Origin of the sequence: Rhodococcus sp. ZPP (assembly GCF_017656075.1) — a bacterium.
Taxonomy (GTDB): domain Bacteria; phylum Actinomycetota; class Actinomycetes; order Mycobacteriales; family Mycobacteriaceae; genus Rhodococcus_F; species Rhodococcus_F oxybenzonivorans.
In genome coordinates this window covers 400,643-458,313 of record NZ_CP058638.1, presented here as the reverse complement: position 1 = coordinate 458,313, position 57,671 = coordinate 400,643, and the positions used below count along the sequence as shown (strand labels likewise).

Below are 57,671 nucleotides of genomic sequence, written 5' to 3'. Positions count from 1 at the left end.
CGAGTTTTGCCGCGATCACCATGGTCGCGGCGATACCGGCGACGGTCATCGGCGCCACTACCGCGACAGCGCTCCACGTGGCGCCGTTGAGGCTTCCCAGTTGCCAGAACACGATCTGGTCACGGGCGGCCGGCGAGGCAATGAAGGTGAAGAAGGCGATCAGTCCGCCCGCGAAGGCATTGACCGCGACGCCGGTGAGTACGAGGGTGACCACCTCGGTGCGGCCGTCGTGGCGGGCGAGGACGTACACGGCGACGGTCGTGATGAGTCCGGCGATGAACGCGGACGCGGCCACGGTCCACCCGGCCGCGAACGCCCCGCCGACGACGATGGCGGCACTGGCACCGACGGCTGCCCCGGCGGAGACCCCGATGACGCCCGGCTCGGCCAGAGGGTTGGCGAAGACGCCCTGCAAGAGAGCACCGGCGCAGCCGAGGGCCGCGCCGACGAGGATCGCGAGGACGACCCGGGGGAAGCGGACCTCCCACAGCGTGACCTCACCGCTGGGATGTGCGGGGAGGGGCCCCAGGTCGAGTCCTACGCGGTGCGCGATGCTGCCGAGCACCTCGCCCGGTCCGGTGGGCACCTGGCCGATGCATGCGGAGAACACTGCGGCGACCGCGAGCGCGATCAGCAACCCGGCCAGAACGATGCCGGTGCGTGTTCGAGAAGAAGCCTGAGCTGGTGTGACGGTGCCGAGGCTCATCGATCGGCCGGCTGATAGACGGCGTCTGCCAAGGCGTCCAGCACACGACCGGTGTTGGGTCCGAAGCTGAGAAGCACCCCGTCCTGCATGTCGACGACACGCTGGTTCTTTCCTGCCGGGGTCTGCGCGACACCGGGAATCTTCGCGAGTCCGCCGATCCCCCCGATCGATTCGAGGCCACCCGTCATCATCAGGATCACATCGGGGGCTGCGGCGATGAGGGCCTCGCTGGTGATGGGCGCGAACTGCTGGGTGATTCCGGAGGCGGTGCCTGCGTCGACGGCTCCGAGGGCCTCGATCAACGAGTCGGCCCCGGATCCCCGCCCGCCGATCATGGTGATCGCGGTGCCGCGCAGATAGAGGAAGGCGATCTTCAAGGGATTCTCACCGTCGGGCGCCCGGCTGCGGGCCGCTGCGATCTCGTCGTCGGTGCGGGCAGCGAGTTCGGCTCCGCGCTCGGGCACACCGAGCGCGTTCGCCACCGCGATGATCTGCGGGGACACGCCGGCGAGGGTGCGCGTCGGGTCGAAGTAGACCACCGGAACGCCCGCCGCGCGCAATTGATCCTGAACACCTTTCGGTCCGATGCTGGTGTCGGTGAGAATGACCGTCGGTGCAAGGTCGAGTATTGCCTCGGCGCTGAGTGACTGGCCGCCCGGCGTCACCACCGGCACATCGGCGGCGGCGGGGAACTCGGCTGCGATGTCGCGGCCGACCACGTTGTCGCCGAGCCCGAGAGCGAAGACCGTCTCCGTCAGAGTGCCGTAGCGGTCGGCGGTCACGATGCGGCTCACGTCGTTGATCGTGACGTCCACGCCGTCGAAGCTGCGGACCGTGGTGGGCAGCACCGGTGCGGCCGTCGACGCGACAGGTTGCGGATCGAGATCGTCCAGCACCGCGGTGTGCGCGCCGTGCGGGCCCGTCCCACCGTCACCGTTTGCGGATGTGCACGCGGAAGCGCCGACGGCGGCGACGAGTACCACTGCCAGTACTGCGAGAACTGATCGGGGAGTGCACGTGCGGACCACGGGCCTCACCGCGCGAGGTAGCTGTCGATGTCGGCTTCGAGATCGGCGAACAGGTCACCGTTGAGTCGATACGCGAGGTTCACCTCGTCGATCACCCGTTGCTGATCGGCCGCGGACAACGGGGCGGCGTCGAGTTTCGCGCGATACGCATCCTTGAACAGTTTCGGTTTCGGGATCTCCTCGAAGATGTAGAACCGCAGGCCGTTCTCGGTGTATCCATAAGCTCGTTCGAGCATCCGGCGAATGATCTGACCACCGGACAGATCGCCCATGTACCGAATGTAGTGGTGCGCAACGAAACCGGCGGGCCAGTCGTACGTCACCTCACGCAGCCGCTCGAGGTACCGGGTGGTGGCGGCGAGCGGGGACACGGTGTCGCGCCACGACGAACCGCGCAGGTACGCCAAATCCGCTTCCAGGGCGGGCACGCGTATCAGCTTCTCGGACAGAAACGGTGAGGCCACCGGATCATCCGTGTGGGTGCGTCCGGCCTCTTCCAATTCGCGGTAGACGAGATAGGTCTGGGCAAGCAGTTCGGCGTAGCCGTCGGAAGTCAACTCTCCGGCGAGTAACGCTGCGACGAACCGGGACTGTTCGGTCTCGCGGTGAGCGGCGTCCGTGCCGTCCTTGATGCGCTCGGCGAAACCGACCGCTCGGCGATCGGCCGCGTCGGCCTCGTTCAGCGTGGTCATGAGCTCTCCTGCAGATCTACGACGTCGACCGTTGAGCACCAGGTTAGCCTGCCCTCCTTTTCCGCGGCATTCGCACGGAGGGCGCCCCGCGGGCCCTCAGGCGCTGACGTCGTCGAGGGCCGCGGAGATGGCGGGCGGCAATTCGAGTTCCTCGGCGACGAGGACACCGGTCAGCTGGGCGATGTCCCGGGCGCCAACCACCGCGCTCGCGACACCGGGACGGTCCCGTGCCCACGCGAGCGCGACCGCCAGCGGTGAGGTCCCGAGCCCGTCCGCGGCGGTGACAACGGCATCGACGACACCGACCGAGGAGTCGGTGAGGTAATTCTGCACGTCCTGGGAGTGCGCGTCGTCGGCCCCGCGCGAGTCGACGGGAATCCCGTTCCGGTATTTACCGGTCAGGACGCCGCCCGCAAGGGGCACCGCCGCGAACACCCCGATCCCGTGATGTGCGGCGGCGGGGAGGAGTTCCTCTTCGACCCCGCGCGCGAGCAGGGAGTACTCCACCTGCGTGGCGACGAGGGTGGTACCGCGAGAGGCTCCCGCAGCGGTAGCCAGCTGCCACCCGAGGTAGCCGCGGGCGCCGACATACCGGACTCGGCCACTCGAGACCGCGAAATCCAGTGTCGCGGCCACCTCGTCGACCGGGGTGAACGGATCCCAGGTGGCGACCTGCCACATGTCGAGGTAGTCGGTTCCGAGTTCGCGGAGGGTGGCATCGAGTTGAGCGAGCAGCCCTCGGCGCGAGCAGTCGACCCGCAAGGGGCCGTGCGGGTTGATGCCGGCACTCGAACTCAGGACGAGTTCGGTTCGGGGCACCACGTCGTCGAGCAGTTCCGCCAGAATGCGCTGCGCTGCACCGTCACCGTAGGCGGGCGAGGTGTCGACGAGCGTGCCGCCGGCATCGACGAAGGCCGCGATCTGCGCGGCGGCTTCGTCGCCGTCGGTGTCGCGTCCCCAGGTGAGTGTGCCCAGGCCGAGGCGTGACACCCGCAGACCACTTGCTCCGACCGATCTCTGTTCCATAACCGCCTGCGTCTCGTGCTGTTTCCCCGGACGGCGACTGCCACCCGGGACGGGCCACCACAGGAGCAGAGTAGTGGTGTCGCGCGGAACTAGCCGTCCTGCCACGCCGGATTCTGCTGCGACCGAGGCCTCCCGGTACCGTGGCGCCGGTGAATGACGAACGCGACATGGGAAATTGGCGTCCTGACAGCAGATTCGAGGCCTCGCGGGCCGGTGTGCTCCACCTCGGGACGGGTGAGTGATGGGGGAGGCGATGTCGTGGCTCCAGGCGATCGTCCTCGGAGTCGTCCAGGGGTTGACGGAGTTTCTGCCCATCTCCTCGTCCGGCCATCTGCGGATCGTGTCCGAGGTCTTCTTCGGTGACGACGCAGGCGCCTCCTTCACCGCCGTCACCCAGCTCGGCACCGAGGCGGCCGTTCTCATCTACTTCGCCCGAGACATCGGCCGGATCGTCGTCGCGTGGTTTCGCGGATTGCTGCATCCCGAGCATCGAGGTGACCTCGATTACCGGATGGGCTGGTACGTGATCATCGGGACCCTTCCGGTCGGAATTCTCGGCTTCCTCTTCAAGGATCAGATCCGCACCGGCGCACGTAATCTCTGGCTGATCGCCACCATGTTGATCGTCTTCGCGCTCGTCATCGCAGCGGCGGAGTACTACGGACGCAAGGTCCGTCCGGTCGAGGACCTTCGCGCCAAGGACGGCATCATCATGGGTTCGGCCCAGGCACTCGCGTTGATCCCCGGCGTCTCGCGGTCCGGCGGCACGATCAGCGCGGGCCTGTTCCTCGGACTGACCCGAGAAGCCGCGGCGCGCTATTCGTTCCTGCTCGCCATTCCGGCCGTGGTCGCGTCGGGTCTGTTCAGCCTCCCCGACGCCTTCGAGCCCGCAGGGGAGGGCCTCAACGCGAGCGGCGCCCAGTTGCTCGTCGCGACGCTGATCGCCTTCGCCATCGGGTACGCCTCAATCGCATGGCTGCTCCGCTTCGTCGTCGACCACTCGATGTACTGGTTCGTCGGCTACCGGATCATCCTCGGCGTCGTGGTGCTGTCACTCCTGGCAACCGGTGTCGTGTCGGCAACCTGAGATCGGGCGGCCGGCGGGTGCGCGACACTAGGCTGGGCCAATGACTGTTGTCCTGCTGCGCCATGGGCGGTCGACCTCCAACACTGCACGCACGCTCGCCGGCCGGTCGCCGGGAGTCGAACTCGACGACCACGGCCGGGAACAGGCAGAGGCGGTTGTCGCCCGGCTCGCGGACGTCGTGATCGAGGAAATCGTGCACTCACCGTTGTTGCGGTGTGAGCAGACGGTGCAGCCACTCGCGCGGGCGCGGGGGCTCACCCCGGTGGTCGAACACCGGCTCGTCGAGGTCGACTACGGCGACTGGACCGGCCGTGAACTGAAGGCCCTACTCGAGGAGCCGCTGTGGAAGGTCGTCCAGCAACATGCGTCCGCCGCGGTGTTTCCGGGCGGCGAGGGCCTCGCCCAGGTGCAGGCCCGGGCGGTCGCAGCCATTCGTGAGCACGATGCCCGGCTCGCGGAACGGCACGGCCGGGACGTGGTGTGGGTGGCATGCTCGCACGGTGACGTGATCAAGGCGGTGCTCGCGGATGCGCTCGGCTCCCATCTCGACGGCTTCCAGCGGATCGTCGCCGAACCCGCGTCGATCAGCGTCGTCCGCTACACCTCCACCCGGCCGTACGTGCTCAAGATGAACGACACCGGCCACGACCTGTCGGCGGTCAACACTCCACCGGCGTCGGGGGACGGTGCCGCCGCCGAAGTTTCGGGGTCGGTCCCCGGCGGGGAGGTTCGCCTGTAACGATTGACGGATAATGAACGGGGCACGCTGCTAGGAAGAGTCTCAGACGGATCAACGAGTGGGCAGCGCCGCAGAAGGGCCCGGCTCCAGCTGAAGGAGGTGCAATGTCACGCGCAATTCACGTATTCCGCACTCCTGACCGGTTCATTGCGGGAACGGTGGGTGAGCCCGGCGACAGGACGTTCTATCTCCAGGCGGTTCACGAGACACGTGTCGTCAGCGTGTTGTTGGAGAAGCAGCAGGTTCAGGTACTCGCGGATCGGATGGGACTCCTGCTCGAGGAAGTACACCGCCGGTTCGGTACGGAAGTACCGCCGCAGGGCGCCGAACTCGATGACGCGAGCCCGCTCGTCACGCCCATCGACGCCGAATTCCGGGTCGGGACCATGGGCCTGGGCTGGGACGCGGACGCCGGAGCCGTCGTCGTGGAGCTGCTGGCCGTCACCGAGACCGAGTTCGACGAGTCGGTCGTTCTCGACGACTCCGAGGACGGCCCCGATGCCGTACGGGTCTTCCTCACCCCGTTGCAGGCCAGGGACTTCTCGCTGCGTTCCGAACGGGTCATCGCCGCCGGCCGGGCGCCGTGCCCGCTGTGCGGGGAGCCGCTCGCGCCGGAGGGGCACATCTGTATCCGCACCAACGGATACCGCCGCGGCCACAGCTTCGGTCTCACCCCGGAAACGGACGAGGAGGACTGACAGTTGCCCGCCGAGGAGTCGGACCCTCTGGAGTTCGGCGAACTGACCCTCATCGGCCAGATCACCCACGCCAGTAACGCGACCTTGGTCTGTGATGCGGTGATCGGTGAGACTGCGGTCCGGTGCGTGTACAAACCGATTCGCGGGGAGCGTCCGCTGTGGGACTTCCCCGACGGAACCCTCGCCGGCAGGGAGTACGCGTCATATCTGGTATCCGAACAGCTCGGATGGGGTGTGATTCCGCGCACTCTCCTTCGCGACGGTCCATTCGGGCGAGGAATGGTTCAGCAATGGGTGGACACGGCCGACCGCCACGGAGACGATCGGCCCGGACTCGATCTGGTCGACATCTGCGCGCCCGGCGCAGTGCCGGACGGGTGGTTCGAGATTCTTCGCGCCAGCGACATGGATGGCGAGCCGGTGGCCCTTATCCACGCCGACGACCCCCGGCTGCAGCGCATGGCTGTCCTCGACGTACTCATCAACAACGCTGACCGCAAGGGTGGGCATGCGCTCGAAGGACTCGACGGTTCCGTGTACGGAGTCGACCACGGCATCTGCCTGCACAGGGAGAACAAATTACGGACCGTGCTGTGGGGGTGGGCGGGGACGCAGGTGCCGGGTGCCCTGGTGGTCGACATCGCCGAATTGATCCCCGCGCTCGAGGGCGACTTCGGTGCGCGGCTCGCGGAGCACATCACCTCCGCCGAGGTCGCGGCCCTGTACGAGAGGGCGGTCGACCTGCTCGACGCCCCCGTGATGCCCCGTCCCAACGGGCACCGGCCGATCCCGTGGCCCGCATTCTGAGACGTGCGTGCACGACCCAGGAATCCGTGTTGCCCGGCGACGGGCGGCGGCTCCCTCGAGGGCGGTGACGCCGGTCCACTAGGCTCGCAAACATGCAGTCTTGGTCCGATACCGCTGTCCCGTCCGTCCCTGGCCAGGGTCCCCCTCTGCGGTTGTTCGATACCGCTGACCGGCAGGTTCGACCGGTCACCCCGGGGCGCACGGCGACCATGTACGTGTGCGGTATCACTCCCTACGACGCCACCCACCTCGGCCACGCCGCCACCTACCTGACATTCGATCTGGTCAACCGACTGTGGCGTGACGCCGGCCACGAGGTGCATTACGTCCAGAACGTCACCGATGTCGACGACCCGCTGTTCGAGCGCGCCGCCCGTGACGGCGAAGACTGGGTCGTCCTCGGCATGCGGGAGACGGCGCTCTTCCGCGAGGACATGGAGGCCCTACGGGTCATCCCGCCCCGCGACTACATCGGCGCGGTCGAATCCGTCAACGAAGTGGTAGAACTCGTCGAGAAATTCCTCGCCTCCGGTGCCGCGTACATCGTCGACGACGCCGAGTTCCCCGATGTGTACTTCCGCACCGGTGCCACCGAGCAGTTCGGGTACGAGTCCGGATACGACCGCGAGACAATGGAGAAATTCTTCGCCGAGCGCGGGGGAGACCCCGACCGCCCTGGCAAGGAAGACCCCCTCGACGCCCTGGTGTGGCGTGCCGCCCGTCCCGGCGAACCGTCGTGGCCGGCGCCGTTCGGGCAGGGTCGTCCCGGCTGGCACATCGAGTGTTCGGCAATCGCCCTCAATCGCATCGGCTCGGGCTTCGACGTGCAGGGCGGAGGCAGTGACCTGATCTTCCCGCACCACGAGTACTCGGCTGCACATGCCGAATCCGTGACCGGCGACCGTCGCTTCGCACGCCACTACGTGCACACCGGAATGATCGGTCTCGACGGCGAGAAGATGTCGAAGAGCCGTGGCAACCTCGTGTTCGTGTCGAAGCTGCGGGGCGAAGGCGTCGACCCCGCCGCCATCCGGCTCGGACTGCTGTCGGGGCACTACCGGCAGGACCGTCCGTGGACCGAGCAGGTGCTCGCCGACGCGCACACCCGGCTGAAGCTGTGGAAGGACGCCGCCGCCCTCGAGTCGGCGCAGTCGGCCGCGGACACCATCGCCCGGCTGCGTCAGCATCTCGCCGATGACCTCGACACCCCCAAGGCGCTCGACGCACTCGACGGCTGGGCCCGCCGCGCGCTCGATCACGGCGGTTCCGACACCGATGCCCCGCGCCAGTTCGCTGCAGCGGTCGACGCACTGCTCGGCGTCCGACTCCACCCGTGATGCTCCTATGAGGAGTCAACCTGGGTGGGGTGTAGGACTCGGTAGATTTCGCGGGCGACGTAGCGTTTGAGGCAGCGGATGATCTCGCGTTTGGTTTTGCCTTCCTCGATGCGCCGGGCCATGTAGTCGCGGGTGCGGGTGTCGTTTTTGAGGCGGCTGATCACGATGGTGTGCAGGGCCCGGTTCGCCTGCCGGTTTCCGCCACGGTTGAGCCGGTGCCGGCAGATCTTGCCGGAGGAGGCTTGCAGGGGTGCGACACCGCAGCTGGTGGCGAAGGCGGCTTCCGAGCGGAGCCGGTCGGGGTTGTCGCCGACGCAGATCAGCAGTTCGGCGGCGGTGACGATCCCGATGCCGGGCGCGGCGAGCAGTGCGGGTGCCGCGCGGCGGGTCAGCACTGCGAGGTCGGCGTCGAGGGTTCGAATCTCCTCGCTCAACGCGGTGATGCGGCGGGCGGTCGAGCGGAGTGCGGTCTTGGTTGCGGCGAGGATGCCGCCGGCGGCGACCGGGTCGGGACGCAGGCCGGCGCAGGTGCCGATCAGGTCGGTGCGGGTCAGGCGCCGGAGTTGTCCGCGTAGTGGTTCGGGTGCGGCGACGATCATCGAGTGCAGGGCGGTCAACGCCTCGGCGCGGGCCTTGACCGCCAATGCGCGGGTACGGGAGAGGAAACGCAGGGCCTCGCTGTCGCCGTCACGGGTCTTCGGGATCGTGTTCGCTCGCCCGGACAGGGCTGCGGTGGCGGCGGCGTAGGCGTCGACCGGATCGGACTTGCCGCGGGCGCGGCGGGCGCGGCGGTCGGGTTTGTCGACCTCGACCACCGGCAACCCGGCCTCGGTGAGCATCCGGGTCAGGCCGGCCCCGTAGGTGCCGGTGCCCTCGATCCCGACCGAGGCGATGACTCCGGCATCGGTGATGAAGGCCAACAGTTTCCGGTATCCGGCCGGGGTGGTGTCGAACTGGTGATCCGCGACCGGGCGGCCGAGGTGATCGATGATCGCGGCGTGGTGGGTGTCTTTGTGGGTGTCGACTCCGACGAAGATCTCGAGGCTGACAGCGGTGGAAACATCGGTCATGCTGGACACAGGTCATCCCTTTCATCGCGGTGGCCACGTGCCGGTCGAGGCCGGGTGGACAACACAGTGATGGGACTTGGTCGCGTCAGGCTCCTGACTTGTTGAATCACCGGTGGATGTGATCGGGATCTGCAGTCTCGTAGCGTCCAGGGTGTCGATCGGCGCAGGCTCGCAGGCTTCTTGCCACCATCTTCGGAGGTTGGCTCACTGATAGCGTGCCATGCCGGTCGACACCCGCCCTGCGGTGTGGCTCGACAGAGGCGTGAACGAGATCTTCAAGTCAGGATGCCCTCCGCAGGCACGTTCGACTTCGCCTACCGAAGGAGTACTGCCAGGTGGTCATCATCGGAATCGACCCGCACAAGTCGTCATTCACCGCAGTTGCCGTCGACCGCAGCGGCGTCACCGTCGGGTCCCGTCGGTTCGTGGTCAATGCCGGCACCGCCACCGCGTTGGTGAAATGGTGCCAGCGATGGCCAGAACGGCAATACGCGATCGAGGGAGCAAAGGGACTCGGCCGGGGCATAGCGCAGATTCTGGTCGCGCGTGGTGAGGACGTCGTTGACGTTCCTTCCACCCTCGCAATGAAAGTCCGGGTCCTGAGCACCGGCGGCGGACGCAAAACCGACCCCGACGATGCCCGGGCCGTCGCGCTGACCGCCTTGTACCACCACGGCTTACATCAAGTTCACCGCGAGGACCAGAGCACGATCTTGCGGCTGCTGTCCGAGCGCCGCGATGACCTCACACGTGAGAAGACGCGTGTGCTCAACCGGTTGCACCAGCTGCTACGGGAACTGATTCCAGGCGGCGTTCCGATCGGGCTATCGGCGGACAAGGCCGGCGCTGCGATGCGACGGATCAAACCGACCACCGCCACCGACGCCTGCCGCCGGGACTTGGCCAAGGACGTGCTTGCCGACCTCCGGCGCATCGATTCGAACATCAAAGCCAACGAAGCTCAGATGCGCGACGCGGTCGCCGCCACGACGACGACTCTGCAGGAAGTCCACGGAATCAACACCGTCCTTGCCGCCAAACTTCTCGGCCACATCGGGAACATCACCCGATTCCCCTCGGCCGATCACTTCGCCGGCTACACCGGCACCGCTCCTCTCGCAGCGTCGAGCGGCGAGAACACACGCCACCGGCTCAATACCGGTGGTAATCGTCAACTCAATTCCGTGCTGCACACCATCGCCGTCTGCCAAGCCCGCGACCCAGGGCCCGGCCGCGTCTATTACCAGCGCAAACTCGACGAAGGCAAGACACGAGCCGAAGCCCGGCGCGCACTCAAACGCCGCCTCGCGAACGTCCTCTATCGCCGAATGCGCAGGGACCAACAACACGCACCACCTACGGCTGCTTGACACACAGAGGCGCTATCAGGTCACACCCGCCCGGCCGGCACGTATCAGGCACTGGCTGGTCCGGGCGGTACGAGGCCGACACATCACGGGAAAGACAGTCCGCGGTGGACGTCGGAGTACTTGCGAGTCAGATCTCGTGCCGACCGGACTGCTCCAGTATCACTGAGTACTTCTTAACCAACCGAGGTTAAGAAGTACTCACGGTGGGGAGTGCTGCTGGTAGTCACACCTCACACCTCGGCGAATTCGAGCCCGCCCTCGACGGGGGAAGGCACTCGTCGACGCAGAGGCGATCCGAGTGCCCGCGCCAGATCGGTGCCGTCGTGTTCGGCGAGCAGTTCGCCGTCTGCCCATACCAGCAGTGCGGCGCTGACGCTGTGTTCCGCCGTCGAGTGCGCGAGGTCGTAGTGCGCACACCCCGGGACCCCGGCGTAGGTGATCCAGAGGTCGTACCCGGTCATGAACAGGTCGAGGTCGAATTGGACGCTCAAACCGAGGAGTTCACCCCGACCGTTGTCGTCGACGCCGGCGAAGGCCTCGTCCAGGGCGAGAAGTCGCGGTGCGTGTGGATCAGCGGAGTCGAGCATCACGTGGGCGGCCGCGAACAGTGGCAGGTGGAGCGACACCGACTGTTCACCGCCGGAGAGTGCACTGTGGCGGGCGACGGTGAGGCGGTCTTCGCTGCCGCCTCCGCCGACGAGGGTGAAGGAGAACACCCGCCACCTGCGGTAGTCGAGTGCGGAGGCGAGGATCTCGGGGTACGAGCGTTCGGGGTGCGCGGCCCGGGCGGTGCGAATCTGGGCCGCGAAATGTGCACGCATGGCGGCGAGATCGTCCGGACTCAGCGCGGACGCGTCGCGATCGAGCAGCTTCGAGATGGCGCGGGCGTTGTCGTCGAGGTTGTCGGCGAGAACCCAGTGCACGCCGATCGTGTTACCGGAAGACATCCGCCGCTCCCGCATCTCCGACCCCATTCGCGCGATCAGGTCGCGGGCGTCGACGGTGCGTTCGTGGATCTGCTGAGCGAGTCCGGTGAGGAGGGCGTCCTCGAGTATGCGTCGTTCCGAGTCGGTGAGGAGGAGTTCCTGATCGGCCCGGGCAGCGGCGATGCGGGACGCGAACGCACCCACCGACGAGTAACCCTGATCGTCTTGGACCTGTACCACGGTGAGCCCGTCCGGTGCATCCCACTGCACGCGGTAGTCCTGACCCGCGGATGCGAGGCCGGCGTCGAAGTCCTGCAGGGCTGTGGTGAGCGCGGTGCGGGTGGACTTGCGTGCCGCCTCGCTGACTCGCACCGCGTCGGTGGCCGAGTCCAGCGCGCTGTACAGGGCGAGCACCTCGGCGGGCAAGACCTGTGCCGCGCTGTCCGCGTTGTCCGCGTTCTGAATTCGGTAGACGAGCTGATCCGCGTTCATCCAGGCCGCAGGACTCGCCGGCCACACGTGCTCGGTGTCGACGCCGAGTAGTTCGAGGAGGTCGCGTCGTGCGTACGGGGCCAGGCGCGCCGCATCGTTGTGGGTTTCGGTAAGCGCGATGCGCAGGGTGGCGACTGCCGTCGCGTAGGCGCCCTCCGCTTTGCCGATCGCCTCTCCCGCATCCTTGTCCGCTTTGCGGGCCTCCCGCTGCCGCTGCTTGCACGCCTCGATCCGGGCATGCGCTTCCTCGAGTTGAGCATCGATGTGTTCGGCGCTGGCGCCGAGGCTCTCGCGAAGGGTGTCCAGCCGTTGGACCTGTGTTGCGAGACTCTCTTCGGCGATGGCCGCCTCCTCGGCGAACTCCTCCGCGTTGCCACGTGCTTCCGCGAGCCGCTCGTGCGTTTCCCGGGTGTGCTCGAGTTCCTTGAGATGCTCACGCCGACAGCGCAACACCAGCTCGCCCTGCTTCTCGAAATGCCGGATGGCTGCGGCCAGTGAGTCGATCTCGCGTGCCACGTGTGGAGTTCGGTGGGTGACGGCCGCCGTGCGCAGCTGCTTCTCTTTGGCCGACAGGTCGGCGATGGCCTGATCGAGATCACGATCCGCCGCCGCAGACGCCTCGGTGCGTGAGCGCAGCATCCCCGCATTCTCGGTCACCGATTTGAGTGCGCGGAGAATCGATGCGGTGCGGGGCAGTGACCGGCTGGTCGTGGTGACCTGCGCGGACAGCGCGACGGCCTCCGCCTCTGCGGTGTGGGCGTCGGTCAGCAGCGCCTCGGACTCGGCGATGGTCCGATCGAGTTCGGCGATGCGGGCCGCACGTCTGCGCGCACGTGCCGTCGCGCCGATATACTCCGCGTCGCTCTTGGCATGCGAACCCTGTTGTACGCCTTGCCTATACCCGCCTACGCCATCGACGGCGACCATTGTGCCGGACACCGAGGCGCTGTCGGGCACCCAGGCGATGGACTCGAGGACGGCCTGCACGCGATCGGCGGGGACGCCGGTGTCGGGCTCGACCTCGAGGACGTCGGCCAGGGTGGGACCGTCCGGGCGATCGCCCGTCGGTAGTGGCAGCAGAAATTGCTCGGACTCGGTGTCCGGCATCGGTCCGTCGCCGCCGAAGATCCACCCGTCGAGGAGGTTGGCGGCCTGTAACGCGGACTCGACGCCGGTCGCCGCTGCGGCCACCACGTTGTCGCGGAAGCGGACCAGACGCCACAGTGGTGCGCCGGGCAAATCCTTCCGCGACCCTGTTCGGGCCGCGAAGGGCGCCGGGGCGTCGTCGTGCTCGGCGGCAACCTGCGCACGGGTGGCCCGCAGGTCGCTGATTCGCTCGGTCAGTGTCGCAATGTCCGATTCGGCGCGCCGACGACGGAATTGGAGCGACTCGACGGCGCCGGCGGTATGGGCGGTGAGCACTTCGGCCAAGGTGGGTGCGTCGTCGTCACCGACTCGGTGCAGCGCGGCGTCGAGTGCGTCGAACAGCGATGCGGGCACTCCGAGGGAGGTGTAGAGCGGCGCATGTTCGACCCACCAGGACCGCAGGGCGACAGCGGTTTCGCTGCGTGCGACCTCGACAGCCGCTTCGGCTTCGAGGACCGCGGCCCTGGCCTGCTCGAGTTGCTCGCGACTGCGACGCGCTGCGGCGTCGGCGCGGGTTCGTTCGGTGGCGGCTTTCTCGACCGTGCTCAACGCAGCCCGCACGGCCCGCACGTCGCCGTCCCGCTCCTCGGCGTGCCCGTGCAGCGCAGCAGTCAGCTGGTCGGAGCGGGCACCGGCGGGCAGTGGGGTCCACGTGGTGCCGGCGTCCTCTGCAGCGACGTGCAGTTCGTCCTCGGCGCGCGCGAGCGCCTCCACCAGTTTCGCGACAGCGGCGTCGGCCCGTTCGGCTTCCTCGGTGCGCTGCGACAGCGTGGCCCGCGCTTTGGCCGCCTTGTCGACCTGTTGCTCGGTGGCCTTCTCGAGAGTGGCCACGGCTTGGGCGAGATCGTCGAGTTGTGTGCGTCCCTCATAGGCGGTGGAGCGCTTGAGGGCGTCGAGGTTTTCGGTCGCCTGATCCAGTGCCCGCTCGGCGTCGATGAAGCCCTGCTCGGCCGCTTCGCGTGCTTCCCGGCTGCGGGTCTGTTCGGCCGCAGTCTCCCGTAGTGCGGTAATCCCGTTCTCGACTGCGTCGAGTCGCCCGGCCAGCTGGTCGACGTCCGAACGCGCCTGCTGGCGCAGGTACTTGGTGTACACGCCGATGAACCGCTGGGTTGCCCCGTCCGCCGCGGCGAGGCCTTCGAGGGCACGTCCGACTTCTTCCATGTCGCTGAACGAGCGTGCAGCCTCGAGGACCAGTTGCTCGTCGAGGGGTCGCAGACCGTCGGTCAAGGCCTGGGATAATCCCTTCGGATCGAGGTTCTTGGCAAGCTGTGGACGCCGGAGGGTGAGGATCAGATTGATCAACTGGTCGTATCGCTCGGCGCCGAGGCCGAACATGCGTGCATCGATCGCAGCGCGATAGTCGACCGGCCGATCGGTCAGACAATCGGTTCCGACCTGCTCGCCCAACTGCTTCTTCGTCAACGGGCGATCGTCTGCGCCGAGCAGGGAGAAATCGACGCCGACGCGACCGTCGGCGACGAAATACCACCGGGTGACCTTGTCGTTGGACCTCGTCGCGCGCATGCCGATACCGACCGTCACGGCCTCGGGATCATCCTTCGGCCCTCGACAGAACTCCATCCACACATACGAATACGCGCTGTCCTGGCCACGGTAGAGAAGGTTCGACTTCATCGTCCGCTCCTCACCCGCAAATGGATTGAGGCGCCGCGGTTCGATGCGGCCGTCGAGAACGAACGGGAACAGGACTTCGAGCGCCTTGGTCTTGCCCGACCCGTTGGGTCCCCGCAACACCAATCGTCCGTCGGCGAAGGAGAACTCCTGGTCGCGGTAGTCCCAGAGGTTGATGATTCCGGCACGGGTGGGCCGGAAGCGCGCGCTGGTCATGCGAAGGTGTCCTTGCTGTCGTTCGAGGAATGGGGGAACAGATCGATCTCTGGGGTGCGGTCGCGAATGTTGACCACGACTCCGCGATACCGCGCCAGCGCCGGTAGTACGAGAATCCCGCCGGGAACGGCGGCGACCAGGCTGAGGCGGTCGAGCAGTGCGACTGCGGCACGTCCCAAACCCTCGGGATCTGCCTGCCACCCGGCAGCGAACGTCTTGCCGAATCGATCGACCAGTGACGCCATGGTCAGTCGAATCCGGCTGTCCTCGACGAACGGATACGCAACCGGTTCGGCGGCCGGCAGCGTCGCCGCGTTGTCGGGGGCATCTGTGGCCAGGCTGTCGAAAATTCCGGACAGGGGAACGGCACCGTCCAGCTGCTCGATCAGAGCTGTCGCCTGTCGGTCGGGCACCGGCAGCTGCACTGGTTCGGCCCCGTCGGGATCGAGCAGGTGATCCGCGAGCTCGCCCGCCAACAACAACGCGACCTGCGCGACGGTGCCGGTGCCCGGAAACCGAATGTCGGACAGACGTCCCGACGAGTCGATCATGGCGACGCCCTCACGCCGCCTTTCGGCGACCAGTCCGGTGAGAAGTTCGACATCGGCTGCCGTTCGAGGGAGGGCGAGCTGCAATTGTTCGTCCTCGTCGAGTTCGGCCGCGTAGACGACGGGACGCTCGATGAGGGCGCGTCGGACACGCCGAGCTACTTCCTTGGTGTCGACGGCGCGGTCGAACGCCGCGGGATCGGAGTCGCCGCCGCGCCCGGAAAGAAGTTCACGGACCGACCGGAGATGCTGGAGAGCGCGGGACGGCCGGAACAAGGCGATGACCACCGAGCGGTCGATGTCGTACAGCGCCTCACCCGCATCGGGATTGGCTGCCCAGCTACCCGCGTCACCGTCGGCCAGCGCTATCGCGCCCCGGGTCGCGAGCCAGCCGACTGCGTCGACGAAGGCGTCCCGGTCGGCGGCCCGCTCGGTGGCGAGTTCGATGCCCTCGACCTGCGCCGCGGAGGCGGCCACGTGGTCTGCAAGTTCGGAAAGGGTGATCTGATTGCCAGCCCGCCCCAGCGCGGCCAGTGCCAGTGCAAGGTACGCGTAGCGGTACCGGTCGAACGTTCGATCCGTCGCGGTCTTGGCCGGGGCCCCGGCGTCGAGTCGATCGGCAATGGTGAACAACCGCGCGGTGGTTTCGGTGACCTCGAGTCGATATCCGAACAGATCGAGCAGGTCATCGCGTAACTCGGTGGCCCACCGGCGGAGCAGCGGAAGCGCGATCCGATCCGGGTAGGTCTGTGTCACCAGATGATTGGACAGAATGATGCGGGCCGCCCGCTGGTAGGAGTCGAGCGCGAGCGGCGGTATCTCCCGTGCCCTCACTGGACCGTCACCCGCAGTCCGTCGAGGTGGAGCCGGCCGCGGGCCGTGTGTACCACCGTCGATTCCGAATGGGGAGTCAGCGTGAGTTTCACCCCGTTACCGGATCCGGACGCGCCGCCGACTTTCCCGCTCACGGGGACACGAGCCGTCAACGCAGCGTCGAGCAGGCTGAGAAGAACATCGGTTTCGGCGTTGTCGAGCACCCGTTCGTGCACTCCTCCCGACGCGAGCGATTTCGCCGCCGAGGCTCGGGCCCGCTGACCGGCCAGCTGCTCTTCTCGTAACCGTCTGATGCCGGCGTCGTTCCTCTGGACACGGGCGGGGGCGCCGGGGGATGGCGCACGTCCCGTCTCGGCGAGCGTGCGGGAGATCTCGACGGGCGGTGCCTCCCACCACGACCGCGAGTCGGGAATGATGTCGGCGTCCGGGTGCACCATGGACAGATGGCGGGGGCGGCCGAGGTCGAACACGGCGCGGAACAGTGCGTGCGCCGCTTCCTCGGAGGGAGTGGCAGCGAACCAACCGGCGAGGTGCCGCAGCTGGCTTTCCCGGCTGACGCCTCCCCGCCGCGTCTCGGTAACCCTGCGGAGGAGCGACAACACGGCGGCGATAGCGCTCATGGTCCCTTCGCGGAGTCGTTCCGACTCACTCGGCCCGGACTCCGGTGGCAGAAACCAGTGCGTGAGGCCGTTCCATCGTGCTCGCCAATCGGCTTCCCGCTCGGCGAGCGGCAAAAATACTCGCTCGTCGCTCATCGCGGCCCTCCGGAGGAGGTCGTCGATCCCGGTGTCCTCGACCTCTCTGATCGCTTCGGCCAGTTTCGGTGCGTAGCGGGACAAGTCGGAACTGAACTCGCGCATGTGGGTGAGGAGCGCATCTTTGTGGGACAGGAATGTTTCGGGCGTGATTTCGGTGGTGCGCACCAGATCGCCGAGTGTGAGATAGAAGTGAGCGGCACGGGTGGCCATGTCGGACAGCGTGGCGTCGAGGCGACTGAGCTTCCGGAAGATCACGTCGTTGTCGGCGGCCTTGTTGGCGGCAGCGAGTTCCTTCATGTCCGCCAGCAGTTCGGGCAGAGCGAGCCGGGAAAGTGAGGCGTCGTCGAGGCGGGCGGCGAGGACGTCCTCGACGGCCCGGAACACTTGGTAACCGGCCTGGCTGAACTGGTAGACGAAGTGCCGATTTCGGTACTCGGCGAGGCTGGCGGCCCGCGTTCCGTCGTAGCTGCGCTCGAGAACCTCCCATACGTGGAGTTGCTCGAGCAGGGGAGTGACCTCGGCAGCGGAGAGCTGCCCGGACACGTCGTCGGCGGCGATGCGGCCGAGGATGGTGGCCACTTCTGCGGCATGCAGGAGCACGACGTAATTGGCGCGGGCATGGTCGAATGCCCGGAGCACCCACAGATACTCGACGCGTTTCTCGGCGGTGGCGAAGGAGAACAGCTTCAACCGATCGTCGCGTACGAGGAGATCGGGGAGTGGCCCCTCGGGGCGGGACCACTCACGGGAGTTGCCTGATTCGCTCACCGGAACAGGTTATGCGGTCGTGTACCCCGCGGCCGAACGCCGTGCCGACCTGCGCCTTCATCTTTCGACGATGAATCGGGCCGGGACGGAAACACCGAATTTCGAGAACTAGCGATCCCGCGCGGGTAGGCGACAACAGCCGTCGCCGCCACCCAGCGCAAGTCCTGACCGAACACACCCAGTCCGTATGGCCTCTAGGCGGAGAGCCGGTCGGATGTCACAGGACGAACAGGACGAAGACGATGGCGACCAGCACGAGCGCTAAGCCGACTACCGCTGCGACCAGCCAGGAACTGCGGGTGTCGGAGTCGGCAATGGGCGCGTCCTGCGCGACGGCGCGCGGTTCCGGCGGTGTCGCGACCGCCGTTGCCCCCGTGGCACGCGCAGAGGAGGCACCTACTGCCGCGGCAGATGCGGGTTGTGTGGTGCGCGCCGCGGATCCTCTCGGCGTCTCGGCCGCTGCGGGCAGAGGCTCGCCGACAACGGCGTCGATCACCTCGGTGACGTCGTAGGAGGGCGGGAGGCCGATCGGGGTGACCCGGTGCGTCGTCGGATTGAAGCCCGCCGCGCGAATAGCGGCGCCGAGGGCGGCGGTCTGTTCAGGGCCGGGGCCGACCACACACCGCACGTCGAACTTCTCGCTCACCGAGGTCGCGAAGCCTCGAATCGCTGCTGCATCCCGCGCGATGAGCCCGTCACCGGTGACCACGACCGCGTCGAGGTTGCTCGGAAGCCATCCGAACGCACCCAGCGCGGTGGCGATCTGGGCGGAGGGCGTTCCCCCCGACGCGAAGCGGAAGGCCTTTCCCGCCTCGACTCCTGAACGGATCAACGCAACCGTCGCGCCCGTGTCGTCGACATGATAAATACCGACCAATTGTCCGGGACGTTCGGCAATTTCGGATTCGAACCAGGCGGCCGCGGCTTCGGCGTCCGATACCAAGGACAGGTACGACATGTCGGCGTAGTCCAGGGCGTCGCGGAGGGCGGCAACTGCAGTCGAGTCCCAGCGAGTGGGGTACGACGCCATGATGTCGGGAGCGCCGCCGGTTCGCCCACCGTGGTCGGGCAGTGGTTCACACTCCCGGAGCAGGCAGCGCATGGCGCCCGCGACCAGGTCTTCGGCCCGGTATCGGGTGCCGTCACCCAGTGCGACGCCGGCAGGATCACCGACCCGAGGAAGAAATCCTGACACGGTGTGCGTCCGACCGAGGGTCTGTGGTGCCGAACCACCGAGGATCGCGGTGCCGTCCGGGCACATGTGCAGGACGGTGTCCCTGACGATCACGACAGGATCCGGTGACCCCGGGTCGTTCGACGCGACCACCGCTGTGGACACGACACTGCCGATCCTGAGCCCGACTCCCATGGACATGCAAGTACCCCTATTCGTGTGCGAACGGATTGTGAATTCCGCCTGGCCGTTCCGACGCGCTCGTCGCGGCCACAAGATGTACATCCTGCTACTCGGAGGGGCCTGTGCCCGCCATCACGCGCGGCGTGGCGGCGGCGTGTCGCTCGTATCGACCGCTTTCCTCGATATTTGGGCGATCGCAGTCACGAAGGAGTGTGTGGGGCGAGCGGGGTTCGCCATTCGCTCTCGTGGTCGGCGAGCCAGCTGAGGAGATGCTCAGCCTCTTGGGGATGACGCCCGGTTCCGGCAAGTAGGTCGGCGAAGGCCTGCGTCGGGGCCACCAGGCGAACGTTCTCGCGGAACAGCGTGCGCTCGAACACGGCCGCTGACCGGGGAGTGGCGATGAGGACGTTGGCGCCTTCGTCGACGGGGCGCAAGTGGAGGGCCTTGGCGAGCGCCTCGCCGTGATCGGCATAGATCTGCACCTGGTGCGCCGGTGCGTAGTCAACGAACGCTGCCGCAGCGACCGAACCCGTAACTGCATACAGCTGATCTGCGTGCTTTGCGAGACCGGCGAGGAGGGAGGCGACGCCTTCGGGGGCGAAGTAACCGACAGTGGGGGAGTCCTTGAAACTGGCGTCGCTGCTCCAGGCACGCAACATGTGCTGCCACCGCACCCTCGTCACGGGTCCGCGGGGGAGTCGCTCCAGTAGATCGCGTTCTTCGAGCGTTTCGACGACTCGATAGGTGGCTCCCGTCGAGGCCCCGGAGAGCCGGACGAGTTGAGGGACGGTGAGTTGACCGGAGTGGTCGGCGAGCGCCCGCACCACGCGGGCGGCCGGGTCGCCGGTCAACTGGGCCGCGGGCCGGCCGGGACCGCGCCAGGGGTCGGCATCGGCACCACGATCACGTACCCAGATTGCCGGCCGGTCGGCAGACAGCGAGGTATTGCCCGTGGCGTCGGCGTAGGAGAGGCCACGCGCATCGAGTTGACGCCGAACCGGTTCGGAAAGATAACGCGCACAAACGAATCCGCGATCAGAATCGGAAAGGCTGTCTGCGAATCTGGCCGCGTCCCCCGCCAGCACACCGCGAGCGGGGATGACCGAGAAGGAGGCTACCTCGCCGTTCGGCGCACCCACGAGGAGGCGTTCCGGAGCGTCGGGGAGCGAGCGGGACTTACCGGACGTCAACGTCCAGCCGTGGGGGAGCGCTGCCTGGAGCGTCGCGATCGACCGGCGGTAGAGGTCGATGTCGCGCTCCGGCTTGGGAAATGGCACTTTTTGCTCGCGACCCGCGAATTCAGTGTTCTCCTGACCCGGCACGCCACAACAGTAACATCTGTCACAGACGGAACGCCCAGAAAGTCCGAATGGGGCCCGCGTTTCCGACGCAGCTGAGTGGTCAGTTTCGCAAGAACCTCACCACGCCACGTCGACGACCATCCGACAGCCACGGGGGAGTCGCCGATATATGCGGGATCTCGAGGACCGGGCTTCCCGAGGGGAGCGTCGAGCTTCATCGGGAAGGGGGCTTGGCGCGGTGAATTCGTCCGCGGGGGAGCACGCTTTACCGGCCGGCCTTTCGGTACCTGCTGGTGGGGAGCGTCTGTGCGCCTTTCTGGTCGTCCCAGCTACTAAGGCGCACGGGTGAAGCTAAATCTGTCCAGGACGGAATCCTAAAATTTGCCGAAAAGTCCAGCAACGCTGTCAGCCCCCTACCGACTGGCCGGGTCACCCCAACACCTCACCTCCCACTCGAACCACTCTCGCAACCGCCGAGGCATCGGCCGGGCCGAGCCGTACGTGTCGGGCTGGAAGGCCGCGCAATTCGGCATTTGGTCACCTGGGATAGCCTCGGCTTCACACGACGAGTTCGGGTGGCACGGTGAGCGGAATGCGGGCCGAAGCGAGGAGAGATCGACGATGAGTGAACGTACCCCCAGCCAATGGGAGGAACTCGCAGCCGCCGACCCGGCGCATTCCACGTGGTACGTGGAGCGGTTCCGGACGATGGCGGCCGAGGGAAAAGACATCTTCGGGGAGGCGCGGCTGGTCGACGCGATGCTCGGCCGTGGCGGCCGGGTTCTCGATGCCGGGTGCGGGCCGGGTCGCCTGGGTGGCTATCTGCACGAGGCCGGGCACGTCGTGGTCGGTGTCGATGTCGATCCGGTGCTGATTGCGGCTGCCGAGGAGGACTATCCCGGCCCGACCTGGCTGGTCGGTGATCTCGCCGAGTTGGATTTGCCGGGCCGCGGGGTGAAAGCGGACTTCGATGTCATCGTCTGTGCCGGGAACGTCATGACGTTCCTCGCGCCGTCCACGAGGGAAACGGTGTTGGCGGGGTTCGCTCGCCATCTCGGCCCCGCAGGCCGGGTGGTTGTGGGATTCGGTGCCGATCGCGGGTATGACTTCTCACAATTCCTGACCGACGCCGCGACTGCTGGTCTCGCCGTGGATCTGCGACTTTCGACGTGGGATTTGCGCCCGTTCACCGACGAGTCACAGTTTCTGGTGGCGGTGTTCTCGCGAGCAGGTGCCTAGACACTCAGGGTGAGAATCCCGTCCCGCACCGAGGCGGAGTAGGTACGTACCGACTCGACGCCCTCCGACGTGCAGGCTCCGGTGTCGAAGGAGAATGCGTACTGATGCAGCGGGCACATCACAACCGCGTCGTCGATCTGCCCGTCGGCGAGGGGGCCGCCCTTGTGAGGGCACACGGCGTCCATGGCGCGAACGGTGCCGTCCGACAGCAGGAATACGGCGACCTGCCGGCCCTGCACGACGTACGTGCGGCCCTCGCCGGGCGTGAGTTCGTGGACCGGGCCGAGTGCAATCTCCGATGCACCCTCGATGGTCGCGGTCATCGAACCGGCACCTGGGGGAGCGGGAGGAGAGGAAGCGACGGCGCGAACTGTGCCGGTGATTTCGGTGCGCTGCGTTCCTTCCATGGATCTCGGTAGCCGTCGACTGCCGTCTGCATGCGCTGATCCAACCCTGCCACGATGCCCTCCTCGTCTCGGACCAATACAGCCTGAAGGTGCTCGAGTCCGACTCTCGGCACGAAGTCGTAGGTGCGCTCGAGCCATTTCGCGTTCTCGCGGTAGTACTGGATGAACCGTCCGCCCAGTTCCACTACGGCTTCGGGTGATTCGACGGTTGCCAAGAGATCACCCTTGCGCACGTGGGCGCCCGCTGCGCCACCGACATAAATTTCCCAGCGGCCGTCGCCCACGGCGACGACACCGAAGTCTTTGCACAACGCCTCGGAGCAGTTGCGCGGGCAGCCGGCCACAGCCAGTTTCAGTTTTGCCGGCGTTTCCAGGCCTTGGAAGCGTTCTTCGATCGCAATGCCGAGACTCGTCGAATCGCCCAGGCCGTACCGGCAGAAGTCGGTACCGACACAGGTTTTCACCGTGCGCATGCTCTTCCCGTAGGCGAAACCGGAGGGCATGTCCAGATCACCCCACACCTTGGGGAGGTCTTCCTTCTTGATGCCCAGCAGGTCGATACGCTGTCCGCCCGTCACTTTCACGAGTGGCACGCCGTATTTGTCGGCTACATCAGCGATCTTGCGGAGCTGATCCGGGGTGGTGACACCGCCTTTCATCTGTGGCACCACCGAGAAGGTGCCGTCACGCTGAATGTTCGCGTGCACCCGGTCGTTGATGAACAAGGCGCCGCGTTCGTCCACCCAGTCCGGACCCCAGACGGTCCGCAACAGCGAAGCCAACGGCATCTTCGCCGCCGCGTCCTCCTTGCCGTCGGTCGCGAGTTCTGCGAACACCTGCGACACGGCCCGCAGGTCGCGTTCGCGGATCGTAGCGATCAAGTCGGGCTTGGACATCGGGATGCAGGGCACATACCAGTCGGCGGCCGGGTCGACCTCCAGTTCACCACCCGCTGCGGCCGCCACGATGTCGGCGACGAGTCCCTTGCAGGACCCGCAGCCCTTACCTGCCCGCGTCTGCGCGCACACTGCGGACAGTGTTGTGGCCCCGGAATGCACACACGCGACCAGATCGCCCTTGCTGACTCCGTTGCAGTTACACACCTGCAGGTCGTCGGGCAGATCCGCGGCACTGGCCGCGACGCTGGGTGTGCCGAGGTCGAAGAGCATACTGATGCGTTCTTCGGGTAGCGGGACCTTCCCGTCGAATGCCTGAGTGAGGTAGCCGGCCTTGCTGATGTCGCCCATGAGGGTGGCGCCGATCAACTTTCCGTCGCGGACGACGAGGCTCTTGTAGGTGCCGCTGCGGGGTTCGTAGTACTGGACGAATTCGTCGTCGGCGGTTTCCGGACCTTTGACACCCATTGCCGCCACGTCGACGCCCGCCACCTTCAGTTGGGTGGTTGTGCGCGAACCGACATATGCGGCTTCGGGATTGGTACCGGTGAGGACCTCAGCGAGAATGACGGACTGCTCCCACACCGGGGCGACGAGACCGTATGTTTCGCCGCGGTGCTGTGCGCACTCGCCGACGGCATACACCGAACCCTCGTCCTCACACCGCATCTGGTCATCGACCACGATGCCCCGCTCGACCACCAGCCCGGCAGCCCGCGCCATTTCGACGTTGGGCCGAATACCGGCGGTGACCACGACCATGTCGGCGTCCAAAGTGCTGCCGTCGACGAACGAGACACCCGTGACGCGTCCCGCATCGTCGCGCAGAACCGCGGTGGTCCGCATCGAGGTATGGACCCCGACACCGAGTTTCTCGATCTCGGAGCGGAGCATGCTGCCGCCGCGCTCGTCGAGTTGCTGATTCATGAGGTGGCCGGGGGAGTGCACCACGTTGACCTCGAGGCCCTGGGTGCGGAGCCCGTAGGCAGCCTCGAGTCCGAGGAGTCCGCCACCGATGACGACGGCGGACACGTCGTCGTGGGCCTGCGCCATCTGCAGCATGCCGTTGGTGTCGGCGATGTTTCGGAATCCGAACACACCGCGGGCGAGCCGTCCGTCGGTTTCCCGGAGACCGTCCATGTTGGGGAAGAACGTGTTGCTTCCGGTGGCGATGATCAACACGTCGTAGTCGACGACGCGGCCACTCTCACACGTGACGGTCTTCGCGAAGCGGTCGAGGGCAACCGCCCGATCGCCGGCGTGGAGGGTGACGCCGTTCGCGGTGTACCAACCCATCGGGTTGAGGATCAGGTCCTCGTCGTCGACCGCCGCCTCGCCGGACAAGACGTGCGAAAGCATGATGCGGTTGTAGTTGCCGTAAGGCTCGTCGCCGATCATGGTGATCTCGAATCGCTCGCGGCCGCCGCGGTTGATGATCTCCTCGACGGTGCGCGCGCCGGCCATACCGTTTCCGACGACCAGCAGCTTGCTCGAACTCGGTGTGTTGACCATAGGACGAGGCTCCGCCCCCGCCGTGTCGTAACGGCTGCGCGGAAGTTAAATGGGAATCAGGAACATCTCACAGGGTTCGCGGAAGTTGCGTCAGACGGAAGAGTTGTCGCCCGGCATGAGCAGGGGAGCCGCCACCGCGAGCAGCACGGCCGGAAGTAGAAACCCCGCTGCCGGGGAGATCGCATAGACGGGAGTGAGAGTAATGGGTGCCAGCGCATTGCCCGTGAACCTCAATGCCTGAACCACCGATACCGCCCCACCCCGATTCGGTCCGGAAGACCCGAGAACTGCAGCGTTGACGCCGACCAGGATGAACTGGCCCGCAGCTCCGGCCGCGAACCAGGCCACGGCCACGACGGCGAGGAGTGAGACGGTGCCCGCGGCGGTGATGAGCACGGCACCGGCAATGGCACCGATCACGACGGCCGTCCGTGCGCCGATCCTGTCGATCACTCCGCCGACGAGGCGCGCAGTGAGGATTCCGGCCACTCCGAAGCCGGTGAGCAGGAGGCCCCGCTGGGTCGGGCTCAGGCCGAAGACGTCCTCGGCACGGAACGCCACCAGAAAGCTGAGTCCCCCCAAGGCGCCCCAGCCGAGTAGTGCCACAACACCCATTCGCAGTACCGGCAGTGTCAGCGCGTCGCGCAGGCGTGGACGCGCGGCCCCCGGCTCGTCGCGCGCAGCGTCCGGTATTCCGATGAGGCCGAAGGCCGCGGCGACGAGGGCGATGACGAGGAACGACAGCCGCCAGTCGATCTCGGCGGCCAGTCCGCCGACGAGCGGAGCACTCGACTGACCTGCAGCTTGGAACGCGCCGAAGATCCCGAGTGCACGTCCGAGACGCTTCTTCGGCGTGGAGGCAGCGAGCGCAGCCAGCAGCAGGGGCGTGGTGAACGAGTTGGAGCATCCCTGCAACACCCGCGCGCCGAGAAACAACGGCAGCGTGGGGGCGAGGAAGCACGCGAGCGACGACACCAGGTAGACGGCGTAGGCGGCCCGCACGGTGCGAGTGCGACCCCAGCGTGCCCCCAGTGTTCCCGACACGAGCATCACGAGCGCGAAGGGCAGCAGGTACGCCGTCAGGGAACTGGCGGCGGCTGCGGCGCCCACGCCCAGGTCGTCGCCGATCTCGGGGAGGATCGAGACGACGACGCCGCCGCCGAAGGGTCCGAGGAAGCCACCACCGTAGAGGGCGAGGCGTTGCAGTGCAGAACGAAGCGACTCGGGGGAGCGCTCCGTCACAGCCCGAAGCTGCCGGGCCCACGCCGGCGGAGGTACCGCTCGAACTCGGCCGCCAATGCGTCACCGTCGATCTTCGAGATCGCCTCGGAAATGTCGGTCTCGGCGTCGCCGCGTTCCTCGAGCGAGCGGACGTAGTCGCCGATCTCTTCGTCGTCGGCGGTCATCTCCGTGACGGCTTCCTGCCAGTCGTCGGCTTGGCTCGGCAGCTCACCGAGCGGAACCTCGATGTCGAGAACATCCTCGACGCGTTGGAGCAAAGCGATGGTGGCCTTCGGGTTCGGTGGCTGCGACACGTAATGGGGCACGGCCGCCCAGAACGACACCGCGGGCACACCGGCCCGGACGCAGGCGTCCTGCAGCACCCCGGTGATGCCGGTAGGCCCCTCGTACCGCGTCTGCTCGAGCTTGAACCGCTCGGCGGCCTCACTGCTGTACGCGCTGCCGGTGACAGGGACCGGCCGGGTGTGCGGCGTATCCGCGAGGAGTGCACCCAGGATGACGACGGTGCTGATCTCGAGTTGGTCGATCAGCTCGAGGAGGTCCTCGCAGAAGCTGCGCCAGCGCATGTTGGGTTCGATACCGCGAAGAAGGACGACGTCACGCTCACTGCCGGGTGGAGAGCACACGGACAGGCGGGTGGCCGGCCACACGATCTCCCGGGTGACGCCGTCTACCTGCCGGACGGTGGGGCGATTGACCTGGTAGTCGTAGTATTCCTCGGAATCCAGCTCGGCCAGCGGCTGGGCGTCCCAGGTCAACTCCAGGTGTTCGACGGCCCCGCTCGCGGCGTCGCCGGCGTCGTTCCATCCTTCGAAGGCGGCGACCATGACAGGGTCACGCAGCACGGGAACGCCGTTGTCTTCGGCGCCGGTATCCGCGGCGTCGAAGGCGTCGTCGTCGCGGCCCGCGGGCGTGACAGGGATTTCACTGGAACTCACCCACCCAGCCTACGGCCAGCATCCGCCCCCGCGCCCATTAGTCTGGACGGCATGTCTGCGCCATTTCACTCTGCCCTGCTCGATGCGTTGAACCAGCGCGTTGTCATCGGCGACGGCGCCATGGGCACCATGTTGCAGGCCGCAGATCTCACCTTGGACGACTTCCTGGGCCTCGAGGGCTGCAACGAAATTCTCAATCACACCCGCCCCGACGTGCTGAAAGACATCCATCGCGCGTACTTCGAGGCCGGGGCCGACGCCGTCGAAACCAACACGTTCGGCTGCAACCTGCCCAACCTGGCGGACTACGACATCCAGGACCGGATCCGCGAACTGGCCGAGAAAGGTACTCGGCTGGCACGTGAGGTCGCCGACGAGATGGGGCCGGGGCGCGACGGCATGGGCCGGTTCGTGCTGGGGTCGATGGGCCCGGGCACCAAGCTGCCGACACTCGGTCACGCATCGTTCGCGAGCCTGCGGGACGCGTACGCCGAGGCGGCGATGGGAATGATCGACGGGGGCGCCGATGCGATCCTCGTCGAGACGTGCCAGGACCTTCTGCAGGTGAAAGCCGCGATCCTCGGCAGTCGCATGGCGATGGACAAGCTCGGGTCCCGGCTGCCGATCATGACGCACGTCACCGTGGAGACCACCGGAACGATGCTTCTCGGCAGTGAGATCGGTGCCGCGCTGACCGCCCTCGAACCGCTCGGGATCGACATGATCGGACTCAACTGCGCTACCGGCCCGGCCGAGATGAGCGAGCACCTTCGGCACCTGTCGAAGTACTCGACGCTGCCGGTGTCGGTCATGCCCAACGCCGGTCTGCCGACGCTGGGGGCCAATGGCGCCGAGTACCCGCTCACGGCGGAGGAACTGGCGGAGGCGCTCAGTGGGTTCGTCAGCGAGTACGGGCTCGCGCTGGTGGGTGGTTGCTGCGGCACAACCCCGGAGCACATCCGGCAGGTGGCCGAGGCGGTGCGCCTGGTCGAGAAGGCCGAGCGTAACCCGGTGCGTGAGTCGGGGACGTCCTCGCTCTACACCGCGGTGCCGTTCCAGCAGGATGCGAGCATCCTGATGATCGGCGAGCGCACGAACTCCAACGGATCGAAGGCGTTCCGTGAGGCGATGATCGCCGAGGACTACCAGAAGTGCCTCGACATCGCCAAGGACCAGACCCGCGACGGCGCCCACATGCTGGACCTCAACGTCGACTACGTCGGCCGCGACGGTGCCGCAGACATGGCCGCTCTGGCGAGCCGGTTCGCGACGGCGTCGACGTTGCCGATCATGCTGGACTCCACCGAGCCCGCAGTGCTGCAGGCGGGCCTCGAGCATCTCGGTGGTCGGTGCGCCGTCAACTCGGTGAACTACGAGGACGGCGACGGGCCGGATTCGCGGTTCCAGAAGATCATGCGGCTGGTGAAGGAACATGGCGCCGCCGTGGTGGCCCTGACCATCGACGAGGAGGGTCAGGCGCGTACCGCGGAGCACAAAGTCCGGATCGCCGAGCGACTCCTCGAGGACATCACCACCAACTGGGGTCTCGACGAGTCCGACATCATCATCGACGCGCTCACGTTCCCGATCTCCACCGGTCAGGAGGAGGTGCGCCGGGACGGCATCGAGACCATCGAAGCGATCCGGGAGCTGAAGAAGCGGCACCCTGAGGTGCACTTCACCCTCGGTGTGTCGAACATCTCGTTCGGTCTCAATCCGGCCGCGCGGCAGGTGCTCAACTCGGTATTCCTGCACGAGTGCACCGAGGCCGGTCTCGACACGGCGATCGTCCACGCGTCCAAGATCTTGCCGATGGCCCGCATCCCCGACGAGCAGCGAGAAACTGCCCTCGACCTGGTCTACGACCGTCGCAGCGAGGGTTACGACCCACTGCAGAAGCTGATGCAACTCTTCGAGGGTGTCTCGGCGGCGTCGGCGCGTGAATCGCGCGCCCAGGAACTTGCTGCCCTGCCGCTGTTCGAACGACTCGAGCGACGCATCGTGGACGGGGAGCGCAACGGCCTCGACGAGGACCTCACCGAGGCCATGACGCAGAAGCCGCCGCTCGAGATCATCAACGAGACGCTGCTCTCGGGCATGAAGACCGTCGGCGAACTCTTCGGCTCCGGTCAGATGCAGCTGCCGTTCGTCCTCCAGTCCGCCGAGGTGATGAAGGCGGCGGTGGCGTACCTCGAACCACACATGGAGGCCACCGACGAGGACGGCAAGGGTCGCATCGTCATCGCCACTGTGAAGGGCGACGTCCACGACATCGGCAAGAACCTGGTCGACATCATCCTGAGCAACAACGGATACGACGTCGTGAACCTGGGCATCAAGCAGCCGATCGCTACCATTCTCGATGCCGCGATCGAGCAGCGGGCCGATGTGATCGGCATGTCCGGTCTGCTCGTGAAGTCGACCGTGGTGATGAAGGACAATCTGCAGGAGCTCAACGCCAAGGGCGTCGCGGAGAAGTTCCCTGTGCTGCTCGGGGGAGCGGCCCTTACCCGGTCTTATGTGGAGAACGACCTCGCCGAGGTGTACGAGGGTGAGGTCAGTTACGCGCGGGACGCTTTCGAGGGCCTGCACCGGATGGACGAGATCATGGCCGTCAAGCGCGGCGGTGGACCCGATCCGGACAGCCCGGAGGCGATCGCGGCCCGCGAGAAGGCGGCGGAGCGCAAAGCCCGCCACGAACGATCGAAAAGGATCGCCGAGAAACGCAAGGCCGCCGAAACGCCGATCGAGGTGCCCGAGCGGTCCGACGTGGCCACCGACATCGACGTCCCGAATCCGCCCTTCTGGGGTAACCGGATCGTCAAGGGCGTCTCGCTGTCCGACTATTCGGGACTCCTCGACGAGCGTGCCCTGTTCCTCGGACAGTGGGGCCTGCGCGGACAGCGGTCCGGCGACGGTCCTACCTATGAGGAGCTGGTGGAGACCGAAGGTCGCCCACGACTGCGGTATTGGCTCGATCGCCTGAGCACGGAGGGCATCCTCGCGCACGCCGCGGTGGTGTACGGGTACTTCCCGGCCGTGTCCGAGGGTGACGACGTGGTTGTGCTCACCGAACCGAAGCCCGATGCGGACGAGCGTTTCCGGTTCACGTTCCCCCGTCAGCACCGTGACCGCTTTCTCTGCGTTGCCGACTTCGTCCGCTCGCGGACCGAAGCGAAGGAAACCGGGCAGGTCGACGTGTTCCCGATGCAGTTGGTCACCATGGGGCAGCCCATTGCGGACTTCGCGAACGAGCTGTTCGCCGCAAACGCGTATCGCGACTACCTCGAGGTGCACGGCATCGGTGTGCAGTTGACGGAATCGTTGGCCGAGTACTGGCATCGCCGCGTGCGGGAGGAACTGGTGCTGCCCGGCGGACACAATGTGGCGGAACAGGACCCGTCGGAGGTGTCCGGATTCTTCGACCTGGCATATCGCGGTGCCCGCTACTCGTTCGGCTACGGCGCGTGCCCCAACCTGGAAGACAGGGCCAAGATGGTAGCTCTGCTCGAGCCCGAGCGGATCGGTGTGAAGTTGTCCGAGGAGTTGCAGTTGCATCCGGAACAGTCCACGGATGCGTTCGTTCTGCACCATCCCGAGGCGAAGTACTTCAATGTCTGAGGCGGGCAACGAACTCGCAGGTGTTCTGTGGGACATGGACGGAACGCTGCTCGACTCGGAGAAGATGTGGGACGTCGCGGTGCGGGAGTTGTCGCTGCACCTCGGCGGTCCCATGACCGAGGAGACACGGCTGAAGACGATCGGTGCATCCAGTGCCGATGCTCTCGGCGTCATCTTCGACGCTCTCGGCCTCGAGCAGGACCCGGTTTCGCTCGCTGAGGCCAAGGAGTGGATGTTCACTCGCGTCGAAGAGTTGTTCGCCGACGGCATCCCGTGGCGTCCCGGCGCACTGCGGGCATTGCAGGCGGTGCGTGAACACGGCCTGAGTACAGCCCTGGTGACCAACACCGAGCGTCGTCTCACCGAGCGCGCACTCGACACCCTCGGGCGTCAGCACTTCGACCATTCGGTGTGTGGTGACGAGGTGCCGTTCGGTAAGCCGCACCCCGGCCCGTATCTGCGAGGTGCGGAACTGCTGGGGCTGGACCCTGCTCAGTGCCTCGCCATCGAGGACTCTCCCACCGGTGCCGCGTCGGCGCAGGCCGCCGGATGCGTCGTGCTCGTCATACCCTGCGAGGTCGTCGTACCGCAGGGGCCGGGAAGAGTGTTCCGGGACAGTCTCGAAGGGCTCACGGGGGTAGAACTCGGCGCACTGTGGTCGCAGCCGCAAGCGCAGCTGAGCGGCCTGCAGCTTTAGGTATCCTGGTTTCCCGTGGCTGTGCCGAAGATTGTGCTGTTCTATGTGTTCACACCGCTCGCCGACCCGGACGCGATCCGGCTGTGGCAGCACACCCTCGCCGAGGCCAACGGTCTCACCGGCCGAATCCTGATCTCCGAGCACGGCATCAACGCCACGGTGGGCGGCGACATTCGGGATGTCAAGAGGTATGTCAAGGGCACCCGGAGTTACGCTCCCTTCCGCGACGCCGACATCAAATGGTCCGATGGGCGCGGCGCCGACTTTCCCCGGCTCAGCGTCCGGGTACGGCCCGAGATCGTGTCCTTCGGTGCGCCCGACGAGCTGAAAGTCGACACGACCGGGGTGGTGGGCGGCGGCACCCACCTGGCGCCACACGAGGTGCACGAATTGGTGGAGGGTAGGGGCGAGGACGTCGTGTTCTTCGACGGCCGCAACGCCTTCGAGGCGGAGATCGGCCGATTCCGGGGGGCCGTCGTCCCCGATGTGTCGACGACCCGGGACTTTGTCCACGAACTCGACAGCGGCAAGTACGACCACCTCAAGAACAAGGCGGTGGTGACGTACTGCACGGGCGGGGTGCGCTGTGAGGTGCTGTCGTCGCTGATGCGCTCGCGCGGTTTCGGGGAGGTGTATCAACTCGACGGCGGCATCGTCCGGTACGGCGAAGCCTTCGGTGACAGCGGTCTGTGGGAAGGGTCGCTGTATGTCTTCGACAAGCGGATGTCCGTGAACTTCAGCGAGCGGGCGAGCGTCCTGGGAACCTGCACCGTATGCGGGGATCCCACGTCCCGTTACGAGAATCTGCCCGAGAATCAGGGGCGTGCGCTTGCCTTGGTGTGTGAGGGCTGCACCGCCGACAGTCGGGTCGGCTGACGTGGCCGGCGCCCCTCTGCCCATTCGTAACGGCCTCGGCCCGGACCGCGTCCGGATGCCCGCCGACCTCGACACGAAGACCGTTGCCGACTTCCTGCTGCGGACCTACCCGGACGACAGTGCGCACTGGCTCACGCTGATCGACAGTGGTGGTGTGGTCGACGAACACGGGCGGGTGGTCGATCGCCGAACGCGGTATTCGCCCACGCGGTTCGTGTATTTCTACCGTGATCCTGCCCCCGAGATCCCGGTGCCGTTCGACATCGACATCCTCCACCACGACGACCGGCTCGTCGTGGTCGACAAACCGCACTTTCTCGCGACCATCCCGCGTGGCGCCCACATCACCGAAACTGCGGTCGTGCGACTGCGTAAGGCGCTCGATCTCCCCGAACTGACGCCGGCGCACCGGCTCGACCGGATGACGGCGGGTGTGCTCGTGTTCCTCGTCCGGCGTGAGGATCGTCGACCGTATCAGGAGTTGTTCGTCTCCCGGCAGGTGACGAAAGAGTATGAGGCGCTTGCCGGTACCGCTTCGGCGTTGACCTTTCCGCGCACCGTTCGCAGCCGCATCGTGAAGGAACACGGGGTGATGACGGCAACGGAGGAACCGGGGGAGCCGAACAGTGAAACCGTGATCGACCTGCTCGAGTCGAGGAATGGTCGCGGACGTTACCGCCTGCTGCCCAGGACGGGTCGCACGCACCAGCTGCGGTTGCACATGTCGTCGCTGGGATTGCCGATCGAGGGCGACAACTACTACCCGACCTTCCGCCGCTCGGTGCCCGGCGACTTCTCTTCGCCCCTGCAGTTGCTCGCGCGGGCCATCGAGTTCATCGACCCGGTGTCGGGTGGGGTCCGCCGGTTCGAGAGTCGCCGCACTCTCGGGTGGTGACCGGTTCCGAGGGGACCGCGGTGGCGTGAAACAATGGGTCCTCGTGAAGACCTTCGAATCCCTGTTCGCCGAGCTGACTGAACGCGCCGCCACCCGTCCCGAGGGCTCCGGCACCGTTGCCGCCCTGGACGCCGGCGTCCATTCGCAGGGAAAGAAGATCCTCGAAGAGGCCGGTGAGGTATGGATTGCCGCCGAGCACGAGAGCGACGACGCGCTCTCCGAGGAAATCTCCCAGCTGCTCTACTGGGTTCAGGTGCTGATGGTGGGTAAGGGGCTGAAACTCGAGGACGTCTACCGACATCTGTGATCGGTCGATCGAGCCTTCCCTCACCCCGCGTCTTCTCCGAAAGGACCCCTCTCATGCTGCGCGTTGCAGTCCCGAACAAGGGCTCGCTGTCCGAGTCCGCCGCCGAAATCCTCAGCGAAGCCGGTTACCGGCGCCGCACCGACTCCCGCGATCTGACCGTTCTCGACCCGTCGAACCAGGTCGAATTCTTCTTCCTGCGGCCCAAGGACATCGCGATCTACGTCGGTTCGGGTGAACTCGACCTCGGGATCACCGGCCGCGACCTCGCCCGCGATTCGGGCGCCCCTGTCTCCGAACGGCTCTCACTCGGCTTCGGCCGGTCCACCTTCCGGTACGCCGCCCCTGCCGGGAAGGATTGGTCCGTGGAGGACCTCGCGGGGCTGCGGATCGCCACGTCCTACCCCAACCTGGTGCGCGACGATCTGTCGGCCCGCGGCATCGAGGCCTCGGTGATCCGCCTCGACGGCGCGGTCGAGATCTCGATTCAGCTCGGTGTCGCGGACGCGATCGCCGACGTGGTGGGGTCGGGACGCACACTGCGCCAGCACAACCTGGTGGCCTTCGGGGACACCCTCTGCGACTCCGAGGGTGTGCTCATCGAACGCGCGGGTTCGCCCGCCGACAATTCGGCCCGCAACCAGTTGGTGGAGCGGGTGCGGGGCATCGTGTTCGCGCAGCAGAACCTCATGCTCGATTACGACTGCCCCAAGACGATCCTCGACGACGCGTTGAAGATCACCCCGGGTCTGGAATCCCCGACACTGTCCCCGCTGGCCGACGAGAACTGGGTGGCAGTGCGGGCGATGGTGCCGATCAAGGGGCACAACGGTGTGATGGACGAGCTCGCCGAACTCGGTGCCAAGGCGATTCTGGCCTCGAACATCCGGTCGTGCCGGGCTCTGTGAGTCCGCGTTCCGCTTCGGTCCGCGCTCGTTCCGAACTCAGGGGCGGGCGCGGACCTGTACGGATTGGGTGATGCGCCCGACCGCACCGGCGTGGTCGTAGAGCACGCCCGCGCACATACCCACCCCGTCGGGGCCGGTCGAGGTTTCCGCGCTGACGCCAACCCAGCTCCCCGACGGCACCCGGAACACGTGCACCGTGAGGTCCGTGTTCAGGAACGTCCACTGCGTCGGGTCGAGTTTGGATCCGACGCCGTTGGCGATATCGGCCACGGAGAACAACCGCTCGAGCGGAGTCATCTGCTCGCCCCGGACGAGGGCGGGTTTCGGCCTCGCCCACATCGCGGCGGGACCTTCGCCGCCGATCTCGGTGATCCACCGGTAGTCGAGGGTGTCGAGGTAACCCGATGCCGGGAAACGCCACACGGCACCGTCGCGGCCTGCTTCCGGCGGTGGGAGAGGCGTGTCGGCGGTGTGCACCGTGGCGGCGGTATCAACGGTCTCCATTCGCCACCCGGTAGCCCTGGCCACCGCGCGCGATCGGCCGGCGGTATCGGTGCTCCACAATTCCGCGACCACCAACTCCACCCGCCGCCCGGGACGCTGTACCCAGGAGCGGACCTCGAGTTCGGCGATCGGGATGGGGCCGAGGATGTCGACGGCGACCCGGGTGACCCGCACGTCGTTTCGGGCGTCGCAGCGCTCGAGCGCGCGAAGGAGGAGGGCGGACGGGGGCGCGCCGTGTTGCATGGTGTCGGCCCACACGCTGACGGTCAGGTCGGTACTCGCGAACCGCTCGATGGTGACCTTCCGATCCGGATCGGTCGCTGCAGCGCTCAGCGATTCCGAACCGACCGGAACGTAGTAGGACTCCGCACTCATTCGACGATCTCCTCGAATCCAGGTGTCTCCTCGGCCGGCCCCTCGGGCCATCCCGGATAGGGCGGCGGTGTTCCGCCGAACGACGGGCACAGGGCCTTGTGATCACACCAGTCGCACAGTCGGCTGGGCTTGGGGCGGAAGTCCCCGGTCGCACCCGCTGTCAGAATCGCTTTCCAAATGGCCGATAGCGTGCGTTCGAATCGCAGCAGTTCGTCCTCGTCGGGCGCGTAGGTGAGCACGATGCCGGAGGCCAGGTACAGCAGGCGCAACTGGGCGGGCACGATCCCCCGGGTCCGGAGCAGCACCAGGGCGTAGAACTTCATCTGGAACAGGGCCTTGGACTCGCTCATTTCCCGCGGGGCGCGACCCGTCTTGTAGTCGACCACCCGCACCTCGCCGGTGGGCGCGACGTCGATGCGGTCGACGAAGCCGCGCAGCAACACCCCGTCGGCAAGTTCGGTCTCCACCCGCAGCTCACACGACTCGGCCTCGAACCGCGTCGGATCTTCCAGACCGTAGTAGGCGGTGACCAGGGAGCGGGCCTCGTCGAGGAACCCTTCACGCTCCTCGGCGGGTACCAATTCGACCAGTTCGGGGGTCTCGGCGAGCATCCGTTCCCACGAGGGATGGACGAGGTCGACGGCGCGCTCGGGCACACGCTCGGCGGCGGGTAACCCGAACAGGGTTTCCAGCGCCGCATGCACCACAGTGCCCTTCACCTGCGCCCGCGAGGGCGCCTCGGGGAGTCGGTCGACGGCCCGGAACCGGTAGAGCAACGGGCACTGCTTGAAGTCACCGGCCCGGGAGGGGGAGAGCGCGGGGCGTCTGCGGGTTGCCGTTCCCGCTCCGAGCTGTACTGGGGAACCCTTCGTCTGTGATGGGGGACCCTCTGTCACAGGGGCTGCCGACTCTGAGATGCTCACACCTGGCAGGGTAGGCGCCTGGTCCGACAGTCTCGTCGCGGCCGCCGGCGAGTACGACGGCCGGAACGAACAGGCTGAGGAGTCGTTGACACATGGTAGGACGCGAAACGCGACCGAGCGGACCGTTTCGGGTGGGCGATCGCGTCCAGCTGACCGACGCCAAGGGCCGGCATTACACGGTCAACCTGGAGGCGGGCAAGGAGTTCCACACCCACCGCGGCGGCATCCTGCACGACGACCTGATCGGCACCGACGAGGGCAGTGTCGTCAAGTCCACCAACGGCACCCCCTACCTGGCGTTGCGGCCGCTGCTGGTCGACTACATCCTGTCGATGCCGCGCGGCGCTCAGGTGATCTACCCGAAGGACGCAGCGCAGATCGTGCACGAGGGTGACGTGTTCCCCGGTGCGCGGGTGCTCGAGGCGGGCGCCGGATCCGGGGCACTGACCTGCTCTCTTCTCCGCGCGGTGGGACCGCAGGGTCGGGTCATCTCCTACGAGGTGCGGGACGACCACGCCGAGCACGCGGTGCGCAACGTCGAAACCTTCTTCGGGGAACGACCGGACAACTGGGATCTGACCATCGCCGATGTCGCCGAGTTCGACGCAGAGGCGGCCGGCGGACAGGTGGATCGGGTCGTTCTCGACATGCTGGCGCCGTGGGACGCCCTGACCGCCGTGTCGAAGGCGCTGGTTCCGGGCGGCGTTCTCATCGTCTACGTCGCTACTGTGACGCAACTCTCGAAAGTCGTCGAGGCGATGCGCGAACAGGAGTGCTGGACCGAGCCCCGGTCGTGGGAGTCGATCGTGCGGGGCTGGCACGTGGTCGGCCTGGCGGTGCGCCCCGAGCACCGGATGCAGGGCCACACCGCGTTCCTCGTCAGTGCCCGGCGCCTCGCCGAGGGCACCGTCACCCCCAAGCCGCAGCGCAGGTCCGGCAAGGGCTGACCGACGAAAGCGGCGGCGCCCGAAAGGACGCAGCCGCGGAAACGGTCTCGCAGGTCTGTTCTAGCTGCATCCGGTGCGGGCCATGCCCAGCAACGCGCAGGTGCTCTCGTCCGACACCTTCCAGGTGCCGTCGACGTTCTCCCATGTCCACGGAGTGGGAGCGGCGGTGCCGTGCGGGCTCGTCACCGCCACCTTCGCGGTGGCAATATCACCGTCTACCTGCACGTCCGTGACAGTGAACGACACCGGGTAGTTGGCGGTGGCGGCGGTCATGGCCTCGATGTTGGAGCGGCGCTCGTCACCCTCGACCACCACGGCGGTCTTCTCGTCCACGGGGCGTGCGGGGTCGACGAGAACCTGCAGCGTGGTGAGCAGTTCGTCCGAGCTGGGCGCGGCGACGGAGTCCTCGACCGAGGTCGCTGCCGCGGCCGTGGTGGCGGTGGCCGGTGTGGTGTCCGCGGTGTCGTCGGACGAGCACGACGCCAGGCCGAGCGCGAGGGCGACGGCGCCGGCGGCGACCGCTGTCCTGCCGACGAGGGAAGTGCCGATCAGCGATGTGCGGATTATCACGACGAGCCCTTTCGTTACACAGAAGAGAGAGACACTGCTCAGCAGGTAGGCAAGGCTAACATGATGGAACTGGAGGTTCGGGTCTCTCGTTGGCCGATTCGCAATCGGCAGATTCCGTGTCACGGCGCAGAATTCGGGCGGTGCCGGTAGCGTTGATAGATCTTCATTGGGAGGAGACGCACATGAGCTCGACAGAGAACCCCGATTCGGTTGCGGCCGCACGAGAGCTCGAGGCGTTGCGCGCAGAGGCGTCGGCATTGCGGAGGCAGCTCGCGGAGTCGCCGGAACAGCTCCGTGAGATGGAATCGCGAGTGGACTCGTTGTCCATCCGTAACACCAAGCTGATGGACACCCTCAAGGAAGCACGCCAGCAGCTCATCGCTCTTCGAGAGGAAGTCGATCGCCTCGGCCAGCCGCCGAGCGGATACGGCGTCCTCCTCGGAGTGCACGACGACCTGACCGTGGACGTGTTCACCTCCGGTCGCAAGATGCGGTTGACGTGCTCACCGAACGTCGAGGCCGAGACGCTCAAACTCGGTCAGACCGTGCGCCTCAACGAAGCCCTCACCATCGTCGAGGCCGGCACCTTCGAGCGTGTGGGCGAGATCAGCACCCTGCGCGAGATCCTCGACGACGGCCAGCGTGCCCTCGTGGTGGGTCACGCCGACGAGGAACGCATCGTCTGGCTGGCCGAACCCCTTGCCGCGGTCTTCGCCGACAGTGAGCGAGAGTCGGTCGCGTACGACGCGGAGTCACCCACCCGCAAGTTGCGGCCCGGTGATTCTCTGCTGGTCGACACCAAGGCCGGATACGCGTTCGAGCGGATACCGAAGGCCGAAGTCGAGGATCTCGTCCTCGAAGAGGTCCCGGACGTGCACTACGACGACATCGGCGGGCTCGGACGGCAGATCGAGCAGATCCGCGACGCGGTGGAGCTGCCGTTCCTGCACAAGGACCTCTTCCACGAGTACGCGCTCCGCCCACCCAAGGGTGTGCTCCTGTACGGCCCGCCCGGTTGCGGTAAGACACTCATCGCGAAGGCTGTCGCGAACTCGCTGGCCAAGAAGATCGCGGAGGCCCGCGGTGAGGACAGCAAGGAAGCGAAGTCGTTCTTCCTCAACATCAAGGGTCCCGAGCTGCTCAACAAGTTCGTCGGCGAGACGGAACGGCACATCCGGCTCATCTTCCAGCGGGCTCGCGAGAAGGCATCGGAGGGTACTCCCGTCATCGTGTTCTTCGACGAGATGGACTCGATCTTCCGTACCCGCGGATCGGGTGTCTCCTCCGACGTCGAGACCACCGTCGTCCCGCAGTTGCTCAGCGAGATCGACGGTGTCGAGGGGCTCGAGAACGTCATCGTGATCGGCGCCTCCAACCGCGAGGACATGATCGACCCCGCGATCCTGCGTCCGGGCCGCCTGGATGTGAAGATCAAGATCGAGCGCCCCGACGCGGAATCGGCACAGGACATTTTCTCCAAGTACCTGACCGAGACGCTGCCCGTCCACGCCGACGACCTGGCCGAGTTCGGTGGGGACCGCACCGCCTGCATCCGGGCGATGATCGAGCGGGTCGTCGACCGCATGTACGCCGAGAGTGAAGAGAACCGCTTCCTCGAGGTCACCTATGCCAACGGTGACAAGGAGGTGCTGTACTTCAAGGACTTCAACTCGGGTGCGATGATCCAGAACATCGTCGACCGGGCCAAGAAGTACGCGATCAAGTCGGTGCTCGACACCGGGGCCCCCGGCCTGCGGGTCCAGCACCTGTTCGATTCGATCGTCGACGAGTTCTCGGAGAACGAGGACCTGCCGAACACCACGAACCCGGACGACTGGGCACGCATTTCCGGTAAGAAGGGCGAGCGGATCGTTTACATCCGCACGTTGGTCACCGGCAAGAACGCGAGCGCGAGCCGCGCCATCGACACCGAGTCCAACACCGGCCAGTACCTGTAGCGGACTGCCCATACCGGCACGGCGGGAACGTCATTCGTTTCCCGCCGTGCCGGTCTGTTCTCCGGGTCGGTTCTCGTCCGGGGCGACACGGTTTCCCAGCAGTGCGCGGGTGTCGGGGGCGAACGGCCATGCCGGGTCGCGGAGGTGCGTGAGCAGCTCTTCGGGGGTCCACCACCAGCCGGCCGCGATTTCACTCTCCTGGTGAACGATCGGGCCGTCCCAGTGGGTTTCGTAGGCGTAGAGGTGGCAGCGCAGGCGCAGCCCCTGCCACCGGCCGTTCCAGGACACCCGGGCGATCGGGGTGAGCACGGCACCGGTGATCCCCAGCTCCTCGGCCAATTCCCGGCCGGCGGCCTGTTCGGGGGTCTCGCCGGGATCGAGCACACCGCCCGCCAGGCAGTCGTGATGACCGGCGAACACCCTCTTGGTGTCGGACCGCCGGTGCACGTAGAGACGTTTTCCGTCGCCCGACCGCACGAGCACTCCGGCGCTGGCATGCCACAGCCCCTCGTCGTAAACCCGTGATCGTTCGGCGGACCCGACCGGGTGGCCTGCGTCGTCGAACACCGCCACCACTTCGTGTGCCTGTCGTGAAGTGTCCGGCGCGGAATCCATGCGTCCGATCCTGCCAGCAGCACGGTGACGCCGTCCCCGTCGCGTCGGGGTATTCAGGGCCGTGCCACAGTCGGTCGCTCGATTTCGGTGGATGCCGGGGCCCCTTCCGCCGACCCTACCGGGAGTGCGCGCAGGCCTGACCGTCTCCGGAACCGGTGATCGCATAGGCTCGCAGCATGCAGCGGATCATCGGTGTCGAAGTCGAGTACGGAATCTCCTCGCCCAGCGAGCCGTCGGCCAATCCGATTCTGACCTCGACCCAGGCGGTGCTCGCCTATGCGGCAGCGGCCGGGGTGCCCCGGGCCAAGCGGACCCGGTGGGACTACGAGGTGGAGTCGCCCCTGCGCGACGCCCGCGGATTCGACCTCGGCCGGCTCAGCGGTCCGGCACCGGTCATCGACGCCGACGAGGTCGGTGCCGCCAACATGATCCTCACCAACGGCGCGCGCCTGTACGTCGACCACGCCCATCCGGAGTATTCCGCCCCCGAGGTCACCGATCCGCTCGACGCGGTGATCTGGGACAAGGCGGGCGAGCGGGTGATGGAAGCCGCCGCCCGGCACGCGTCGAGTGTGCCCGGTGCACCGCGACTGCAGTTGTACAAGAACAACGTGGACGGCAAGGGCGCCTCCTACGGCACCCACGAGAATTACCTGATGTCGCGGGCCACGCCGTTCTCCGCGGTGATCAACGGCCTCACCCCGTTCTTCGCGTCCCGTCAGGTGATCACCGGGTCCGGACGGGTGGGCATCGGTCAGTCCGGCGACGAGGCCGGTTTCCAGTTGTCGCAGCGTGCGGACTACATCGAGGTGGAGGTCGGCCTCGAGACGACGCTCAAGCGTGGGATCATCAACACCCGCGACGAACCCCACGCCGATGCGGACAAGTACCGCCGGCTCCACGTCATCATCGGTGACGCCAACCTGGCCGAGATGTCGACGTACCTCAAAGTCGGCACCACCGCCCTGGTTCTCGATCTCATCGAGGCCGGCGTCGATCTCACCGACCTCCAGCTGGCACGCCCGGTCACCGCCGTGCACCACATCAGTCACGACCCCACCTTGCGGGCCACTGTGGCGTTGGCCGACGGCCGGGAGCTGACCGGGCTTGCCCTGCAGCGGATCTATCACGACCGGGTTGCGAAATTCGTCTCCGCCGAGGGCAACGACGACCCCCGCGTCACCGACCTGCTCGAAAAATGGGCCATGGTGCTCGACCTGCTCGAGCGTGATCCGCTGGAGTGCTCGCACCTGCTGGACTGGCCGGCGAAGCTGCGTCTCCTGGAGGGTGCGCGCAGCCGGGAAGGCCTCGGATGGGCCGCCCCCAAATTGCACCTGATCGACCTCCAGTACTCCGACGTGCGTCTCGACAAGGGCCTGTACAACCTCCTGGTGTCGCGCGGGTCGATGGAACGGCTCGTCACCGAGCAGCAGGTCCTGGACGCCGTCGATGCACCGCCGATCGACACCCGCGCGTACTTCCGCGGCGAGTGCCTGCGCAAGTTCGGTGCCGACATTGCGGCTGCGAGCTGGGATTCGGTGATCTTCGACCTGGGTGGAGACTCCCTGGTCCGGATCCCGACTCTCGAGCCGCTGCGGGGCAGCAAAGCCCACGTCGGAGCGTTGCTGGAGTCGGCGTCCACGGCGAAGGAGCTCGTCGACGAGCTCACGAACTGAGCCCGCGGGCCGGTCATGGTGGGCCCCGCCGGTAACCTCACCGCCGCGTCGGCACACGTGGGGCGTCGGCGCTCGGTAGGGTGAAGGTCCGAGCGGATGATCAGTCAGACTGCTTGGCAGAACAGGACGCTCGGAAGAAGAGCTCCCTTTACACAAGGAGGTCGGCGGCGATGGCACAGGAGCAGACCAAACGTACTGGTGGCGGCGATGAGGACGACACCCCCGGCGGTGACGGAGCTGCAGGTCAGGAACGTCGTGAAAAGCTGGCAGAAGACACCGACGACCTCCTCGACGAGATCGACGACGTGCTCGAGGAGAATGCCGAGGACTTCGTCCGGGCCTATGTCCAGAAGGGCGGCCAGTGACGGCGGATCGACCGGCACTGCGGATACACAACGGTGACACGAGGCTCAGCTTCGGCTCGAACCTGTCCTCGTTCACCGAGTATCTGCGTGGTCATGCACCAGAATTGCTGCCGGAGAATCGGATCGGCCTTCGCTCGCACTCGACCGCACGGGGTGGTGACGGGATGGACAGCGGGGATCTCGCACCGCACGGAACGACGATCGTGGCGCTCACCTACAAGGGTGGGGTGCTCATCGCCGGTGACCGGCGAGCGACACAGGGAAACCTGATCGCCAGTCGCGACGTGGAAAAGGTGTACATCACCGACGAATACTCGGCTGCCGGAATAGCAGGCACCGCCGGTATCGCGATCGAGTTGGTGCGGCTCTTCGCCGTCGAGCTCGAGCACTACGAGAAGATCGAGGGCGTTCAGCTCACGTTCGACGGCAAGGCGAATCGCCTGGCGTCGATGGTGCGCGGCAATCTCGGGGCCGCGATGCAGGGCCTCGCCGTGGTGCCGCTCCTCGTCGGCTACGACCTCGACGCGGACGACGACGCGCGGGCGGGCCGCATTGTGTCCTACGACGTGGTCGGCGGTCGCTACGAGGAACGCTCCGGATACCACGCGGTCGGTTCGGGTTCGTTGTTCGCGAAGTCGTCGCTGAAGAAGCTGTATACGCCGGAGAGTGACGAGGAGACCGCGTTGCGCGCGGCCATCGAGTCGCTGTACGACGCCGCTGACGACGACTCGGCCACCGGCGGGCCGGATGTGACCAGGGGTATCTACCCGACCGCGGTGACGATCACGCAGGCCGGGGCGGTGCACGTGTCCGAGGACACGACGTCGGAGTTGGCGCGGCGCATCGTCGCCGAGCGGACCGAAGAAGGGGGGTCGGTGCGATGACCATGCCGTACTACGCATCAGCCGAGCAGATCATGCGGGATCGCTCGGAGCTGGCGCGCAAGGGCATCGCCCGGGGGCGCAGCGTCGTGGTGCTCACCTTCCACGACGGTGTGCTGTTCGTCGCGGAGAATCCGTCGACCGCCCTGCACAAGGTGAGCGAGCTGTATGACCGCCTCGGGTTCGCGGCGGTGGGGAAATACAACGAGTTCGAGAACTTGCGGCGGGCCGGCATCGTGCACGCCGACATGCGCGGCTACTCCTACGACCGCCGCGATGTGACAGGTCGGTCGCTGGCCAACGCCTATGCGCAGACATTGGGCACAATCTTCACCGAGCAGCCCAAGCCCTACGAGGTGGAAATCTGCGTCGCCGAGGTGGGGCGGGTGGGAAGCCCCAAGGCGCCGCAGTTGTACCGCATCACCTACGACGGATCCATCGTCGACGAGCAGGACTTCGTGGTGATGGGTGGCACGACGGAACCGATCGCTACTGCCATGCGTGAGTCCTATCGCGCCGATCTGGGCCTCGAGGACGCGGTCGGGGTCGCGGTCAACGCACTGCGGCAGGGCGGTGCGGGCGACGGTGAACGCCGCAACGTCGATGTGTCGGCTCTCGAGGTGGCGGTGCTCGATCAGACCCGTCCCCGGCGCGCGTTCCGGCGGATCGTCGGGAGCGCGCTCGAGGGGCTGCTTCCGGAGCCGCCCGCCGCCCCGTCGGAATCGGCCGCAGAGCCGACTCCGGACAACGGGACGACGCCGACCGAATCTCAGGGCTGAGGGCGGTACACCGCGAGCGCTTCGGGCTCGGCCCGGAAGTCGAAGGTGCGGGCGTCGGCGACTACTTCGCCGTCGGTCGCCAGAGCGACCGGTGATCCGTCGACCTGCACGGTCAGCCTCGGCACCAGCGACCGGACGTACACCGGTGTGGTGCCGAGGGTGCCGGTCGCGGCGGCGAACAGCAGCCGGGATCGCGAGGCGCGGCGGTCTGCCCGCACATATCGCACATCGAGCATTCCGCCGGTGATCGCCGGGCGTGACATCGGAACCTGATCGGCCGGCGAGTACCGGCCGTTGCCGACGAACAGCATCCAGATCAGCACCGGTTCCCCGTCGATGGTGACGGCAAGGGGTGCGGCGGCGGAGAGGATCCGGATCATTGCGGCGCAGGCGGCCGGCCATTTCCCGAGCCGCGGCTGCCACTTTTCCCGTAGTCGCACGGCGTCCGGGTATCCGCCCAGGCTGGCGGTGTTGAGGAACGGTGCCGGCGCTGCGACGTCGGTGACGACGACGGCCTTGTCGACGTGCCGGGCGCGGCCCTTCTCGACAGCCTTCGCCGTTCCGGCGATGTCGGTGACGCCCGCGTCGCGGGCGAAGTGATTGAGAGTGCCCCCGGGGAAGACCGCCAGCGGCAGCGTGTGGCGGACTGCTGCCGCTGCCACCGCGACCACCGTGCCGTCGCCGCCGCAGACCCCGAGCGCCTGCGGTTGGGTCCCGCCGATCCAGGTGTCGAGTTGCTCGGCGAAATCCTGGTCCATGTCGAGGGTGCGCACCAGTGCACTCGGCAAGGCGGCGCCGATCTCGTCGGTCGGCGCATCGTCGCCGGGTCCGGATCCGGGATTGACCACCACGAGTAGTCCTTCGCCACCGGGTAGTGCGGGAACGTCGGCCGCTGTGCCGAGGTCGGCCGGGTCCTCCGAGCGGACCGCCCACCAGCGTCGGGTGCTCGAGGCCACGACACCACCGAACGCGAGCCCGACGAGCACGTCACTCGGCCAGTGGACTCCGTTGTGGACGCGGGAGTAGGCGACTGCCGCCGCGAGCGGTGCCAGCACGGCCCCGGTGACCGGAGACTCGAGGGCAACCCCGGTGGTGAAGGCCGCCGCGGATGCGGCATGCCCGGACGGGAACGACGACGACAGCGGAATGCGCACCCCCCGCAGCACGCTGGCCCATTGCCGGGCGGTGGGCCGCCGCCGAGGGAATAGCGGTTTCAGGATCCCGTTGGCCAGCATGCTGGCCAGGGCGAGGGACAGCAGACCGCGGACACCGCCGCGCCGCGCCCGCCCGCCGACGGCGGTGAGTACTACGGCGGCTGCCCACCACAGCATCCCCTTGTCGGCGGCACGGCTGAGGAAACGCATCAACCGATCGGCCTCGGACGGACGTAGATTGGCGCTGCGATCGAACACGAACTCGTCGGCTCGGTGGATCCGGTGTAACGGTGGCTTCACGACCTCAGAGTATGCGTGCGGTGTCGCCGAGGGTTTTCTCGCTCCGCCGCGTGATCCGCGTTGTACTGTCGAGGTGTGCAGCGACGAATCATGGGTATTGAGACTGAGTTCGGTGTGACCTGCACCTTCCATGGTCACAGGCGACTGAGCCCCGACGAGGTTGCGCGCTACCTGTTCCGGCGGGTGGTGTCGTGGGGCCGTAGTTCCAACGTGTTCCTCCGGAACGGTGCCCGCCTGTATCTGGACGTCGGCTCGCACCCCGAGTACGCGACGGCGGAGTGCGACAACCTGATCCAGTTGGTCAATCACGACCGGGCGGGGGAGCGGGTTCTCGAGGAACTGCTCATCGACGCGGAGCAGCGGCTCGCCGAAGAAGGCATCGGCGGCGACATCTACCTGTTCAAGAACAACACCGACTCCGCCGGTAACTCGTACGGCTGCCACGAGAACTTCCTGGTGGCGCGGGCCGGGGAGTTCTCCCGGATCTCCGACGTTCTGTTGCCGTTCCTGGTGACGCGGCAGCTGATCTGCGGTGCGGGCAAGGTCCTGCAGACTCCCAAGGCGGCCACCTTCTGCCTGTCTCAGCGGGCGGAGCACATCTGGGAGGGGGTGTCCTCGGCGACTACCCGGTCGCGGCCCATCATCAATACGCGCGACGAACCGCACGCCGACGCCGAGAAGTACCGTCGCCTCCACGTGATCGTCGGTGATTCCAACATGTCGGAGTCGACCACCATGCTGAAGGTGGGAACCGCGGCCCTCGTCCTGGAGATGATCGAGGCCGGGGTTTCGTTCCGCGATTTCGCGCTCGACAACCCGATCCGCGCCATTCGCGAGGTCAGTCATGACGTCACCGGACGTCGCCCGGTGCGGTTGGCCGGCGGCCGGCAGGCCAGTGCACTGGACATTCAGCGCGAGTACCACACGCGCGCGGTGGAACACCTGCAGAACCGCGAACCCGACGCACAGGTCAGCCAGGTGGTGGATCTCTGGGGCCGGATGCTCGATGCGGTGGAGTCGCAGGACTTCGCCAAGGTGGACACGGAGATCGACTGGGTGATCAAGCGCAAGCTGTTCCAGCGCTACCAGGACCGGGACGGGTTCGAGCTTGCCGACCCGAAGATTGCACAGCTCGACCTGGCGTACCACGACATCAAACGTGGTCGCGGTGTGTTCGACCTGCTCCAGCGCAAGGGGCTGGTGAAGCGGATCACCGAGGACGAGACGATCGAAGCTGCCGTGGACACCCCGCCGCAGACGACCCGCGCGAAGCTGCGCGGTGAGTTCATCACCGCAGCTCAGGAGGCCGGCCGCGACTTCACGGTCGACTGGGTGCATCTCAAGCTCAACGATCAGGCGCAGCGGACGGTCCTGTGCAAGGACCCGTTCCGGTCGGTCGACGAACGGGTGGAGCGGTTGATTGCCTCGATGTAGCGGCGCTGCGGGAGTTCGGAACCAACCCACCCACTAGGCTTCCCGGCGTGCCGACATCCAAGATCGAGCGCTTGATGAACCTGGTGATCTGTCTGCTGTCCACCAGGCAGTTCCTCACGGCCGAGAAGATTCGCGAGAGCGTAGCCGGATACGCCGACTCCGCCAGCGACGAGGCCTTCAGTCGCATGTTCGAGCGCGACAAGAACGAACTCCGTGACCTCGGTGTGCCCCTCGAGACCGGGCAGGCGTCGCGTTTTTCCACGGTCGAGGGCTACCGCATCAACCGCAACGCGTACGAACTTCCCGACATCGACCTCACCCAGGAAGAGTCGGCGGCCGTGGCGGTGGCGGTGCAGTTGTGGGAGTCGCCGGAATTGACCTCGGCAGCACAGGGTGCGTTGCTGAAATTGCGGGCGGCGGGGGTGCAGGTGGATCCCGACTCTGCGGCCACCCCCGTTACCGCCGTCCCGGCCCGTACACGAGGGTCGGAACCGGCGCTGGGCAAGCTGCTGGCCGCGATCGATGCCGGTCGTGCCGTGCACTTTCCCCACCGGGGTGCGCTCAACGAGCCGTACACCGAACGCACGGTCGAGCCGTGGGGTGTCGTCACGGCGCACGGTCGCTGGTATCTCGTCGGCCACGACGTCGACCGTGGTGCCGTGCGGACGTTCCGGCTCTCGCGGATCGGTGACGAGGTGACGGCGTTCGGCCCGGCCGGTGTGGTGCACAAGCCGGCCGACATCGATCTTCGTACAATCGTGGATCGGGTCACCGGATCGGGTGCGGTCACCGGCACCGCAACGGTGTGGGTGGCCGAAGGGCGAGCCCAGGAGTTGCGCCGACTGGGCACCACGACGGGGGAACGGCAAGTGGCCCAGCGCAGCGGAAGTGTTCTGCAGATTCCGGTGCGGTCGCGGGATTGGATCGCCCGGCTGATCGCCGGACACGGGGCGGATGCATTGGTCCTCGACCCACCGGAACTGCGCGACGACGTGCTGGCCAAGTTACGGGACGCGGCGGGACAGGGGGCGCGGAGTGAGTAACAGGTTGTCGTCGAGACTTTCGCGGCTACTCAATCTGGTGCCGTACTTCATCGCGAATCCGGGAATGAGCGCAGCGGAGGCCGCCGCCGAACTCGGGGTGACGACCACCCAGTTGATGAGCGACCTCAATCAATTGTGGGTCTGCGGGTTGCCGGGGTACGGCCCCGGCGACCTGATCGACCTCTCGTTCTCCGAGGAGAGCATCGAGGTGACGTTCTCGGCGGGCATCGACCGTCCGTTGCGGTTGACGTCCACCGAGGCGACCGCGCTGCTGATTGCTCTGCGTTCGCTGGTCGAGATGCCCGGCATGGTCGACCCTTCGGCGGCGCACAGCGCGATCGCGAAGATCGAGGATGCCGCCGGCACGGCCGCGGCGCGTACCCCGGCAACGGTGTCGTCGGGCCGGGAGACTGCCGAGGACGTGGAAGAAGACCCCATCGCCGCAACGGTCCGCGCCGCCCTCCATCATCGCCGCGCACTCGACATCACCTACTATTCCGCCTCGCGGGACCGGGTGAGTGAGCGCACGGTGGATCCGGTCCGCATTGTGCTGGTCGACAACCACAGCTACCTGCAGGCGTGGTGCCGTCAGGCCGAAGGGGTGCGTCTCTTCCGGCTCGACCGCATCGACGCCGCCACCGAACTGGAGGAGCCCTCCACACCGCCGGCGCAGGCGCTGGCGCGAGATTCGAATCTGGAACTGTTCAGTGGCGACCCCTCCCTACCGCATGCCCGGCTGCACATCACCGCCGAGTGCGTGTGGGTCCTCGACTACTACCCGATGGATGTGCTGGCCGTGGGCGCGGACGGTGCCGTCGAGGCGAGCATGAGCTACGGGGCGCTCGAGTGGATGGCGCGGCTCGTCCTCGGCTTCGGTGGTGGCATCACCGTCCTCGAACCGGTCGAGCTCGTCGAGGAGGTGCGGCGCCGCGCGGTCGAGGCCCTCGCGGCGTATGAGGCCGTGGACGTCTGAGTCAGCGTTCGAGGACTGCTCGCCGATGTGCGTTCACAGCGTTCGGTGAGGAAACCGACAGTCGAATCGCAGCGTGACTAGCCGGTTTCGACGCGGCTGGTCCGGGGCCGGTCCGGTAGCATCGGGGGCACCTGATCTTTTGGAGGTTTCATCATGGGAGCCATGAGCCCCTGGCACTGGGCCATCGTTGCGTTGGTCGTTGTCATCCTTTTCGGTTCCAAGAAGCTGCCCGACGCAGCTCGTGGACTCGGCCGCTCGCTTCGCATCTTCAAGAGCGAGGTCAAGGAGATGCAGAACGACAACAACGCTCCGGCGCCCACCGCGCAGCAGAGCGCGCCCGCCGAACTGCCCGTGGCGGATACCACCACCACGCCCGTCACGCCTCCCGCTCCGGTGCAGCCGCAGCACCCCGAGCACAAGTCGGCGTAGTCCGAGCCGTCTGGCAACCGGGGTGACCTCGTCACCCCGGTTGCTTGCTGACCGAGACCGGTTCGCCTGCTGATCAAGACTAGGGCCCATAGTGCGTATTCCGTTCGATCCGCGACACAGCAAGCGGAGGACCAATCCCGACGGCACCATGTCGTTGGTCGATCACCTCTACGAGTTGCGCACGCGACTGCTCCTGTCCGTGCTGGCGATCCTCGTCACTACCGCGGTCGGCTTCTTCTGGTATTCCCATCAGCTTCTCGGCATCGAGAGCCTGGGTGAGCTGCTGCGTGGGCCGTACTGTTCACTGCCCGACTCGAGCCGGGCGGATCTCAGTAGCGACGGCGCATGCCGGCTGCTCGCCACCGGACCGTTCGAGCAGTTCATGTTGCGGTTCAAGGTGGCTTTCACCGCGGGCATCGTTCTGGCGTGCCCGATCTGGCTGTACGAGCTGTGGGCCTTCATCACGCCAGGCCTGTATGCGAAGGAACGCCGCTACGCCATCGGCTTCGTGGTGTCGGGGGCGCTGCTGTTCGTCGCCGGCGCGGTGCTGGCGTACGTGGTGGTCGCCAAGGCGTTGCACTTCCTGTTGACGATCGGCGACAACGTTCAGATCACGGCGCTCGGCGGTGCCGAGTACTTCGGGTTCATCGTCAATCTCCTGATCATCTTCGGTGTCAGTTTCGAGATTCCATTGCTCATCGTCGCGCTGAACTTCGTCGGCATCTTGCCGTACGCCAAGCTCAAGGCATGGCGGCGCGGGTTGATCTTCGCGTTGTTCGTCTTCGCCGCGATCGCCACGCCCGGGCAGGACCCGTTCTCGATGCTGGCGCTCGCGCTGGCCCTGACGGTGTTGTTCGAAATCGCCGTGCAGATCGCCCGCCTCAACGACCGAAGGAAGGCGCGGCGCAGCGAACAGGAATGGGGGGCGCTGGACGACGACGAAGCGTCGCCGATCGCCGCCCCGAAGGATCTGGACGAGGCCTTCGACGCCGCGCCGACCTCGGTTCCCGAGCCCGCCGGCCGCTTCCGGCGTGGCCGCAAATCCGGCCGGTCCGGTTCAGCGATCCAGGGTGACGGCGCCACCACGACCGGCCCCAACACGCCGGGTCAGGACTTTTCCGACACCCTGTGACAATCTGACGGGGTGGCTGTAACAACAGGTGAGGCAACCGGCGGCACCGAGCTCGACGTGTTCTCGGCGCTGCTCGGTTTCGTCCTCGATCCCTTCCAGATCAATGCTTGCCGCGCGCTCGAGGCCGGGCACGGTGTCCTCGTGTGCGCACCGACCGGTGCAGGCAAGACGGTGGTCGGTGAGTTCGCCGTGCACCTGGCCCTCGCGTCGGGGCGCAAATGCTTCTACACCACGCCCATCAAGGCGCTGAGCAACCAGAAGTACGCCGAGTTGGTGCGCAGGTACGGCAAGAATTCGGTGGGTTTGCTGACCGGCGATTCGAGCATCAACTCCGACGCCCCCGTGGTGGTGATGACCACCGAGGTCCTGCGCAACATGCTGTACGCCGATTCGCCGGCGTTGCGCGGTCTGTCCCATGTGGTGATGGACGAAGTGCACTTTTTGGCGGATCGGTTCCGCGGCGCCGTGTGGGAAGAGGTGATCCTGCACCTGTCCGAGGACGTGCGGCTGGTCAGCCTGTCGGCGACGGTCAGCAACGCCGAGGAATTCGGTGCCTGGATGGAAACCGTCCGGGGCGATACCACCGTGGTCGTCGACGAAACCCGCCCGATCCCGCTGTGGCAGCACATCATGGTCGGCCGTCGACTGTTCGACCTCTTCGACACCCGGGCCCGCACCACGGACGGCCTCCGCGACCTGGTGGTCGACCAGGACCTGGTCCGGCACGTCAAACAGCGGCAGGCACTCGAGCGGGTCGACCCTTGGGAGTCGCGTGAACGTGGGCGGCGAGGAGGCCGAGGTGGGGTGCCGAGCGACTTCCGCCCGCTGCCGCGTCCGGAGGTCATTGCCCGCCTCGACGACGAGGGACTGCTCCCGGCCATCACTTTCATCTTCAGCAGGGCCGGCTGCGACGCCGCCCTGGCGCAATGCCTGCGGTCGCGGCTCGACCTGACGAGTGCCGAGCAGGTAGCCGAGATCCGCACGATCATCGACGCCCACACCGGTGACCTACCGAAGGCGGATCTCGAAGTGCTCGGCTACTGGGAGTGGCGGAAGGCGCTCGAGCGGGGACTCGCCGCACACCACGCCGGTATGCTGCCCGCGTTCCGTCAGACCGTCGAGGAGTTGTTCGTCAAAGGTCTGGTCCGCGCGGTTTTCGCCACGGAGACATTGGCGCTCGGCATCAACATGCCCGCCCGCACGGTGGTCCTGGAACGGCTCGTGAAGTACAACGGCGAAGCGCACGCCGAATTGACGCCGGGGGAGTACACCCAGCTCACCGGCCGCGCCGGTCGCCGCGGCATCGACGTCGAGGGGCACGCGGTGGTGTTGTGGCAGCCCGGGGTGGAGCCGGTGGACGTCGCGGGCCTGGCCTCCACCCGTACCTTCCCGCTACGCAGTTCGTTCCGTCCCGGCTACAACATGACGATCAACCTGATCGACCGGATGGGTGCTCCGGAATCGCGGGCCCTGTTGGAGAGGTCGTTCGCTCAGTTCCAGGCCGACCGTTCCGTGGTCGGGCTGACGCGGGGTATCGAGCGCAACGAGGCGGCGATGGCCACCCTGCGGGAGCGGCTCGGCGGCGAAGACGGCGAGTACTTCGAATACGCGCGGCTGCGGGAAGAACTGAGCAGCCGAGAGCGGGCTCTCGAGCGACAGGGCCGCAGCGAGCGCCGCGACGCCGCCGTCGAGTCCCTCACCTCGTTGCGGCGCGGTGACGTGATCGCCATTCCGGTGGGCAGGCATTCAGGTCTGGCCGTCGTCCTGGAACCAGACAGGGACCCGACCGATCCGAAGCCGCTGATCCTGACGGAAGGGAAGTGGGCGGGCCGGGTGTCGGCCGGCGACTTCCCCGAGCCCGCGCGGTCGCTGGGCTCGATGCGGATGCCTCGCCGAGTCGACCATCACACCGCCCGGGTTCGCCGCGATCTGGCTTCGGCGTTGCGCAGCACCGGCATTGTCGTGCCGGGACGCCGCAAGAAGAAGAAGGCGGGCGCCGCCGACGACGCGGAGATCGCGCGGCTGCGGCGGGCGATCCGTCAGCATCCCTGCCACTCCTGGCCCGACCGTGAACAGTTGAGCCGGATCGGTGATCGGTACAACCGGCTGGCCCGCGAGACCGAGACCATGCGGCAGAAGGTGGCCGCCACGACCAACTCGTTGGCCCGCACCTTCGATCGCATCCTGGCGCTGCTGACCGAACGTGGGTATGTCACTGCGGGTGAGCATCCGGAGGCCACCGAGGACGGCGCCCGACTGAGCCGAATCTATTCGGAGAGTGACCTTCTCGTCGCCGAGTGCCTGCGCCAGGGCGTGTGGAAGGGGCTGGGTCCCGCCGAGCTCGCCGCTGTCGTCTCGTCCGTCGTCTTCGAATCGCGGCGCGAAGGCGACACCATCGAACAGGGTGGCCCCGGGGCGTTGCGGTACGCGCTCGACGAGACGGTGCGGGTGTGGCGGGATCTGCGGGCCGAGGAGATCCGGTTCAAACTGCCGCCGACGCGTGAACCCGACTTGGGGTTCGCCTCGGCCATTTTCCAATGGGCGAGCGAGAATTCGTTGGTCGACGCGTTGATCGCCGCCGGCGATCAGGGGCGTGCTCTGTCGGCGGGTGACTTCGTCCGCTGGTGCCGACAGGTGATCGATCTGCTCGAGCAGGTCCGCTCGACGTCGCCGGACCCCGGGGTGAGCAGGGCGGCAGGCCGGGCGGTGTCCGCGATCCGTCGTGGTGTCGTCGCGGTGGATGCAGCGTGACCCGGCGACTGTGTGGTTCGATTCGCACGCCGTCCGACGACCCGAATGCGGGTGCGGGGCGCTACGGTATGACGACAAGTGACACGTGAGCGGGAGGCGACGATGAGCGGCCCTTACGGACCGAACGACCCGAACGGACAGTGGGGCCCGGGTCAGGGTAACCCTGACCAGACCGGCGGCCAGTACGGGTCGCCCCAGTACGGTCAGCAACCACCTGCCCAGCCGTGGGGACAACCGGCACCCGGGGGTCAGCCGGGGCAACCGCAGTGGGGTCAGCAACCGCAGCAGCCCGGCCAACCGCAGTGGGGTCAACAGCCGCAACCCGGCCAGCTCGGTCAACCGGGTCAGCAGCAGTGGGGTCAACAGCCCGGCCAGCCCCAGTGGGGTCAGCAGCCCGGGCAACCTCAGCAGTGGGGACAGGCTCCCGGTCAGCAGCAGTGGGGTCAGCCGCCGGCGTCGTCCGGCAAGTCGAAGGTGCCGTGGATCATCGGCGGTGTGGTGGCGCTGCTGGTGGTCGTGGGCGTGGCACTGGCCCTCGCGTTCACCGTGTTCGGCACCGACACCCTCGACCAGAAGGCCGCCGAGGAGGGTGTCGAGCGCATCGTCACCGAATCGTACGGTGCCGAGAACGTGTCCGGCGTGTCCTGCCCGGCTGACCAGGAAGTGAAGGAGGGCAACAGCTTCGAGTGCACGCTCACCGTCGATGGTGAGAAGAAGCAAGTCACCCTGACCTTCACCGACGACAAGGGCACCTACGAGGTCAGCCGTCCCAGTTAGATCCGGTAATCCGCCGCGGTCGGTCCCTACGGGACCTGCGCGGCGGCCACCGACTGCATCGCCGCCGTGAGGCGGGCAACGGAACTGCCGATTCCGAGTTCTTCCGCCAGTCCGCCGAGCCGGTCCGCATCGACCGGTTCGGCGGGCAACGTGTCTTCACGGGACAACACGACGTCGGCGTCGCGTACCACCCGTACCACCGGCAGGGCGGCGTCGAGATAGTCCGCTGCCGCAGCGAATTTCGCGCGCGCCCCCTTCGCCATGTCCGATTCCGGATCGAGTGCGGCGGCCCGTAGATTCGCGAGCGATCCGTACTGCATGATCAGGCTCGATGCGGTCTTCTCGCCGATGCCCTTCACCCCGGGCAACCCGTCCGAGGAGTCGCCGCGCAGCAGGGCGAGTTCGGCGTAGGCGTCGCCGGCCCGGTCCGCCGGTACCCCGTATTTGGCGGCCACCTCCGCCGGACCCAGAAGTTCGGCCTTCGCCAGGCCGCGCACCACGTACAGGACGCGGACCGGCACCGGTTCGTCGGCCACCACCTGCAGGAGGTCGCGGTCTCCGCTGACCACGATGGTCGGGTCGCGGGTCTCGGTGGCGGCGAGCGTGCCGAGCACGTCGTCCGCCTCGAGACCTTCGGCACCGGCCGTTGCGATCCCGGCGGCGGCGAGGACGTCGAGGATCATCGGCACTTGAGGGGACAGGGTGTCGGGCACCTCTTCCTCCGCCCCATCGCTCTCCTCGGCGACCCGGTGCGCCTTGTAAGTGGGCACTGCGGCCACCCGGAACGCCGGCCGCCAGTCGAGGTCGAGGCACACGGCGAGCCGGGAAGGCCGGTGGGTGGTGATCAGCGCGGCCATCATGTCGGTGAATCCGCGTACGGCGTTGACCGGTCGGCCGTCCGGGGACGTGATGGAATCGGGCAGCGCGTAGTAGGCGCGAAACCACAGGCTGGCACCGTCGAGGAGAAGCAGGGGCTTACTCATGGCTCACATACTGCCAAACGGCACTAACCTGAGCGCATGAGTTCACTCGGAGCGTCCACGTCCCGCTTCCCCGCAGCCAGTTACGCCGACCGGATTGCCCGGGCCGGCGCGCTCGCCCGCGAGTCCGGACTCGACGGCCTGCTCATCACACCCGGCCCCGATCTGCGGTATCTGCTCGGTTCCCGCGCCGAATCGTTCGAAAGGCTAACCTGCCTGGTGATTCCGGCGAACGGGGAGACCGCCTCGGTGGTCGTGCCGCGCCTCGAATTGGCATCGCTCACCGAGTCGGCGGCGTCCGAACTCGGCGTGAGGGTGCTCGACTGGGTCGACGGGGTCGACCCGTATGCCCTGGTCGCCGGAGTGCTTCCGGCGCCGGCGCGAACCGCCGTCACCGACGCCATGCCGGCATTGCATCTGCTGCCCCTCGCCCAGGAGCTCGGCGCGCTGCCTGTTCTCGCAACCGGGGTGCTGCGCGAGTTGCGGATGGTCAAGGACGAGGCCGAGATCGATGCCCTTCGCCGGGCAGGTCGGGCGATCGACCGGGTGCATGCGCGGATGGGCGAGTTCTTGACGGTCGGCCGCACCGAAGCCGAGGTCGCCGCGGACATCACCGCCGCCATACTCGACGAGGGGCACACGGAAGCCGCCTTCGTGATCGTCGGATCGGGCCCGCACGGCGCCGATCCTCATCACGAGGTGTCGGACCGGGTAATCGAATCGGGCGACGTGGTGGTCATCGACATCGGCGGCCCCGTGGACCCGGGGTACAACTCCGACTCCACCCGCACCTACTGCATGGGCGAACCGGATCCGGCGGTGGCGGCCCGGGTGGCCGTCCTCGAGGCGGCGCAGGCGGCGGCCGTCGACCTCGTTCGTCCCGGGGTGGCGGCGGAGGCCGTCGATGCGGCCGCGCGGGACCTGCTGGCGGCGGAGGGCTTGGCCGACGCCTTCGTCCACCGCACCGGTCACGGCATCGGTCTTTCCGTACACGAGGAGCCGTACATCGTGTCCGGCAACGCGATCGAGCTGACGGAGGGGATGGCGTTCAGTGTGGAACCGGGAATCTACTTCCCCGGGCAGTGGGGGGCTCGCATCGAGGACATCGTCGTCGTCACCGCCGACGGCTGTGAATCCCTCAACACCCGGCCGCACGGGTTGACCATTCTTCCCGGCTGATCCGGCTGATCCGGCTGATCCGGCTCGGCCGATCGGACGTGCGGCAGGGCCTGCCGCCACGGGTAGTAACATCTACCCTTTGTTCGCGACCGCACTCGCCGCCGCCCGTCGGCGGCGGGTCGGGATCACAGATCAACCGAAGGTGTCATGGAGAGCGTCGCCCCGAAGGTAACCGTCGTCGTACCGACGTACAACGAACGCGACAACCTGCCCAAGCTCGTCGAATTTCTCGACGCGTTGCAGATCGCGAACATGCACGTGCTCGTGGTCGACGACAACTCGCCGGACGGTACCGGCGACGTCGCCGAGAAGCTCGCGATCGACGCGCCCATCCCGGTGGGTGTCCTGCACCGCACCGTCAAAGACGGGCTCGGGCGCGCCTACGTGGCCGGGATGACACGGGCGCTCGACGAGGGCGCCGACATCGTCATTCAGATGGACGCCGACCTGTCGCACCCCGCCGAGGCGATTCCGCGCATGGTCGAGGCACTGACGCAGACGGATGCCGCGGTGGTGCTCGGTTCTCGTTACGTGGCCGGCGGTGCGGTTGCCAGCGACTGGCCCTGGCATCGTAAGGCTCTGTCGGCGTGGGCCAATTTCTACGTCAACGCGATTCTGCGGCTGCGGGTGAAGGATGCCACCGCCGGGTTCAAGGCCTGGCACGCCGACACTCTGCGGGCGATCGACGTTCATGGGGTGCAGAGCAACGGCTACGCCTTCCAGGTCGAGATGAACTACCGGACCGTGCAGCGCGGCATGCGCATCGCCGAGGTGCCCATCCGTTTCGAGGAGCGCACCGATGGTGTGTCGAAGATGAGCCTGGGTGTGCAGATGGAGTCGGCGCTGGTGCCGTGGAAACTGCGGTTCAGTGGCCGCGCAGCGAAGCGGAACCGAGCACGCGGCTGACCGCGATCTCGACGACCACCCGGGTCGGATTCTCGCGCGGCTGCCGGTAGCGGGCCGCGTACCGTGCGACCGCATCCGCCACCGCCTGCGGGTCGGTGAGCACCCGGGACGGCCCCTCGAGGGTCATCCACCGCGGGCCGTCCACCTGGCTCACCGCGGCGTACCCGCCACGGTCGGCGTTGAGCGCCTTCTGGGACGAACCGTTGGTGATCACCCGTGCGATGCCGTGCTCCTGATCCCAGGTGAAGCCGACGGCCACCACATGGGGGGTGCCGTTCTTGCGCAGTGTGGTGAGGGTACCGAGGTGATACTCACCGAGGAAGGTGAGAGCTGAATCGGTGAGGCGAATCGGTGCCTGGGGGGTGCGGTCCATGACCCGACGGTAATCCAGGACACTGGACCGGTGAGCGTGGGATCGAAGAGGAACAGCCGACAGCATGCGGACGACGGGGCGGTACTCCTGCTGGGCGGGCGCAGCGAGATCGGTCTCGAGATCGCGACCCGGCTGGCGCCCGGCCGCACGATCGTCCTGGCGGCGCGCCGAAGCGGCGACCTCGCCGCCGAACGGCAAGCGTTGCTCGACGCCGGTGCGTCGGCCGTGGAGTGCGTGGAATTCGATGCCGACGACCTCGGCGGCCACGAGGGACTTCTCCGGTCCGTCGTGACCGCGTACGGCCCGGTGGCGGTGGCGATCCTCGCGTTCGGCATTCTGGGCGATCAGGCGCGCGCCGAGCGGGACGCACGACACGCCGTGGCGGTGGTGCACACCGATTACGTCGCACAGATCAGTGTGCTGACTCATCTGGCCACCCTGCTCCGCGCCCAGGGGTCGGGACGCCTGGTGGTGTTCTCGTCCGTCGCCGGAGTGCGGGTACGGCGGGCCAACTACGTGTACGGGTCCGCGAAGGCCGGGCTCGACGGATTCGCCTCCGGACTCGGGGACGCCC

Annotated in this window: 50 protein-coding genes (2 of these 50 running past the window's edge); 29 read left to right on the top strand and 21 right to left on the bottom strand. The window is 67.1% G+C overall.

The window, feature by feature from the left end; translation table 11 throughout:
* The 4 genes from HYG77_RS02070 to HYG77_RS02055 all read right to left on the bottom strand — a co-directional run.
* On the bottom strand, window positions 1-706 hold the 5' portion of the coding sequence (locus tag HYG77_RS02070; RefSeq protein ID WP_109329515.1) for an iron ABC transporter permease. The gene continues 365 nt to the left of window position 1, outside the view; 706 of the gene's 1,071 nt are visible here — the first part of the coding sequence; its start codon is at window positions 704-706; the stop codon falls past the left edge of the window.
* Window positions 703-1,743 (bottom strand): ABC transporter substrate-binding protein, encoded by a 1,041-nt coding sequence (locus tag HYG77_RS02065; RefSeq protein ID WP_208961734.1) that lies wholly within the window; start codon window positions 1,741-1,743, stop codon window positions 703-705. The genes HYG77_RS02070 and HYG77_RS02065 overlap by 4 nt, the downstream gene beginning before the upstream one ends.
* Window positions 1,740-2,426 (bottom strand): biliverdin-producing heme oxygenase, encoded by a 687-nt coding sequence (locus tag HYG77_RS02060; protein ID WP_109329519.1) that lies wholly within the window; start codon window positions 2,424-2,426, stop codon window positions 1,740-1,742. Before HYG77_RS02060 ends, HYG77_RS02065 begins: the two co-directional genes overlap by 4 nt.
* Before the next feature lie 96 nt (window positions 2,427-2,522).
* Complete coding sequence (locus tag HYG77_RS02055) at window positions 2,523-3,452, bottom strand: aldo/keto reductase (RefSeq protein ID WP_109329521.1); 930 nt, start codon at window positions 3,450-3,452, stop codon at window positions 2,523-2,525.
* Between the two features lie 241 nt (window positions 3,453-3,693).
* On the opposite strand from HYG77_RS02055, the gene HYG77_RS02050 reads away from it, so the two are divergent.
* From HYG77_RS02050 to mshC, 5 genes are all read left to right on the top strand, one after another.
* Complete coding sequence (locus HYG77_RS02050) at window positions 3,694-4,539, top strand: undecaprenyl-diphosphate phosphatase (RefSeq protein ID WP_109329523.1); 846 nt, start codon at window positions 3,694-3,696, stop codon at window positions 4,537-4,539.
* 40 nt (window positions 4,540-4,579) lie between these two features.
* Window positions 4,580-5,278: a histidine phosphatase family protein gene (locus HYG77_RS02045; protein ID WP_159921985.1), complete on the top strand. Its 699-nt coding sequence runs from the start codon at window positions 4,580-4,582 to the stop codon at window positions 5,276-5,278.
* Window positions 5,279-5,382: 104 nt separating this feature from the next.
* On the top strand, window positions 5,383-5,976 hold the full coding sequence (locus tag HYG77_RS02040; protein ID WP_159921987.1) for a DUF3090 domain-containing protein: 594 nt from the start codon (window positions 5,383-5,385) through the stop codon (window positions 5,974-5,976).
* A gap of 3 nt (window positions 5,977-5,979) precedes the next feature.
* Window positions 5,980-6,783, top strand: a complete 804-nt coding sequence (locus HYG77_RS02035) for an SCO1664 family protein (protein WP_109329529.1) — start codon at window positions 5,980-5,982, stop codon at window positions 6,781-6,783.
* 92 nt (window positions 6,784-6,875) lie between these two features.
* On the top strand, window positions 6,876-8,120 hold the full coding sequence (gene mshC / locus HYG77_RS02030) for a cysteine--1-D-myo-inosityl 2-amino-2-deoxy-alpha-D-glucopyranoside ligase (RefSeq protein ID WP_208961733.1): 1,245 nt from the start codon (window positions 6,876-6,878) through the stop codon (window positions 8,118-8,120).
* 5 nt (window positions 8,121-8,125) lie between these two features.
* Here the strand turns inward: mshC and HYG77_RS02025 are convergent, their stop codons facing one another.
* Window positions 8,126-9,190: an IS110 family transposase gene (locus HYG77_RS02025; protein WP_208961732.1), complete on the bottom strand. Its 1,065-nt coding sequence runs from the start codon at window positions 9,188-9,190 to the stop codon at window positions 8,126-8,128.
* A gap of 335 nt (window positions 9,191-9,525) precedes the next feature.
* On the opposite strand from HYG77_RS02025, the gene HYG77_RS02020 reads away from it, so the two are divergent.
* Window positions 9,526-10,560 (top strand): IS110 family transposase, encoded by a 1,035-nt coding sequence (locus tag HYG77_RS02020; protein ID WP_208960050.1) that lies wholly within the window; start codon window positions 9,526-9,528, stop codon window positions 10,558-10,560.
* A 230-nt stretch (window positions 10,561-10,790) separates the two neighbouring features.
* Here HYG77_RS02020 and HYG77_RS02015 read toward each other — a convergent pair whose 3' ends face one another.
* The 5 genes from HYG77_RS02015 to HYG77_RS01995 form a co-directional block, all read right to left on the bottom strand.
* On the bottom strand, window positions 10,791-14,972 hold the full coding sequence (locus HYG77_RS02015; RefSeq protein WP_208961731.1) for a TIGR02680 family protein: 4,182 nt from the start codon (window positions 14,970-14,972) through the stop codon (window positions 10,791-10,793).
* On the bottom strand, window positions 14,969-16,354 hold the full coding sequence (locus HYG77_RS02010; protein ID WP_208961730.1) for a TIGR02678 family protein: 1,386 nt from the start codon (window positions 16,352-16,354) through the stop codon (window positions 14,969-14,971). The genes HYG77_RS02015 and HYG77_RS02010 overlap by 4 nt, the downstream gene beginning before the upstream one ends.
* A complete protein-coding gene (locus tag HYG77_RS02005) occupies window positions 16,351-17,802 on the bottom strand; it encodes a TIGR02677 family protein (protein ID WP_208963252.1) in 1,452 nt (483 codons plus the stop codon). Before HYG77_RS02005 ends, HYG77_RS02010 begins: the two co-directional genes overlap by 4 nt.
* A gap of 295 nt (window positions 17,803-18,097) precedes the next feature.
* A complete protein-coding gene (locus HYG77_RS02000; RefSeq protein ID WP_208961729.1) occupies window positions 18,098-19,255 on the bottom strand; it encodes a hypothetical protein in 1,158 nt (385 codons plus the stop codon).
* Between the two features lie 182 nt (window positions 19,256-19,437).
* The gene (locus tag HYG77_RS01995; protein ID WP_208961728.1) at window positions 19,438-20,559 is read right to left on the bottom strand and encodes a helix-turn-helix domain-containing protein; all 1,122 of its coding nucleotides are present in this window, start codon (window positions 20,557-20,559) and stop codon (window positions 19,438-19,440) included.
* 600 nt (window positions 20,560-21,159) lie between these two features.
* Here HYG77_RS01995 and HYG77_RS01990 point away from each other — a divergent pair.
* Complete coding sequence (locus HYG77_RS01990; protein WP_208961727.1) at window positions 21,160-21,777, top strand: class I SAM-dependent methyltransferase; 618 nt, start codon at window positions 21,160-21,162, stop codon at window positions 21,775-21,777.
* Here the strand turns inward: HYG77_RS01990 and HYG77_RS01985 are convergent.
* The 4 genes from HYG77_RS01985 to HYG77_RS01970 form a co-directional block, all read right to left on the bottom strand.
* The gene (locus HYG77_RS01985) at window positions 21,774-22,100 is read right to left on the bottom strand and encodes a Rieske 2Fe-2S domain-containing protein (protein WP_208961726.1); all 327 of its coding nucleotides are present in this window, start codon (window positions 22,098-22,100) and stop codon (window positions 21,774-21,776) included. The genes HYG77_RS01990 and HYG77_RS01985 overlap by 4 nt on opposite strands.
* Window positions 22,097-24,592, bottom strand: coding sequence for a nitrite reductase large subunit NirB (gene nirB, locus HYG77_RS01980; protein ID WP_208961725.1), 2,496 nt, complete (start codon window positions 24,590-24,592; stop codon window positions 22,097-22,099). Before nirB ends, HYG77_RS01985 begins: the two co-directional genes overlap by 4 nt.
* 90 nt (window positions 24,593-24,682) lie before the next feature.
* Window positions 24,683-25,834 (bottom strand): MFS transporter, encoded by a 1,152-nt coding sequence (locus HYG77_RS01975; protein WP_208961724.1) that lies wholly within the window; start codon window positions 25,832-25,834, stop codon window positions 24,683-24,685.
* Window positions 25,831-26,772, bottom strand: a complete 942-nt coding sequence (locus tag HYG77_RS01970) for a PAC2 family protein (protein ID WP_208961723.1) — start codon at window positions 26,770-26,772, stop codon at window positions 25,831-25,833. Before HYG77_RS01970 ends, HYG77_RS01975 begins: the two co-directional genes overlap by 4 nt.
* A gap of 51 nt (window positions 26,773-26,823) precedes the next feature.
* On the opposite strand from HYG77_RS01970, the gene metH reads away from it, so the two are divergent.
* Genes metH through hisG form a run of 6 tightly spaced genes read left to right on the top strand, consistent with a single transcriptional unit; the run spans window position 26,824 to window position 34,073 of the window.
* Complete coding sequence (gene metH / locus HYG77_RS01965) at window positions 26,824-30,393, top strand: methionine synthase (protein ID WP_208961722.1); 3,570 nt, start codon at window positions 26,824-26,826, stop codon at window positions 30,391-30,393.
* Entirely contained in the window at window positions 30,386-31,090 is a 705-nt protein-coding gene (locus HYG77_RS01960; RefSeq protein ID WP_109329548.1) for an HAD family hydrolase, read from the top strand. Before metH ends, HYG77_RS01960 begins: the two co-directional genes overlap by 8 nt.
* Window positions 31,091-31,105: 15 nt before the next feature.
* A complete protein-coding gene (locus HYG77_RS01955) occupies window positions 31,106-31,966 on the top strand; it encodes a rhodanese-related sulfurtransferase (protein ID WP_208961721.1) in 861 nt (286 codons plus the stop codon).
* Window position 31,967: 1 nt separating this feature from the next.
* Window positions 31,968-32,861 (top strand): pseudouridine synthase, encoded by an 894-nt coding sequence (locus HYG77_RS01950; protein ID WP_208963251.1) that lies wholly within the window; start codon window positions 31,968-31,970, stop codon window positions 32,859-32,861.
* A gap of 25 nt (window positions 32,862-32,886) precedes the next feature.
* Window positions 32,887-33,168, top strand: coding sequence for a phosphoribosyl-ATP diphosphatase (locus tag HYG77_RS01945; RefSeq protein ID WP_201453570.1), 282 nt, complete (start codon window positions 32,887-32,889; stop codon window positions 33,166-33,168).
* Window positions 33,169-33,221: 53 nt separating this feature from the next.
* Window positions 33,222-34,073: an ATP phosphoribosyltransferase gene (gene hisG / locus HYG77_RS01940; protein WP_109329554.1), complete on the top strand. Its 852-nt coding sequence runs from the start codon at window positions 33,222-33,224 to the stop codon at window positions 34,071-34,073.
* 36 nt (window positions 34,074-34,109) lie between these two features.
* Here hisG and HYG77_RS01935 read toward each other — a convergent pair whose 3' ends face one another.
* On the bottom strand, window positions 34,110-34,952 hold the full coding sequence (locus HYG77_RS01935; RefSeq protein WP_208961720.1) for a thioesterase family protein: 843 nt from the start codon (window positions 34,950-34,952) through the stop codon (window positions 34,110-34,112).
* Window positions 34,949-35,875 (bottom strand): RecB family exonuclease, encoded by a 927-nt coding sequence (locus HYG77_RS01930; RefSeq protein WP_109329558.1) that lies wholly within the window; start codon window positions 35,873-35,875, stop codon window positions 34,949-34,951. Before HYG77_RS01930 ends, HYG77_RS01935 begins: the two co-directional genes overlap by 4 nt.
* A 92-nt stretch (window positions 35,876-35,967) precedes the next feature.
* Here HYG77_RS01930 and HYG77_RS01925 point away from each other — a divergent pair, with 92 nt between their 5' ends.
* Window positions 35,968-36,822, top strand: coding sequence for a tRNA (adenine-N1)-methyltransferase (locus HYG77_RS01925; protein ID WP_208961719.1), 855 nt, complete (start codon window positions 35,968-35,970; stop codon window positions 36,820-36,822).
* A gap of 60 nt (window positions 36,823-36,882) precedes the next feature.
* Here the strand turns inward: HYG77_RS01925 and HYG77_RS01920 are convergent, their stop codons facing one another.
* Entirely contained in the window at window positions 36,883-37,392 is a 510-nt protein-coding gene (locus HYG77_RS01920) for a hypothetical protein (protein WP_109329562.1), read from the bottom strand.
* A gap of 182 nt (window positions 37,393-37,574) precedes the next feature.
* Here HYG77_RS01920 and arc point away from each other — a divergent pair, with 182 nt between their 5' ends.
* Window positions 37,575-39,350, top strand: coding sequence for a proteasome ATPase (gene arc, locus HYG77_RS01915; protein WP_109329563.1), 1,776 nt, complete (start codon window positions 37,575-37,577; stop codon window positions 39,348-39,350).
* 30 nt (window positions 39,351-39,380) lie between these two features.
* On the opposite strand, the gene HYG77_RS01910 is transcribed toward arc, so the two are convergent.
* Window positions 39,381-39,965 (bottom strand): NUDIX domain-containing protein, encoded by a 585-nt coding sequence (locus HYG77_RS01910; RefSeq protein ID WP_159922027.1) that lies wholly within the window; start codon window positions 39,963-39,965, stop codon window positions 39,381-39,383.
* 176 nt (window positions 39,966-40,141) lie between these two features.
* Between HYG77_RS01910 and dop the strand changes: the two genes are divergently transcribed.
* From dop to prcA, 4 genes are all read left to right on the top strand, one after another.
* A complete protein-coding gene (gene dop / locus HYG77_RS01905) occupies window positions 40,142-41,641 on the top strand; it encodes a depupylase/deamidase Dop (protein ID WP_208961718.1) in 1,500 nt (499 codons plus the stop codon).
* A gap of 170 nt (window positions 41,642-41,811) precedes the next feature.
* The gene (locus HYG77_RS01900) at window positions 41,812-42,006 is read left to right on the top strand and encodes a ubiquitin-like protein Pup (RefSeq protein ID WP_005242990.1); all 195 of its coding nucleotides are present in this window, start codon (window positions 41,812-41,814) and stop codon (window positions 42,004-42,006) included.
* Window positions 42,003-42,890: a proteasome subunit beta gene (gene prcB / locus HYG77_RS01895; protein ID WP_208961717.1), complete on the top strand. Its 888-nt coding sequence runs from the start codon at window positions 42,003-42,005 to the stop codon at window positions 42,888-42,890. Before HYG77_RS01900 ends, prcB begins: the two co-directional genes overlap by 4 nt.
* Window positions 42,887-43,666 (top strand): proteasome subunit alpha, encoded by a 780-nt coding sequence (gene prcA, locus HYG77_RS01890; protein ID WP_208961716.1) that lies wholly within the window; start codon window positions 42,887-42,889, stop codon window positions 43,664-43,666. The genes prcB and prcA overlap by 4 nt, the downstream gene beginning before the upstream one ends.
* Here the strand turns inward: prcA and HYG77_RS01885 are convergent.
* Window positions 43,657-45,120, bottom strand: coding sequence for a phosphatase PAP2 family protein (locus HYG77_RS01885; RefSeq protein ID WP_244373424.1), 1,464 nt, complete (start codon window positions 45,118-45,120; stop codon window positions 43,657-43,659). The genes prcA and HYG77_RS01885 overlap by 10 nt on opposite strands.
* Before the next feature lie 75 nt (window positions 45,121-45,195).
* On the opposite strand from HYG77_RS01885, the gene pafA reads away from it, so the two are divergent.
* The 7 genes from pafA to HYG77_RS01850 all read left to right on the top strand — a co-directional run bounded on the left by pafA (window position 45,196) and on the right by HYG77_RS01850 (window position 53,659).
* Window positions 45,196-46,554, top strand: coding sequence for a Pup--protein ligase (gene pafA, locus HYG77_RS01880; RefSeq protein WP_208961714.1), 1,359 nt, complete (start codon window positions 45,196-45,198; stop codon window positions 46,552-46,554).
* A 47-nt stretch (window positions 46,555-46,601) separates the two neighbouring features.
* Window positions 46,602-47,597, top strand: a complete 996-nt coding sequence (locus HYG77_RS01875) for a YafY family protein (protein WP_109329573.1) — start codon at window positions 46,602-46,604, stop codon at window positions 47,595-47,597.
* Window positions 47,590-48,570: a YafY family protein gene (locus HYG77_RS01870; protein WP_208961713.1), complete on the top strand. Its 981-nt coding sequence runs from the start codon at window positions 47,590-47,592 to the stop codon at window positions 48,568-48,570. Before HYG77_RS01875 ends, HYG77_RS01870 begins: the two co-directional genes overlap by 8 nt.
* A 153-nt stretch (window positions 48,571-48,723) precedes the next feature.
* Window positions 48,724-48,999: a Sec-independent protein translocase subunit TatA gene (gene tatA, locus HYG77_RS01865; RefSeq protein ID WP_159922037.1), complete on the top strand. Its 276-nt coding sequence runs from the start codon at window positions 48,724-48,726 to the stop codon at window positions 48,997-48,999.
* A gap of 91 nt (window positions 49,000-49,090) precedes the next feature.
* A complete protein-coding gene (tatC, locus tag HYG77_RS01860) occupies window positions 49,091-50,131 on the top strand; it encodes a twin-arginine translocase subunit TatC (RefSeq protein ID WP_208961712.1) in 1,041 nt (346 codons plus the stop codon).
* A gap of 12 nt (window positions 50,132-50,143) precedes the next feature.
* Window positions 50,144-52,882: a DEAD/DEAH box helicase gene (locus tag HYG77_RS01855; protein WP_208961711.1), complete on the top strand. Its 2,739-nt coding sequence runs from the start codon at window positions 50,144-50,146 to the stop codon at window positions 52,880-52,882.
* A 102-nt stretch (window positions 52,883-52,984) separates the two neighbouring features.
* Complete coding sequence (locus HYG77_RS01850) at window positions 52,985-53,659, top strand: DUF4333 domain-containing protein (protein ID WP_208961710.1); 675 nt, start codon at window positions 52,985-52,987, stop codon at window positions 53,657-53,659.
* A 26-nt stretch (window positions 53,660-53,685) separates the two neighbouring features.
* On the opposite strand, the gene HYG77_RS01845 is transcribed toward HYG77_RS01850, so the two are convergent.
* Window positions 53,686-54,642: a 5'-3' exonuclease gene (locus tag HYG77_RS01845; protein ID WP_109329583.1), complete on the bottom strand. Its 957-nt coding sequence runs from the start codon at window positions 54,640-54,642 to the stop codon at window positions 53,686-53,688.
* Window positions 54,643-54,678: 36 nt separating this feature from the next.
* On the opposite strand from HYG77_RS01845, the gene HYG77_RS01840 reads away from it, so the two are divergent.
* Entirely contained in the window at window positions 54,679-55,818 is a 1,140-nt protein-coding gene (locus tag HYG77_RS01840; RefSeq protein WP_208961709.1) for a Xaa-Pro peptidase family protein, read from the top strand.
* 147 nt (window positions 55,819-55,965) lie between these two features.
* Window positions 55,966-56,724: a polyprenol monophosphomannose synthase gene (locus tag HYG77_RS01835; RefSeq protein ID WP_109329587.1), complete on the top strand. Its 759-nt coding sequence runs from the start codon at window positions 55,966-55,968 to the stop codon at window positions 56,722-56,724.
* Here the strand turns inward: HYG77_RS01835 and HYG77_RS01830 are convergent.
* Complete coding sequence (locus tag HYG77_RS01830) at window positions 56,684-57,097, bottom strand: TIGR03618 family F420-dependent PPOX class oxidoreductase (protein ID WP_109329589.1); 414 nt, start codon at window positions 57,095-57,097, stop codon at window positions 56,684-56,686. The two genes, HYG77_RS01835 and HYG77_RS01830, sit on opposite strands and share 41 nt — an antisense overlap.
* Window positions 57,098-57,127: 30 nt before the next feature.
* Between HYG77_RS01830 and HYG77_RS01825 the strand changes: the two genes are divergently transcribed.
* A protein-coding gene (locus HYG77_RS01825; RefSeq protein WP_208961708.1) for an SDR family NAD(P)-dependent oxidoreductase crosses the window boundary here: on the top strand, window positions 57,128-57,671 show its 5' portion. The gene runs 233 nt beyond the window's last position; the window shows 544 of its 777 coding nt (coding positions 1-544); its start codon is at window positions 57,128-57,130; its stop codon lies off the right edge, out of view.

Coding starts and splice junctions, on each gene's coding strand:
- HYG77_RS02025 (WP_208961732.1), bottom strand. CDS start 9,190: ATGACCGATGTTTCCACCGCTGTCAGCCTCGAGATCTTCGTCGGAGTC.
- arc (WP_109329563.1), top strand. CDS start 37,575: ATGAGCTCGACAGAGAACCCCGATTCGGTTGCGGCCGCACGAGAGCTC.
- HYG77_RS01925 (WP_208961719.1), top strand. CDS start 35,968: ATGGTAGGACGCGAAACGCGACCGAGCGGACCGTTTCGGGTGGGCGAT.
- nirB (WP_208961725.1), bottom strand. CDS start 24,592: ATGGTCAACACACCGAGTTCGAGCAAGCTGCTGGTCGTCGGAAACGGT.
- mshC (WP_208961733.1), top strand. CDS start 6,876: ATGCAGTCTTGGTCCGATACCGCTGTCCCGTCCGTCCCTGGCCAGGGT.
- HYG77_RS01960 (WP_109329548.1), top strand. CDS start 30,386: ATGTCTGAGGCGGGCAACGAACTCGCAGGTGTTCTGTGGGACATGGAC.
- HYG77_RS01845 (WP_109329583.1), bottom strand. CDS start 54,642: ATGAGTAAGCCCCTGCTTCTCCTCGACGGTGCCAGCCTGTGGTTTCGC.
- dop (WP_208961718.1), top strand. CDS start 40,142: ATGCAGCGGATCATCGGTGTCGAAGTCGAGTACGGAATCTCCTCGCCC.
- hisG (WP_109329554.1), top strand. CDS start 33,222: ATGCTGCGCGTTGCAGTCCCGAACAAGGGCTCGCTGTCCGAGTCCGCC.
- HYG77_RS02055 (WP_109329521.1), bottom strand. CDS start 3,452: ATGGAACAGAGATCGGTCGGAGCAAGTGGTCTGCGGGTGTCACGCCTC.
- HYG77_RS02050 (WP_109329523.1), top strand. CDS start 3,694: ATGGGGGAGGCGATGTCGTGGCTCCAGGCGATCGTCCTCGGAGTCGTC.
- HYG77_RS02040 (WP_159921987.1), top strand. CDS start 5,383: ATGTCACGCGCAATTCACGTATTCCGCACTCCTGACCGGTTCATTGCG.
- HYG77_RS01935 (WP_208961720.1), bottom strand. CDS start 34,952: ATGAGTGCGGAGTCCTACTACGTTCCGGTCGGTTCGGAATCGCTGAGC.
- HYG77_RS01840 (WP_208961709.1), top strand. CDS start 54,679: ATGAGTTCACTCGGAGCGTCCACGTCCCGCTTCCCCGCAGCCAGTTAC.
- prcA (WP_208961716.1), top strand. CDS start 42,887: ATGACCATGCCGTACTACGCATCAGCCGAGCAGATCATGCGGGATCGC.
- HYG77_RS02045 (WP_159921985.1), top strand. CDS start 4,580: ATGACTGTTGTCCTGCTGCGCCATGGGCGGTCGACCTCCAACACTGCA.
- HYG77_RS01985 (WP_208961726.1), bottom strand. CDS start 22,100: ATGACCGCGACCATCGAGGGTGCATCGGAGATTGCACTCGGCCCGGTC.
- HYG77_RS01850 (WP_208961710.1), top strand. CDS start 52,985: ATGAGCGGCCCTTACGGACCGAACGACCCGAACGGACAGTGGGGCCCG.
- metH (WP_208961722.1), top strand. CDS start 26,824: ATGTCTGCGCCATTTCACTCTGCCCTGCTCGATGCGTTGAACCAGCGC.
- tatA (WP_159922037.1), top strand. CDS start 48,724: ATGGGAGCCATGAGCCCCTGGCACTGGGCCATCGTTGCGTTGGTCGTT.
- HYG77_RS01830 (WP_109329589.1), bottom strand. CDS start 57,097: ATGGACCGCACCCCCCAGGCACCGATTCGCCTCACCGATTCAGCTCTC.
- HYG77_RS01910 (WP_159922027.1), bottom strand. CDS start 39,965: ATGGATTCCGCGCCGGACACTTCACGACAGGCACACGAAGTGGTGGCG.
- HYG77_RS01900 (WP_005242990.1), top strand. CDS start 41,812: ATGGCACAGGAGCAGACCAAACGTACTGGTGGCGGCGATGAGGACGAC.
- HYG77_RS01990 (WP_208961727.1), top strand. CDS start 21,160: ATGAGTGAACGTACCCCCAGCCAATGGGAGGAACTCGCAGCCGCCGAC.
- HYG77_RS02000 (WP_208961729.1), bottom strand. CDS start 19,255: ATGTCCATGGGAGTCGGGCTCAGGATCGGCAGTGTCGTGTCCACAGCG.
- HYG77_RS02015 (WP_208961731.1), bottom strand. CDS start 14,972: ATGACCAGCGCGCGCTTCCGGCCCACCCGTGCCGGAATCATCAACCTC.
- HYG77_RS01835 (WP_109329587.1), top strand. CDS start 55,966: ATGGAGAGCGTCGCCCCGAAGGTAACCGTCGTCGTACCGACGTACAAC.
- HYG77_RS02060 (WP_109329519.1), bottom strand. CDS start 2,426: ATGACCACGCTGAACGAGGCCGACGCGGCCGATCGCCGAGCGGTCGGT.